Consider the following 57671-nt stretch of genomic DNA (forward strand, 5'->3'; position numbering starts at 1 on the left):
GGGACGCCGCCGGGCTGGCCCCACCTGACCAAAACCACCCTCACCCTCCCCCCCAACTCAGTAGCCATCCTCCAAACCCACCCCTGACCACCCCCGAGCGTGGCCCCCACATCCGGCCCGCACCGCCTCGTCCTCACGCCCACCTCGCTGCCATGGATTCCGGCGCCGCAACAGCGATACGTGGTACGGCGAACCCGGCGCCGCCTTATGGTGGGAAACCCGCGCCATCCGCCGCGACGTGGAAAAGGTCCTTGCGAAGGACGCGCTCCGCGCGAAAGCCGCAAGGGCTGTGTCTATGCGGGGGACACCCCCGCACCCCCGAGCCTGCCGGGCTCATGGCGAGGGTGGGTTCCACGGTGCGGATAGGACTTCAGTCTGATCGAGGCGGCGCAAGCCGACATGAGACGACGCATCACGTTGTACATCCTGGGTGTCGGCTTCACGACGGACCTCGCGAGTGCCGACCACTTCGTCCGCCAAGGGTTGGTCGGCAGGGATGATCGGCTTCGAGGCGTCGCCTGATGTTCCCTGCCACAGCGTCGACTTCCTGGACTACGAACCGGCTTCGGTCGCGTCGCGGGTTCCGGTCTGGAGTAGGGCGAATGCGTGGTCGGCGTCCGCGACGGCTTCGGGGTAGACGGCGTCGGCGGTTTGGCCGTTCATGAGTTTTTGCCAGGTGGTTCGGGCGAGTACTCGTTGGATCGCGATCACTTGGGCTGCCTGGAGTCGGGCGGTGATGTCGTCGCCGAGGGCGGTGGCCAGGGCTTCCTCGTTTTCGAGGGCGTACTGGGTGACGCGGCCGGCCAGGCTTGGGGTGGTGAAGACCAGGCGGTGGAAGGTCAGGACCACGGGGTGGTCGTTCAGGCCTGTGACGGGGTCGCGGTGGTCGAGGCCGGTGCGGAAGTGCCGGTGCAGGGCGGTCAGGGGGGAGATTCCGGGGGGGCGGTCGCGTACCACCCGGGCGGCCTCGCCGTGGTGGTCGGCGATTCGGTGCAGGACCAGGTCCTCTTTTGTGGCGAAGTATCTGAACAGGGTCGGCTTGGAGACCTCGGCGGCGGCGGCGATGTCGGCGACCGATACCTGGTCGAAGCCGTGGGCGAGGAACAGCGTGATGGCCGCGTCGGCGATGGCGTCGCGGGTGCGGGCCTTCTTGCGGGCCCGTAGCCCAGCCGGTTCAACCATGTGGACAGGGTAACATCTGTTACCAGGTTGCTTTTTTAACCCGGTAACGATTGGATGCCTGGTATGACTGATGTTCTTGTGGTGGGGGCCGGGCCGACCGGACTCACGCTCGCGTGTGACCTGGCCCGGCGTGGTGTCGCGGTACGCGTCGTCGATCGGGTTTCCGAGTTTCCCCAGGGGTCGCGCGGCAAGGGACTCAGTCCACGCAGCCTGGAGGTGCTCGACGACCTCGGGGTGGTCGGCAGGCTGATGGAGGTCGGGACCACGCACCTGCCGCATCGCAAGTACCGTGGGGCGGAGGTCGTCGCCGAGATCGATCCCGAAGCCGATCGGGTGGTGACGCCGGACATCCCCCACCCGACCGGTCTGTTGATCCCGCAGTGGCGGGTGGAGCGGACGCTGCGCGAGCGGCTCGCCGATTTCGGCGTCGCGGTCGAGCTCGGTGCCGAGCTGCGGGATCTCGGCCAGGACGCGGGCGGTGTGACCGCGACCGTGGGAGGAACGCGGATCCACGCGCGGTACCTGGTCGGCTGTGACGGTGGCCGCAGTACCGTCCGCAAGGCGCTCGGCCTGCGTCTGCACGGTGAGACGCCGGACATCCAGCTCATGGCGGTCGGCGATGTCGAGGTCGACGGGCTCGGCCGCGACGCCTGGCACCAATGGTTCGCCGGCGACGGCGCGATCATGCTCTGCCCGCTACCCGGCACGACCGCGTTTCAGGTCCAGGCATCGCACGAGCTCGGCCCGGACGGAACACCGCTGGAGCCGACGCTGGCGACGTTTCAGCGGACCTTCGACCGCGTCGCCGGAGTCGCCGGTGTGCGACTGCACAACCTGACCTGGAGCTCTAGCTATCGCGTCAACGTCCGGATGGTCGACCGGCTCCGCGTGGACCGGGTGTTCCTCGCCGGGGACGCCGCGCACGTGCACCCCATCGCCGGTGGCCTCGGCATGAACACCGGCATCCAGGACGCCTACAACCTCGGCTGGAAACTCGGCCTCGTGCTGGCCGGCGAAGCCACGCCGGGCCTGCTCGACACCTACGACGAGGAACGGCTGCCGATCGCGAGCCGGCTACTCGACATCACCTCGGAACGGCTCGACGCCGTCCTCACCGCGATCAAGCAGTCCGGCGGCGGCGTGGACGCCGTGGCCTCACCTGAACTCACCCAGCTCCAGCTCGGCTACCCATGGAGCCGCCTGTCCCGCGACACCGCGACCCGCCCCGGCGAAGCCCGACCAGGCGACCGGGCACCAGACGCGCCCTACCTCGACCCCTCCACCGGCACGCGCGGACGCCTGTTCGACCTCTTCCGCGGCCCCCACTTCACCCTCCTCCGCCTCGGTGAACGCCGGGGCACCGCGTTCGACGACCTCAAGACCGACATCGTCAAGCCCTACCCGATCGGCCCAGGCGGCCTCGTCGACGACGCCGGACACGTGGCACACGCGTACGGCCGAGACACCCAGATCCTCATCCGCCCGGACGGATACATCGCCCTGACCGCCGACGCGGACGACCCGTCGGCGGTCGCCGACTACCTTCTCTCCCTGTGACCATCCGGATCGGTGCGCTGGTGCGTCCGTCGCGCCGGCGGGCGAAGGGGCCGATGTCAGCTCAGTAGTTCGCGGGCCAGGACTCCGCTCCACCACCGCTCGACCTGGTCGGGTGACCAGCCGCGCTCGGTGGTGAGTGTGGCGTAGACGTCGATGTTGCAGATGGCCGCGTAGACGTCGACGGCGGTCCGTACGTCCAGGCCGTGGCGCAGGACGCCGTCCGGCCAGGACGAGAAGACCAGCACGCGGGTCTCGTCGCCCCGTCCGCGGCCGTCACCGTACGCCGTCGCCAGCTCGGGCTCGGTGCGGGCCGCCTCGCGGACCAGCGCGATGACGTCGCCCGCACGCTCGAACAGCCGCCGGTCGTAGCCGGCCATCGCCGCGAGCTGCCGATCGGGGGCCGTCGCCGACTCCAGTTCCTCCACCATCCGCGACACGTCCGCCGACAGGTCGGCCGCGTCCGCCAGGGCCCGGGTGAGCCCCGCCTTGTTCCCGTACGCCGCGTAGATCGTCGGCACCGAGACCCCCGCCTCGCGTGCGACGTCCCGCACGGTCGTCGCCGCCCAGCCTCGCGCCACGAACAGCCGCCGGGCGGCGTCGGCGATCTGCCCACGGGTCTCCCGGGCCTGCGCCGCGCGGCGCAAGGAGTCGTAACGCCGCCGGTCCCTCTCTTCGCTCATGGTCCCCATATCGGTTTTACACTACTTATAATGAATATATGCTCAGTCAAAACCGCTTCGGTTTCACCTCGATCACCGGTCTCGCCGCCATCGGCTTCGCCGTCACGATCGTTCTGGCCAACGCGATCATGCTGCCCGCGGGCCTGCCGCTCACCGGCGCCGGCGTCGGCGAGGTCGACGCGTTCTTCAGTACCCAGAGCGGTGTCGTCGGCGTCGCGTCGGCGCTCACCCCCACCGCCTGGCTGCTGGCCACGCTGTTCGGCGCCGGGGCGGTATCCGCGCTGCGGCGCTCCGAGCGCGACCGGGGCGAAGCATGGTCACTGGTCGGATTCGCCGGCCTGGCACTGCAGAACGCCACCTTCGCGGCCGTCACCGCGACCCGCCTCGCCCTGTCGTCCGCGGACGGCAGCTCCGCGACCGGCGGCCTCTGGGCCCTGCATGACGCGCTCTTCACCCTCAACGGCACCTTCTTGGCACTCGCCCTCATCGGCCTGTCCGTCGCCGGCCTGCGCGCCGGCCTCATCCGGCCATGGCACGGCGGCCTGGGACTGGTATCGGCCGCCCTCCTGTTCGCCTCCGCCACCCTCACCCCGCTGATCATCGACCACGAGGGCCCCCTGGGGCTGCTGGGCCTCGTCGGCTGGCTGCTGTGGGTCGTATGGATTCTGGCGTACGGCGCCACCTTGATCCGCCTCAACCGTCCGTCATCCGAGGTGTAGCGTCGCGCTTCCAGCCGTAAGCGATGAGAGATACACGGACGAGGTGGCGGTGCGGTGGTCCCGTTCATCGAGGCAGGGGAGATCGCCCGGCTTCTGCCGCCGGGGGACGCAGTGGACGTCGTCGAGGCGGTGCTGCGCGGTGGGCTGGATCCGGCCGCCGGGGTGGCGCGGGCGTCGGTGCCGCTGCCCGCGGGGGAGTTGCTGCTGATGCCGGCGTGGTCGGCGTCGCACGCGGGGGTGAAGCTCGCCGCGGTGGCGCCGGGGAACGCGGCGCTGGGGCTGCCGCGGATCAATGCCGTCTACGTGCTCTACGACGGTGTGACGCTGCGTCCGGTGGCGTTTCTCGACGGCACGGCGCTGACCGCGCTGCGGACCCCCGCGGTGTCGGTCGCGGCGGTGCGTGCGTCGCTGGGGGAGCGGCCCCTGCGGGTCGTGGTGTTCGGGGCGGGGCCGCAGGGGGCGGGCCATATCGCGGCGCTCGGCGCGGTGGCCGAGCTGTCCCGCGTGGACGTGGTGGTCCGGTCGCCGGAGGCGGTGCACCGTGGAGCGCTGCCCACGTCCGGCGGGGTGCCGCCCTCGGTGCTGCGGGCCGGCTCGGCCGGGGTGGCGGAGGCGTTGCGGGGGGCGGACGTGGTGGTGTGCGCGACGACGGCGCGGACGCCGCTCTTCGACTCGGCGTCGCTGTCCGGCCGGGTGGTCGTGATGGCGGTGGGGTCGCACGAGCCGGACGCCCGGGAGGTGGACGCGGCACTCTGCTGGCGCGCCACCGTCGTCGTCGAGGACGTCACCACGGCCCTGCGGGAATGCGGCGACGTGGTCCTGGCGATCGCCGAAGGGGCGCTCACCCCGGACCGGCTGGTGCCGATGCGGGCGGTGGTGACGGGATCCGCGACGGTGGGCGACGGGCCGGTGCTCTTCAAGGGCTCCGGCATGGCCTGGCAGGACCTGGCGATCGCGGAGGCCGTACTGGCCCGCTCGGCGACGAGCCGTTCCTGACCGCACGGGCCGGTCTGGTTGTCGCGCCGGGACCCAGACCACGACCGGATGGCCGGGAATTCGGGCGGGCGGGTGGCCGTTGTCGCCGGTACGGGTCCGATGGGGATCCGTCCGGACGAGACGCGCCGTACCCGGCCTGTAAAGACGACGCTTCCTTAGGTAGGGAGCCGTCATGGCCTGGTTCATGGTCGTCGCCGCTGGTTTGTTCGAGGTCGCCATGGCCTATTCGCTCAAGCTCAGCGACGGGTTCTCGCAACCGCTGCCGAGCATCGGCTTCGCCGTGGTCAGCTTCGGGCTTCTGGCGTTCGCCCTCAAGAGCCTCGACGTCGGCGCGGCCTACGCCGCCTGGACCGGTATCGGCGCTGTCGGCACGGCCACTCTGGGGGGGATCGTCCTCGGCGAAGGCGCGTCGCTCATCAAGATCATTTCAATCGTCCTCATCATCACCGGTGTCGTCGGCCTCAATCTGGCGGGAGGCGGGCACTAAATGGTTTGCCCGTGGATGGCGCGCGTTGGGATGCTCGGCCGAGCCGGAACGGAGAGGAAACCGCGAAGTGGCCGTCATCGCATCCAGCAAGCCGTCCGAGTCGGAGCCGGAAGTTCGCACGGTGGCCGGCGTTGTGCGCGGCGGCCGGGAGGCGGGCCTGGCGGTCTTCCGCGGCATCCCGTTCGCCGAGCCGCCGGTCGGTGCCCTTCGTTTCGCCGAGCCCCAGCCGGTGCGTGGCTGGGACGGTGTGCGCCCGGCGGTCGCGTACGGCCCGCAGCCTCCGCAGTCCGGCTTGCTGGGGGGATCCCAGGAGGTCTCCGGCGATGACTGGCTGACGCTCAACGTCTGGACACCGGGCCCGGATCCGGCGGCAGGGCTCCCGGTGATGGTGTGGATCTGCGGCGGCGGTTACGGCCTGGGCAACTCCAGCCTCCCGGAATACGACGGCGGGCGCCTGGCCGGGAGCGGGGTCGTGGTCGTGACCCTCAACTACCGTCTCGGTATCGAGGGTTTCGCGCAGATCGGCGGAGCCCCGGCCAACCGGGGACTGCTGGACCAGGTCGCGGCCCTGCGGTGGGTGCGGGACAACATCGGGGTGTTCGGCGGCGATCCGGACCGGGTCACGGTCTTCGGGGAGTCGGCGGGCGGCGGGTCGGTCGCCGCGCTGCTCGCGATGCCGCGTGCCGCCGGGCTGTTCTGCCGGGCGGTCGCGCAGAGCGTGCCGGGGCCGTTCTTCTCCGCCGAGCTGGCCGCCGACATCGCCGCCGCTTTCGCCGCCGAACTGGGGGTGGAGCCCACGGTGGCCGCCCTGTCGGCGGTGGATCCGGCCTTGCTGCCCGCCGTGGGCGATGCGATCTCCGCCAAGACGGTCCAGTGGCGGGAGCGCTGGGGGAAGATCATCTACCGGCCGATCCCGTTCGCACCGGTCGTCGACGGTGACGTCCTGCCGGCGACCCCGTGGCAGGCGCTGGCTGACGGCGCCGCCCGGGACGTCGCACTTCTCGTCGGGCACACGCGTGACGAGCACCGGTTGTTCAGCTTGATCGACGGTGTGCTCGGCCAGGTCACGCACGAGCAGGCCGAGAGCGCTCTGCACATGCTCGCCCCCGGCCCGGACGGCGCACGCCGGTACCGGGAGGCGTTCCCGGCCGCGGCCGACGAGGAGCTGTACGAACTGGTCAACGCGGACTGGTTGTTCCGCATGCCGAGCCTCCACCTCGCCGACGCGCAGATCACCGGCGGCGGCCGGGCCCACCTCTACGAACTGACCTGGCCCGCCCCGGGCTTCGGCGGTGCCCTCGGCGCCTGCCACGGCCTGGACGTGCCCCTCGTCTTCGGCAACCTGAGCAGCGGGCGGACCGCCATGCTGATCGGCGACCCGCCCTCCCCGGCGGCGGAAGAGCTGTCCGCCCAGATCCGCAGATCATGGACGGCGTTCGCCACCCACGGCGACCCAGGCTGGCCACCGTACGACACCGCCCACCGCCTCGCACAGCTCTTCGACACCCCGCCGACGGTCACCGCCTACCCGGAGGAGACCTCACGTCTGCTGTGGCAGGACCACACCTTCCCGGCGCTCCCGCTGCTCGCGCGGGAAAATTGAGGCCTGTAGCCAGGGGGTGAGGGCCACGTCTGTGGCCTGGCGGACGGCCGCTTGTACCGCGGACGGGTCCTTGAGTTGCTCGGGGTCGTCGAGCAGGACCTGGAGGGCGCCGGTTACGGCGCCGACGAAGGCGCCGGTCAGGGCTGCGGCGGTTACCTCGGTGAGGTGGTCGGGGAAGGCTCTGGCCAGGTGGGTGGCTATCTCGCGTTGGGCGTCGAGCTGGATCTGCAGGCCTCGGCCGCGTACTGCGGGGACGGTGCGGATCAGGCGGAGGCGTAGGGCGGCGAGCCGGCTCGCCATGTCGTCGCTGTCGTCGCCGACCTTGTGCAGGGCGCGCAGGAGGACCTCGGCGGGGCCGTCGTCGGGGGCGCGTGACTCGATGGCCTCCACGGCGGCCCGGACGCGGGCGTCGCTCTCCGGGAACAGCAGCTCCTCTTTGCTGGCGAAGTAGCTGAAGAACGTGCGGGTGCCTATGTCGGCGGCGGCGGCGATGTCGGCGACGGTCGTCTCGTCGTAGCCGTTGCGCTCGAACAACTCGGTCGCGGCGTCGACGAGGGCCTGGCGGTTGCGGGCACGTTTGCGGTCGCGGAGTGACACGTGGGTCAGCTTACGGCACTCGGCGCAGAGAAGCATCCGTTGCGAATCGGCACTCATTGCAAAATGGCACTGAGTGCGGTTATGGTCTGGGGCATGTCCTCTCGAAGCGTGCTGATCTCCGGCGGCGGCGTCGCCGGCCCCACCCTGGCCTACTGGCTGGCCCGTCACGGGTTCCAGGCCACCGTCGTGGAGCGGTCGCGAGGCCTGCGCTCCAGCGGCAACCCTGTCGACGTGCGCGGGCCCGCCCTGCCGGTGGCCGAGGAGATGGGAATCATGGACCGCCTGCGCGACGTCGCCACCCAGGTGTCCGTGATGAGGGTCGTCGACGACTCCGGGCGGCAGATCGTCCGGGTGCCCATGCCCGCCACCCGCAGTGCCGCAGGCAACCGGGAGGTCGAGCTTCCGCGCGGTGACCTGGCCTCGGTGCTCCACGAGGCCGCCAGGGACGACGCCGAGTTCCTGTTCGACGACACGATCGTCACGCTGCGGCAGGACGCGGACGGTGTCGACGTCACGTTCGAGCGTTCCGCGCCGCGCCGCTTCGACCTGGTCGTGGGCGCGGACGGGCTCCACTCGACGGTCCGGAGGCTGGCGTTCGGCCCGGAGCCGGGCTTCGTGCGCCACATGGGCGTCTACGTGGCGACCATGTACCTCGGCGGCGTGGTCGATCATCCGCACGACGTGCTCATGTACAACACCCCTGGCAGGCTGGTGTCCATCCACCCGTCACGGGGGGACGCCCTGGCCGCCTTCATCTTCCGCGGCCCGGCGATCGGCGGCTTCGATCACCGCGACACCGAGCAGCACAAGCGCATCGTGTCCGAGGCCTACGCGGGCGCCGGCTGGCGGGTGCCGGAACTGCTCGAACGGCTCCAGAAGACCGAGGATCTGTACTTCGACTCGGTCAGCCAGGTGCGCCTCCCCGGCTGGGCGAAGGGCCGCGTCGTGCTGCTCGGCGACGCGGCGTCGTGCGTGTCGCTGTTCGGCGACGGCTCCAGCCTCGCCATCGCCGGCGCCCACACCCTCGCCAAGGCGCTCGCCGCACGAACGGCCGGCCACGCGGAGGCGTTCCGCCACTACGAGACCGAGCACCGCACCCTGGTCGGCCCCAAGCAGCGCGGCATCGGCCGGGCCGCGGCGCTGCTCATCCCCAGAACGCGGCTCGGCATCACCGCCCGCGACTTCGCCGCACGGGTCTGGCTCGGCAGACGGTGACATCCCCGCATCGCACGCGCCGGGTATGAGGCCGTCTCTTGATCTCATACGGCGTCGTGCTTCTGGGGGTTTGTGGTGGGATGTGCGGATGGAACGGATGAGGCTGAGGCAGTTGGTGGGCGAGATGCTGATCTACTGCTTTGTCGTCGTCGTGCTCACGGGTGGGTATCTGGCGTTCTTCTATGCGCCGGATGGCCGGATGGTGGCGTATGACGGCCAATATGAGCCACTGCGTGGTTCTCAGATGAGTGCCGCTTATGTCTCGGTCTTGAAGATCACTTATGAGGTGCGCGCGGGGGAGTTCATGCGCCAGCTCCACTACAGTTCGTCGGTTCTGCTCCTGCTGGGAACCGTCGTCTGGGGCCTGCTGGGGCGGTTCAGGTACGCGCTCGTGGCCCTCGGCCTAGGAGGGCTCGCCGTACTCGCCGGGTTCGGCGCCGTCGACGACCTGCTGTACGGCACCACGCTGGGGAAGGTGCCTGTCCCCTTGTGGTACTGGGCGCACGTGGCCGTGGCGGTGGGGCTGGGGGCCGTACTGGTGGTCTCTTCGCGACGGGAGGCGGTCCAGCAGCCCAGGACGCTCGGGTTCGTGGCGTTGAGCCTGGGGGTGACCGCACTGCTGGTCCTCTGGTTCTGACCAGATCACGGGGCGGACCCATCGGTAGACTGACCGGCGATCCGCCGCATGTGCTGTGGTCGCGGTGCCGGCCGGGGCCCGTGCCATCCCGGCGGATGCCTTCTCGGGTAGGTGGGCAGAGCCATGGGCGGTACGGCGGACACGGTGCACGCGGACGACGCTCCTGATGACCATGAGTTCGTCCCGGCCGGCTTCCGGGTTCCCGAGGGCTTCGCGCACGGGGAGATTCGGCTGGTGCCGCTCGGCCCTGAGCACAACGAGCGCGACTACCGCGCCTGGATGTCCAGCGTGGCGCACATTCAGGGCACTCCGGGCTTCGAAACCCACGACTGGCCACAGCCGATGACCATTGACGAAAATATGCGGGACCTGGTCCGGCACGCCGATGACTTCCGGCGGCGGGCCGGTTTCACGTATTCCGTCCTGATCGACACCGACGTGATCGGCTGCGTGTACATCTACCCGTCGGGCCGGCCGGGCCACGCCACGGTGCGCTCATGGGTGCGACAGGACCTCGCGCACCTCGACGGGCCGCTGTACGAGCTGGTCGAGGGCTGGCTGCGCCGAGCCTGGCCGTTCACCGGCTTCGACTACGCGCCGCGGACCCGGCCGCGCGAATCCGCTGACTAGAGGCTCTCGGCCCCGGACCGGTCAGGCGGCCGGGCGGGTGAGGATCGTCGAGAGGCGGTGGAGGCCGCGGGAGGTGCGGGCCTTGATGGTGCCCAGGGGGACGTGGAGGCGGGCGGCTATCTCGCGTTGGGTGAGGTCGGCGTAGTAGGCGAGTTCTATCGCTTCGCGCTGGGGGGCGGGGAGGACGGCGAGGGCGCGGCGGATCTGGTCGCGGTGGCCCAGGGTTTCGGCGGTGTCGCGGCCGTCGGTGTCGGGGGGCTCGGTCACGGTGTCCAGGGGGACGGTCGTGAGGGTGCGGACGCGCAGGTGGTCGATGGCGCGTTTTCTGGCGATGCCGAGGAGCCAGGCTTCCAGGCTTCGGGTGGGGTCGTAGCGGTGGGCTGAGCGCCAGACCTCGGAGAAGACCACCTGGCGGACGTCTTCGATGTCCTGTGGCGGGATCAGTTTGCGCAGGTAGCGGGTCACCAGGCCGGCGTAGGTGCGGTAGCACTCCGCCAGCGCTTCCTCGTCTCCCTGTGCCAGACGCCATCCGATCATGCTGGGCATGGCTCTCCCCTCGCGTCACAAACTTACTCAAAACCTATTCATAGTCGACTGGTGCCACCCTCCGCAACCAAGTCGGCACAAAGACGAGGCCACGGGTTTCCCGTGGCCTCGCGGTGGTGCCGGTCAGACGAGGGTGGAGCGGATCTTGGTGATGGCGTCGGTGAGGGAGACGGCGTGGCCGATGGCGGGAGGGAGGGCCTGGAGGTGCCAGCCGGGGCCGCCGGTGATCACGCGGGTGGGAGGGCGGAGCAGCGGGAGGGTGCGCAGGGGGGTGGGGTCGCCGGTGGACCTCTGCTGGGACCAGATGAAGACGGTGGCGGGGGCCAGGCGGCGGATGGCGTCGGAGAGGGACCTGTAGGGGGTGCGGGGGCCGAGGAGGCGGGTCTCCAGGTGATGGGCGCTGGTGAGGGCGGCGGCCAGGGCGTAGCTGGGGAGGGTGTGCTGTTCCTCCTCGGCGCAGGCCAGGAGGATCATGCGGGGGTGGGCGAGGGTGGCGGGGCGGCCGGTGAGAGGGCTGAAGGCGGCGAGGATGCGTTCGGTGAAGAGGTGTTCGATCTCGATGCCGGCGCCGGTGAACTCCTGGCGGTGGCTGATCGCGTCGAAGGCCGGGAGGACCAGGTGGTCCCAGGTCCAGGCGACGCCGCGGGCGGCGAGGGCCGCGTCCACGGTGCGGCTGATCGTGTCGGCGTCGAGGTTCATGGCCGCACGGGTCAGGGACGCGACGGTGGGCATCCGGGTCTCGGGAAGGGCGACCGGCGGGGCGAGGGCGACGGCGGCAGGCGGGGGTTCGAGGACGGTGCCGGCGCGGAGGGCGGCGTGGGCGGCCTCGGCGGGGGGGAGACCGGCCTTGATCAGGCGGTTCATCTCCTCCAGGCGGCGCAGGTCGGCGGGGGCGTAGCGGCGGTGGCCGCCGGGGCTGCGATGGCTCGGGCCGATGCCGTAGCGGAGGTTCCAGGTGCGCAGCGTCGGGGCGGGCACGCCAAGGCGGCGGGCCACCGCGCCGATGCCGTAGTTCGGGCCTTCGTCCGGCTGGTCGCCGGAGGGCTCACCCATGTGCTCGCTCATCTGAACCTGTGCCCTGATCGTGCCTCGCGGAGGCGGTGGCCCGGGCGCGGTGGACGGCGCGTTCCGTCCCGTGTGCTCGTGCGTTCCGACCCGTCATGACCGCCGTCCGATCCGCCGTGGCCGAGTTCGGGCACGGCATGTGCCGCCGAAGTAAAACCTTGCCAGGTAAAGGCCACTGCTCGGGCCGAGTCAGGCCCCTTCTCGTCTCTTCGGGGCCGGGCGGGTGGACGGACGCAACCACCCCGGGGCCAGGGGGCGAAGACCCAGGTGTGGAGACGGTCATCGTGCTGTTCAACCGGGACCTGCGGGTGCACGATCACCCGGCGCTGGCGGAGGCGTGCGCGCGGGCGCGGTGGGTCGTGCCGTTGTTCGTGGTGGATCCGGGGGTGCGGGCCCGGGGGCGGGGCGGGTTCCTCGCGGAGGCGGTGAACGATCTGCGGGCGTCGTTGCGGGATCTCGGCGGGGATCTGGTCGTCCGCGAGGGAGATCCGGTGGCCGAGGCCATGCGGGTCGCCGACGAGGTGGGAGCCCAGGCGGTGTGGGTGAGCGGGGACGTCACGCCGTACGCGCGGAGAAGGGAGCGGCGGCTGGCCGCGGCCTGCGCGGAGCGGCGGTTGGAGTTCCGGGCGTTCCCGGGGGTGACGGTCGTGCCGGCGGGGGAGCTCAGGCCCCTCGGCGGTGACCACTATCGGGTGTTCACGCCGTACTGGCGGGCGTGGGCGGCGTGCGGACGGCGGGAGGTGCTCGCGGCACCCCGGCTGGTCCGGGTACCGGACGGGCTGGAGCCGGGGGCGGCGCCGGTGCCGCCGAGGGTGCCGCACGGGAACCTGCGGGGCGGGGAGACCGGGGCGCGGCGGCGGCTGGAGTTGTGGCTCAAGCTCTGCCTGGCGGACTACGACGAGGGACACGACGATCTCTCGGAGGACCGGACGTCGATGCTGAGCCCGTACCTGCACTTCGGGTGCGTGTCCCCGGCGGAGGTCGCCGCCCGGGCGTGCGGACGGCCGGGGGCCGAGCCGTTCGTGCGGCAGCTGTGCTGGCGGGACTTCTACCACCAGGTGGCGCTGGCGTTCCCCGGCCTGTCGCGCCGGGACTACCGGCCGAGGGACGCCGGCTGGACCGACGACCCGGAGGCCGTGGAGGCGTGGAAGGCGGGAATGACGGGCATTCCGGTGGTGGATGCCGGGATGCGGCAGCTGAGCACCGAGGGCTGGATGCACAACCGCGCCCGGCTCATCGTCGGTTCGTACCTGACCAAGCGGCTGAAGGTCCACTGGCGGGTGGGCGGTGAGCACTTCATGGACCTGCTGCTGGACGCCGACTTCGCCAACAACTGGGGGAACTGGCAGTGGGTCGCGGGCACCGGGAACGACACCCGCCCGAACCGCGTGCTCAACCCGGTGCGCCAGGCCAGGAAGCTGGACCCGGACGGGGAGTACGTCCGCAGGTACGTCCCCGAGCTGGCCGCCGTCCCCGCCCCGCTGATCCACGAGCCGTGGAAGGCGGTGCCGCCCATCCCGGGTTATCCCGCTCCGCTGGCCCCGGACAGAATGAACGCATGATCATAGCTTTCTCCGTGACCCCGCTCGGTGTCGGCGTGGACGTGGCCGAGCCGGTCGCCCGCGCCGTCCGGGTGGTCCGCGACAGCGGCCTGCCGAACCGCACCGACGCGATGTTCACCACCGTCGAGGGCGAGTGGGACGAGGTGATGGACGTCGTCAAGCGCGCCGTCGAGGCCGTCGCCGAGGTCGCCCCCCGGGTGAGCCTGGTGCTCAAGGCCGACGTGCGGCCCGGCGTGACGGACGCCCTCACCTCCAAGGTCGAGTCCCTGGAACGGCACCTGGACGACCGCTCCGCGTGACCCGTTTCCTCCTACCGGCTGTCGTATTTCCTGACATATCCGTGCACCGTTGGGGCATGGCATCGGAGGCCGCCCGCGCAGGGCGGCGAACCGCGCCGGGAGAACCGGCGCGGAACCGGAGAAACGACCAGCTGAGAGGACTCGTCATGCGAGTGTCCATCGGACGCAAGGCCGTGCTGACAGCGCTGGGAGCGACACTGGTGGGCGGGCTGTTACCCGCCGCCGCACCGGCCGCCGGCGCCTTCGCCTGGAACTGCCGGAGGGTCATCGCCCAGGACGTGCGGTGGTTCGCCTACTCCACCGGCACCACGACCAACCCCCCGCACTCGCTGCCCAACGGCAGGCTGTTCAAGAGCTTCGGCGTGGCCAACGGCCGGTACAGCGCGCAGATCGTCACCCCGTACGCGGCCGCCGGCTGGGTGACCGCCGACAGCCAGTACGTGACGCAGGTGCCTGACTCCACGTGCAACTGGTGATCGCGGGATGACCGCCGTCCCGGGCGCCGGAGCCCGGTGCCCGGGACGCCGGCGGGTCCGTCAGCCCGTCCCCAGCGTGGCGGACACCAGGGCGCGGGCCTCCTCCTGCACGCGGGCCAGGTGGTCCTGGCCTTGGAAGGACTCGGCGTAGATCTTGTAGACGTCCTCGGTGCCGGACGGCCGGGCGGCGAACCAGGCGCTCTCGGTGCCGACCTTGATGCCGCCGAGGGCCGCCTCGTTGCCGGGGGCGGCGACCTGGATGGTGGTGATCGGCTCCCCGGCCAGGCTGCCGGCCGTGACGTCGCCGGGGGACAGGCGGGCCAGGGCCGCCTTCTCGTCGCGGGTGGCGGGGGCGTCGACGCGGGCGTACGCGGGGTCGCCGAAGCGGGAGGTCAGGCCGCGGTAGAGCTCGGACGGCGTGGAGCCGGTCACGGCGGTGATCTCGGAGGCCAGGAGGGCGAGGATGATGCCGTCCTTGTCGGTGGTCCAGACGGAGCCGTCGCGGCGCAGGAACGAGGCGCCGGCGCTCTCCTCGCCGCCGAAGCCCAGCGAGCCGTCCAGCAGGCCGGCGACGAACCACTTGAAGCCCACCGGGACCTCGTACAACGGGCGGCCGAGGTCGGCGGCCACGCGGTCGATCATGGAGCTGCTGACCATGGTCTTGCCGATGCGGGCGGCCTCCGGCCAGCCGGGGCGGTGGCCCCACAGGTAGGAGATGGCGACGGCGAGGTAGTGGTTGGGGTTCATCAGGCCGCCGTCGGGGGTGACGATGCCGTGGCGGTCGGCGTCGGCGTCGTTGCCGGTGGCTATCTGGTACGCGGAGCGGTTGGCGATGAGGGACGCCATGGCGTACGGGGACGAGCAGTCCATGCGGATCTTGCCGTCCCAGTCGAGCGTCATGAAGCGCCAGGTGGGGTCGACCGAGGGGTTCACCACGGTGAGGTCCAGGCGGTGGCGCTCGGCGATGGCGCCCCAGTAGGCGACGCTGGCGCCGCCGAGGGGGTCGGCGCCGATGCGGACGCCGGCGTCGCGGACCGCGTCGAGGTCGAGCACCGCGGGGAGGTCGTCGACGTAGTGGCCGAGGAAGTCGTGCCGGCCGGTGGTGCCGGCGGCCATCGCGCGGGTGTACGGGACGCGGCGGACCTCCTTGAGGCCCTCGGCGATCAGGGTGTTGGCGCGGTCCTGGATCCAGGAGGTGGCACCGGTCTCGGCGGGGCCGCCGTTCGGCGGGTTGTACTTGTAGCCGCCGTCGCCGGGCGGGTTGTGCGACGGGGTGATGACGACGCCGTCGGCCAGGCCGGTGGTGCGGCCGCGGTTGTAGGTGAGGATGGCGTGCGACACCGCGGGGGTGGGGGTGTAGCCGTCGCGGGAGTCGATCAGCACCGTGACGCCGTTGGCGGCGAGCACCTCAAGGGCGGTGACCCGCGCGGGCTCGGACAGGGCGTGGGTGTCGACGCCGAGGAACAGCGGGCCGTCCACGCCCTGCCGCGCGCGGTACTCGCAGATGGCCTGGCTGGTGGCGAGGATGTGGTCCTCGTTGAAGGCGGTGTTGAGGGACGAGCCACGGTGGCCGGAGGTGCCGAACGCGACCCGCTCGCCGGGGGCCCCGGGGTCGGGGTGCAGCGCGTAGTACGCGGTCACGAGATGAGGGACGTCCACCAGGTCGGATGACTGCGCCGGCGTGCCGGCGCGCTCGTGCGGCATGAAGAACTCCTCGTTCACCCTGAGATCCGGTCGAACGGGCACTACCCCGGCGGTCTCCGTATCATTCGGATCATACGGTCGGCCGCCGGGACGCGTTCGTCAGGGTAGCTTCCACTCGACCGGGGCGACCCCCTGCTTCTCCAGCATCTCGTTGGCCTTGCTGAACGGGCGGCTGCCGAAGAACCCGCTGCGCGCCGACAGCGGCGACGGGTGGGCGGACTCCACGCACGGCACGGGCCCGAGCATGGGCCGCAGCGACCGGGCGTCCCGGCCCCACAGGATGGCGACCATCGGGGTGCCGCGGGCGACCAGCGCGTGGATGGCCTGCTCGGTGACCTGCTCCCAGCCCTTGCCCCGGTGCGAGGCGGGCTTGCCGGGGGCGACGGTCAGCACTCGGTTGAGCAGCAGCACGCCCTGTTCGGTCCACGGGGTGAGGTCGCCGTTGGACGGCTTGGGCAGGCCGAGGTCGGTGCCGAGCTCCTTGAAGATGTTGACCAGGCTGCCGGGCAGCGGCCGGACGTCCGGCGCCACGGAGAAGCTGAGGCCGACCGGGTGGCCGGGGGTCGGGTAGGGGTCCTGCCCGACGATGAGCACGCGTACCTGGTCGAACGGCTGCTGGAAGGCGCGCAGCACGTGCGCCCCCGCGGGGAGGTAGCGCCGCCCCTCGGCGACCTCCTGACGCAGGAAGTCGCCGAGCGCGGTGATGCGCTCGGCGACGGGTTCCAGGGCGGTGGCCCACCCGGATTCGACGACTTCGTTTAATGGACGTCCGGTCATGCCGGGATCTTAGCCGCGCGGACCGGCAGGCGAACCGGAACCGCGCAGGCCGTGGAGACCGGGTACCCGCCTGCCCCCGCGAGGCGGGCACCCGGAGCTGGGCGCTACTTCACCGAGCCCGCGAGCAGGCCCTGGACGAAGTACCGCTGGAAGGCGAAGAACAGCACCAACGGGATGATCAGCGACAGGAACGCGCCAGGCGCGAGGATGTCGACGTTGGTCCCGAACTGTCGCATCTGGGATTGAAGTGCCTTGGTCATCGGCTGCGCGCCGCTGTCCGCGAACACCAGGGCGACGAGCAGGTCGTTCCACACCCACAGGAACTGGAAGATGCCGAGCGAGGCGATGGCCGGCTTGGCCAGCGGGAACACCACCGTCGAGAAGATCTTCCACTCGCTCGCCCCGTCCATGCGCGCGGCCTCCAGCAGCTCCTTGGGGATGCCGACGAAGAAGTTGCGCAACAGGAAGATGGCGAACGGCAGCCCGAAGGCCACATGGAACAGCACCACGCCCGGGATGGACCCGAAGATCCCGACGGCGCCGTACAGCTTGGCGATCGGGATCAGCGCGATCTGGATCGGCACCACCAGCAGGGCGATGACGACGAGGAACAACGCGTCGCGGCCGGGGAACTCCATCCACGCGAAGGCGTACCCCGCCATGGCGGCGATGCCGATGACCAGGACGGTCGCCGGCACCGTGATCGCCACGGTGTTCCAGAACGACGCGGTGAACCCGCTCGCCAGGATGTTGGAGTAGTTGTCCAGGGTGAGCTGCGCGGGACGGGTCAGCGCCGTCCACCAGCCGGAGGAGTTGTTGTCGGTGTCGCCGCGCAGCGACACGATGAGCAGTCCGAGGGTGGGCACCAGCCAGAACAGCGCCAGCACGATCAGCACGACCTGCATGAGGCCGCCGCCGAGCTTGTCCACGATCCTGGACAGCGCCCCGCGCCGCACCGCGCCCGCGGCGTTGTCCGCGCCGGGGCGGGAGACGGTCAGCGTCGTCATGTCTGCTCCCTCCGGAACCGCCGGATATTGAGGGCCATGAACGGCAGCACCAGGATGAGCAGGAAGATCGCCAAGGCGCTGCCCAGGCCCTGGTTCCCGCCGCCGCCGAACGACACCCGCCACATCTCCAGCGCGATCACGTTGGCGTTCGGCTGCACGGAGCCCGGCGCGATGACGAAGACCAGGTCGAACACCTTCAAGGTGTTGATGATCATCGTCACCAGCACGACGAGCAGCACCGGGGACAGCAGCGGGATGGTGATCCGCCGGAACACCTGCCACTCGGTGGCGCCGTCGATGCGCGCGGCCTCCAGCGCGTCACGCGGGATGGCCGACAGCCCCGCCGCGATCAGCACCATGGCGAACCCCGCCCACACCCAGATGAACGCCCCGATGATGGCGGGCGTGATCAGTGCCGGGCCGAGCCAGGTCAGCCCGCCGAACGGCGTGGCGAAGTTGGACGACGGCAGCCGCAGCTCGTACGAGCCCGCGGGCAGGCCCGCGAACTTGAACGTGCCGTCCGGCGCGGTCTCGGTGGTGGCCCGCACCGCGCCCCCCGACACCGCCTCCACCGTGACGCCGGGCATGCCCTTTTCCTTGGGATCCATCTCGTTGACGGTGCCGCCGCCCGGCACGAAGTCCAGCCACACCGTGCCCGCCACCTCGCCGGGCGCGGCGGGCGCCTGCCTGGCGGGCGCCGCGTCGCCGGGCAGCGACTCCGGCCTGATGCCGACCAGCGGGATGTTCACCGCCTGCCCGGCCTGGGCGGGCTGCTTGGTGACCACCGCGCCGGCGTTCAACGCCGCGGGGGCGGCGTCGTTCTCGCGGGGCCGGGCACCGGGGTACCCGCTGCTCTGCAGGAACACGTCGTGGACGGAGGTCATGATGGCGTTGGCCACGCCCTTGTCGGGGTCCTGCTCGTAGACCAGCCGGAAGATGACTCCGGAGGCGAGCAGGGACACCGCCATGGGCATGAAGACGATCAGCTTGAACGCCGACGCCCAGCGGATGCGCTCGGTCAGCACGGCGAACAGCAGGCCGAGCGCGGTGACCAGGCTGGGGGCCACCACGACCCAGATCAGGTTGTTCCTGATCGTGGTGAGCATGCTGGAGTCGGTGAAGATCGAGCCGTAGTTGCGCAGCCCCACGAACGTTCCGCCGGTGGAGTCGTACAGGCTGCGGAAGATCGAGTAGATGATCGGGTACACCACCCAGGCGCCCAGCAGGACGACCGCGGGGAGCAGGAAGAACAGGGCGACCCTGGGCGAGGGCCCGAGGTTGCCCGAGCGTCCGTACCCGCGCCTGGCCGGCGCCGCTGGGGGGCCACCGGCGGGGGTACCGTCCCCTCTCGCGATGCTCTCGCCGGTGGTGTTCCCGTCGGACGCCGGGGCGTCCGGGGCGGGGGTGTCCCCCGCCGTGTCGTTGACTTCAGGTCCGGGGGAGGCCCCGCGGGCGACGTCGCCGTCGCCGCGCGGGACCTGCGGGCCGTCCAACCGATCGGTCACGGCCGTCGCCCCTTACTTTTCCCAGGCCTTGGCCGCGTCGGCCTCGAGCTTCTCCTGGGCGCCCTTGATGTCGGTCGGCTTGCGCAGGAAGTCCTGGAGCTGCTTCCACTCGCCCTTGCCGTCGGTGCCGCCGAAGGCGCTCGGCGCCAGGTCCGACATGTCATACCGGACCGCCTCGCCCGCGGAGATGATGGTCTGCGCGAGCTGCTTGGTCAGCGGGTCGGGGTAGTTGTCCGGCGAGACGTTGCGGTTCGGCGACAGGTAGCCGGGCTGCTTGGCCCAGACCGAGCCGCCCTCGGCGGAGGCCATGTACTCCAGCAGCGCCATGGCGCCCTTGGAGTCCTTCAGCGCGACCGCGACGTCGCCGCCCAGCACCACCGGCTCGGTGTCGCCGGCCTTCGGGAACGGCATGATCTTGGCGTCCTCGCCGACCTTGGCGCCGGACTGCCCGACCGAGGCGGCCACGAAGTCGGCCTCGATCACCATGGCGGCCTTCTTCTGGCCGTACACCTGGGTGACGCAGGTCGGGAAGTCGGTCTGCAGGGCGCCGGACGAGCCGCCGAGCATGAACTCCTTCTTGCCGAAGATCTGCCCCATCTTCTCCAGCGCCGTGGCCACCGACGGGTCGGTCCACGGGATCTCGTGCTTGGCGAGCTTGTCGTAGTTCTCCGGGCCCGCGGTGGAGAGGTAGATGTTCTCGAACAGGTCGGTCAGGGTCCAGCCGGAGGCGCCGCACAGCGCGAACGGCGCGGTACCGGAGTCGGCCAGCGTCTGCGCCGTCTTGCTGACCAGCTCGTCCCAGGTGGTGGCGGGCTGGGCGCCCGCGTCCTCGAAGGCGGGGGCGCGGTACCAGATCAGCGACTTGTGCGCGGCCTTCACCAGCACGCCGTAGACCTGGCCGCCGGCCGAGCCGAGCTCCTTCCAGTACGGGGTGTAGTTCTGGTCGATCTGCGCCTGCACCTCGGAGGACAGCGGCTTGAGGGCCTTCTGGTCGGCGTACTGCTGGACCAGGCCCGGCTGCGGCAGGACCGCGACGTCCGGCGGGTTGCCGCCCTGGATGCGCGGGCCGAGGTAGGCGCCGGTGTCCTCACCGGTCGAGGCGTAGGTGACCTTGGCGCCGGTCTTCTCCTGGAACGCGGCCAGGACCTTCTCGAAGTTGGCCTGCTCGTCGCCGGTCCACTTGGCGGCGATCTCGATGGTCGTGCCCTCCAGCGGCTTGGCCGCCGGAGCGCTGGCGCTGGCCGACGGGTCGGTGCCGGCCGGTTCGCCGCCGCCGCCGCACGCCGCGGCCGCGAGCATGAGCCCGGCCACCACGGCTGTCGTCCTTACACGCATGGTCATACCTCCTGGTGAAGGCCCCGAAATAGCGATATTTGGATTGAGAGGGAAAGACGTGGGATGAGTGACGGGGGGATCGCCCCCGCGCTTATGGGGTGCGAATGATCTCGCCGAGTTGCTGCCTCAGGTCGGCGACGGTCTCGTCGGCCTGTTTCCTGAAGTTGAGCGCGTCAGAGACGGCGCTCGATATCACCAGGCTCACCTGGTCATATTTGGCGCTGGCAGGTCGCTGCCTGGCGGACATGATGCTCTGCTTGAGTACCGGCAGATATGGATATTGCTTGATGAGCGCCGGGTCGTCGTACAACTCCGACCACACCGGCGGGAACGACCCCTCGGTGAGCACGCGCCGCTCGTTCTCCAGCCCGGTGAAGTAGCGGATGAACTCAAGGGCCGACTTCTGGTGCTTGGAGTACGCGCTGATGGCGAGGTTGTTGCCGCCCAGCGTGCTGGAGCCGGGGCCGTCGAGGCCGGGCAGGCGGGTCACCGCGAACTTGCCCCCGATGGGGGAGCGGGTGGCGGGACCGTAGGCGTGCGGCCAGTTGCGGGCGAACAGCAGCTCGCCGCGCTGGAAGGCCAGCCGCGACTCCTCCTCCTTGAAGGCGAGGGCCTCCTTGGGGATCCAGCCCTCGCGCACCCCGCCGGTCAGGAACTCCAGGCCGGTCCTGGCCTTGTCCAGGTCGAGGGTGACCTTGGTGCCGTCGGGGCTGAGGATCTGGCCGCCGGCCGACTGCACGGCCTCGGCGAAGTTGACGGTCAGGCCCTCGTAGGGCAGGAACTGGCCCGCGTACCCGCCCAGCTTGTACTTCCTGCCGAGGCGGGTGGCCTGGTCGCGCAGCTCGGCCCAGGTCGTGGGCGGCTTGAGGTGCTCGCGGTCCAGGATGTCCTTGCGGTAGTAGAGCAGACCCGCGTTGCTGGTGTACGGCACCGCGTACAGCTTGTCGCGGTACGTGGCGGTGTCGATCACCGGCGGCAGGAACTTGTCCAGCGGGAACATGCTGCGGTCCAGCGGGACGATCCACCCGGCGTCGGCGAACTCGGCGGTCCACACGACGTCGAGGCCGAGGATGTCGTACCGGTCGCTGCGGGCCTGGAGGTTGGCGACCATCTGGGCGCGCTGCTCGTCGGCGGCCTCCGGGAGCTCCAGCAGGGTGACCCGCTGGGTGGGGTGGCTCTGGTTCCACCGGTCGATCAGCGGCTGGATGTACCCGGTGGTGTCGCGGCCCGAGGCGAACGTCATGGGACCGGTGCCGTCGCCGGCGCCGGCCGCCGTGTCGCGCTCGCCGAGCCCCGCGCATCCGCCCAGCAGCACCGCTGCCAGCAGAAGGGGGGCCAGGAGCCGCACGTGTCCTCCAGGTATTTCTTGGGTTACATGCGTGTTATGTAGGTGCATGCATGTTATGCATAGCGATAATGTGGCCGTCAACGGATGTTCACGTAACACTCAGGTAACATGACGGCCCGAGGGAGGTGGGGCGTGCGGCTCCAGCTGCTGGCGCTCCTGGCCAAAGAACCTGCCCACGGCTATGAGCTGAAACAAGCGCTTGAGCAAATATTCGGTAACGCCTACCCCTCCCCGAACATCGGGCAGATCTACGTCACCCTCGGCCGCCTGGAGAAGGACGGCCTGGTCCGGAGCGTGGACGTCGAGCAGTCCAACCGCCCGAACAAGAAGGTCTACTTCTGCACCGCCCAAGGCCGGGAGGCCCTCGACGAGTGGGTCGACTCCCCGACCGAGGGCCCGCGGGTCCGCGACGAGTTCTTCATGAAGCTCGTCCTCGCCCCCATGACCGGCATCGCCGACCGCACGGCCCTCATCAACAGGCAGCGCCGGCACTACCTCGGGCTCATGCGGGATCTGGTAGAACTCGCCCAGAGCACCGACCAGGACAACCGTGCCGCGCAGCTCCTCATCGAGGGGGCCATGCTGCACCTGCAGGCCGATCTGGACTGGCTGGAGCGCTGCCAGGAGGAGCTTGCCTGACGAAGGACGCGCCGGGCCCCGGCGCGGGAGGGAGCAGCAGCGATGACCACCGTCCCGCCCGTGCTGCGCGCGGTCAACCTGGTGAAGATCTACCAGACGGGCGGGCTGCCCGTGCCCGCCGTCCGCGGGGTGGACCTCACGGTCGAGGCCGGGGAGTTCATCGCGGTCATGGGGCCGTCCGGGTCGGGGAAGTCCACGCTCGTGCACATGCTCGGCGGCCTGGACACCCGCACCAGCGGCGAGATCTGGATCGAGGGCACCCGGGCGGACACCCTGTCCGAGAGCGGCTGGGCGTTGCTGCGCCGCCGGAAGATCGGCTTCGTGTTCCAGTTCTTCAACCTCGTCGACAACATGACGGTGGCCGACAACGTCGAGTTGCCCGCCCTGCTCGGCGGCTCCACCGCCCGGCACGCCCGCGAGCGCCGCGAATACCTCCTCGGCGAGCTCGGTCTCACCGGCAAGGCCGACGCCGCGCCCGCCCAGCTGTCCGGCGGCGAGCAGCAGCGCGTCGCCCTGGCCCGCGCCCTCGCCAACCACCCCCACCTGCTGCTGGCCGACGAGCCGACCGGCAACCTCGACAGCCGCAACACCCGCGACGTGCTGCGCCTGCTCGGCGAGGTGCACCGCCAGGGCCAGACCATCGTCCTCGTCACCCACGACGCCCGGGTCGCCGGGCTGGCCGACCGCGTGGTCACCCTGCTGGACGGCCAGATCGTCGACGACGGCGCGATCGGCCTGCCCCGCCGCCGCGCCAAGGGCGGCCCCGGCGACGTGGTCGAGCTGCGGGGATGAACGCCGCCGAGGTCCGCTGGCTGCGGTCCGACCTGCGGGCCCGGCGCGCCCAGGCGCTGCTCACCGTGCTCGCGGTGGCCGGCATCGTCACCGCCCTCATCACCGCCGCGACCCTGCTGGAGGACGGCACCAACCCCTGGCGCGGCCTGTTCGCCCGCGGCAACGGCGCGCACGTCTGGATCCACACCAAGGACGCCCCCGACCCCGCCGTCCTGCGCGCGCTGGTCGGCGTCACCGACATCGCCGGGCCCTACCGCAGCGCCCCGGCCACCCTCGTGCTGGACGGCAAGAAGACCCCGGTCACGCTGCGCGCGACGCCCGCCGTGTTCCCGTCCGTGGGCCGCCCCCTGGTGCGGGAGGGCGCCTGGCTGGACCCGCGCGTGCCGTACGGCGTGGTGGTCGAGCGCTCCTACGCCCGCGCCGTCGGCCTGCGCGCGGGCATGGCGGTCACCGTGATCGGGCTGAACGGCGCCACCCACGCGCTGACGATCGCGGGACTCGCCGAGAGCGGCGACCAGGGCTTCTACCCCGAGTGGACACCCGGCCTGGCCTGGACGCTGGCCGGCACGCTCGACGAGATCGAGCCGAAGCTCGGCCGCAGCGAGTCGGTGACCGGGCTGCGGCTCGCCGACGCCGGCGACACCTCGCTCGCCGTCCAGCGGGCCATCACCACGCTCGGCGGGCAGGTGCAGCGGGTGTCCACCTGGCGCGAGGTCGAGGCGTCCATGGAGCTGGACAACCGGCTGCTCGGGGTGCTGCTCGCGCTGTTCGGCGCGGCCGGCCTGGTGGCCGCGGTGCTCGCCATCGCCAACGCCACCGGCGGGCGGGTGCTGACCCAGCGGCGCGACATCGCCACCCTCAAGTCGCTGGGGTTCACCCGGAGCCAGGTGGTGCGCATGCTGGTCATCGAGCACGGCTCGCTCGGCCTGGCCGGCATCGTGCTCGGCGTGCTGTGCGGCCGGCTGATCACCGTGTACGCCCTCGCGGAGACCGTGGTGGTGCCGCTGTCCTCGCTGCCGCTGCTCGCCATCGCGCTCGGCACCGCCGTGGTGGTGCTGGTCGCGGTGTGGCTGCCCGCCTGGCGCGGTGGCCGTACCCCGGCGCTGCCCGCCGTGCCCGCCCCGCCGCGCGGCCACCTGTCCCGGGTGGCCCGGCTCGCCTTCGTGGTGCGGCTGCCGCCCGCGCTGGTGCTCGGGGCCAGGGACGCCTTCACCCGGCGGGTCCCGGCCTTCCTGACGGCCTTCGGGCTCGCCATCCCGATGATGATGATCACCATCGGGCTCGGCTACTGGGCCACGCTGGACGACTTCCGCAGCCACCCCGAGCAGATCGGGCAGGCCGCGTCGCTCACCGTGCGCCCGGCCAGCGTGAGCTCCGAGGAGGCGCAGCGGGTCGCGCTCGCCGACCCGGACGTGGTGGCGGCCTTCCCCGGCACCGAGGTCGACGCGCTGGTCCCCGGGCAGACCCGCACCGTGCGGGCCCGCGCGCTCGGCACGGTGAGCGACCCCTACCCGTTCACGGTGGTCGAGGGGCGGCTGTTCCGCGACCGGGGCGAGGCGGTGGCCGGGCAGGGGCTGCTCGACCTGCTGCACGTGCGCATCGGGGACCGCACCCGGCTCACCATCGGCGGCACGCCGCTGATCGTGCGGATCGTCGGCCGGGTGCTGGAGCCCGAGCAGGACGGCGAGGTGCTGTCGGTCCCGCTGGACTCCCTGGCGCCCAAGGACGCGCTGCCGCCGCAGTACTACGGGCTGGTGCTGCGCGAGGGGGCCGACCCGGCGGCGGCGCGGTCCCGGCTGCAGGGGGAGGGGCTGGAGGTGTCGCAGGTGGTCAATCCCGCGGACCGGCTGGCCGTGATCCGGGTGATCATCGTGGCGCTGGTGGTGGTGCTCGCGCTGATCGGCCTGGCCAACCTGCTGACGGCCAGCGCGCTCGGCCTGCGCGACCACGCCCTGGACCTCGCCGTGCTCAAGGCCATGGGGCTCACCCCGCGCCAGGTCACCGCCACGCTGGTGACCGGCACCGGGCTGCTCGTCGTGCTCGGCGTGGCCGCCGGGGCGGGGGCCGGGGCGCTGGTGTCGGCGGGCCTGATCGACCTTCAGGGCGCGGCCAGCGGGATGGGCGCCGGCATCGGCCGCGCCCCGGCGTCCGCGACCCTGCTGCTGGCCATGCTCACGGCCGTGGGGGCGGCCCTGCTGGTCGCCCTGATCCCGGCGCGCCGCGCGGCGCGGGCCCGGGTGCCGGTGACCCCGCGCTGAGGTCACCGGCGGGCACGCTCAGCGCTTGGTGAGCGAGAACCAGTAGAAGCCGTGGCCGGGCAGGGTGAGCAGGTAGGGCAGCTCGCCGATGGCCGGGAACGGCACGTCGCCGCGGCACTCCACCGGGACCAGGCCCCTGAACCTGCGGAGGTCCAGTTCCACCGGCTGCGGGTGCCGGGAGAGGTTGTTGACGCAGAGCATCAGGTCGTCGCCCTCCTCCCGGACGAACGCCAGCACGCGCTGGTTGGGCGACCACAGCTCGGTGTAGGCGCCGGTGCCGAACACCGGGTGGCGGCGGCGCACGGCCAGCATGTTGCGGGTGAAGTGGAGCAGCGACGAGTTGTTCTTGGTCTGCGCCTCGACGTTGACGGCGTGGTAGCCGTAGATCGGGTCCATCACCGTGGGCAGGTAGAGGCGCCCGGGGTCGCTGTCGGAGAAGCCGGCGTTGCGGTCCGGCGTCCACTGCATGGGGGTGCGCACCGAGTCGCGGTCCTCCAGCCAGATGTTGTCGCCCATGCCGATCTCGTCGCCGTAGTACATGACCGGCGACCCCGGCATGGACAGCAGCAGCGCGGTGAACAGCTCGATCTGGTCGCGGTCGTTCTCCAGCAGCGGGGCGAGACGGCGCCGGATGCCGAGGTAGGCCCGCATGCGGGGGTCCTTGGCGTACTCGGCGTGCATGTAGTCCCGCTCCTCCTCGGTGACCGTCTCGAGGGTGAGCTCGTCGTGGTTGCGCAGGAAGATGCCCCACTGCGCCACCTCGGGGATCTTCGGCGTGCGCGACATGATCTCGGAGATGGGCTCGCGGGACTCGCGGCGCACGGCCATGAAGATGCGCGGCATCAGCGGGAAGTGGAACGCCATGTGGCACTCGTCGCCGCCGGTGGTGGGGTCGCCGAAGTATTCGACGACGTCCTCGGGCCAGCCGTTCGCCTCGGCGAGCAGCACCCGGTCGGGGTAGAGCCGGTCGACCTCGGCGCGCACCCGCTTGAGGTAGGCGTGGGTCTCGGGCAGGCCGGAGCAGGCCGTGCCCTCGCGCTCGAACAGGTAGGGGACGGCGTCCAGCCGGAAGCCGTCGATGCCGAGGTCCAGCCAGAAGCGCAGGACCTCCAGCATGGCGTCCCGCACGGCCGGGTTGTCGTAGTTGAGGTCCGGCTGGTGGTGGAAGAACCGGTGCCAGTAGTACTGGCCGCGCACCGGGTCGTAGGTCCAGTTGGAGGTCTCGGCGCCGATGAAGATGATCGGCGCGTCCGGGTAGCCGGTGGGCTCGTCCGCCCAGACGTAGAAGTCGCCGTACGGCCCGGCGGGGTCGTGCCGGGACGCCTGGAACCACGGGTGCTGGTCGCTGGTGTGGTTCATCACCAGGTCGGTGATGATGCGCAGGCCGCGCTTGTGGGCCTGCTCGATCAGCTCCACGAAGTCGCCGAGGTCGCCGAACTCGCGGAGGATCTTCATGTAGTCCGCGATGTCGTACCCGCCGTCGCGCAGCGGGGACTCGTACAGCGGCAGCAGCCACAGGCAGTCGACGCCGAGCCACTGGAGGTAGTCGAGCTTGTCGATCAGTCCGCGCAGGTCGCCGGTGCCGTCGCCGTTGGAGTCACGGAAGCCGCGGACCAGGACCTCGTAGAAGACGGCCCGCTTGTACCACTGCGGGTCGGTGGAGACGAAGTCCTCGGAAACGTGTTCCGGGCAGGGAGAAGCACTCATAGGTATCGCTCACAAGGGGGTAGGGCGGTACGACAAGGGCCCGCGCCGTTGGAGCCCTCATCCCTGAGGCTCCCGCCCGCCGCCGTTCCCGGGTGGTGTCCCGGTGCCCGCGTATTACGGCGCTGTTTCGCGGAACACTAGCAGGCCATTAGGGGCCCTTACACACGATCAATGAGCGTCACTCGGCGTGGTTTCCACGTAATCGTGCGCACTCCCTCGAATGCCTGCGTAATGCGTCCTGTACCGAGCGTGTCTTACCTGCTCAAAACACGGATTAGACGGTGAATCGTGGTGATTCATCCGGCCTCGGCCCATGGTGGGGTGAGATCGCCGAGGACGTCCGCATAATCGGTCAGCCAGGAACCGAAAAGTACCAGTCCGCGCAACCAGAACCTAGAGTTCCACGACCCGAACGCCACCAGCGCGTCGGGCCCGCCCGCCACCACGTCCCGCATCGGCTCCGACAGCAGGCCGGGGACGGCCGCCGCCCGCACCAGCATGCGGTGGTTCCACTCGCGGGCCACCGGGCCGCCGGAGCGCAGCGGCACCCTGCGGTGCGGCAGCGCCGCGTTGGTGGACGGCAGCGCCGCCACCTTCGGGCCGGCGGCCCGCAGGATCTCCCGGTAGAACCGGCCGCCCTCCTTGCGCTCCACCGGCACCGACAGCGCCGCGTCGAAGAACTCCGGGTGCAGGAACGGGAACACCGGGGTCGCCTCCGGGCCCACCAGGTTCACCGGGGACCGGGCGATGCCACGGGCCGTGCGGGTGTGCAGCACGCTCAGCGGCAGCTCGGCGCGGTGGCCGCGCAGCATCGAGGTCGCCTGGGTGAACGCCTCGGTGACGCGGTCGTCCGCGAACGCCGCCGCGCGATCCGACAGCGGCGGCAGGTGCGGCTCGCCGAGCGTCAGGGCGGCCAGCAGGGCGTCCCGGCGGTCCGTCGTGCCGCCCGCCTGGACGGCGTCCGCGGTGATCAGGAAGTTCTTCATCAGCGGCCCGCCCGCCAGGCCGTCCACCACCGCGCGGCCCGCGTCGTGCACCTCCCGGGCGAACGGGGAGTACCAGGCGTGGTGGCTGGTGAGGTACTCCAGCCTGCGCGCCGCCCACCTGGCCTCGTCGGGGTAGGCGGCGGGGTCCTGCGGCACGATGCGGTGCGGGATCCCGAGCTCGCGGGTGACGTAGCGGGCGAAGTCCAGGTCGTTGTCCAGGCCGTCGTCCGGGCTGGTCGTCCAGGACTCCACGTCCATGCGGCGCGCCACGGCCACCGAGGCGAGCAGGCGCGAGTCGTACCCGCCGCTCACCGGCACCAGCAGCGGCCGGTCGTCGTACGGCTTCAGGGCCTCGTGCAGCAGGGCCACCATGTCGGCGCCGGTGACGCCACGGTCGAACGGCTCGTCGCGCACCCACCTCGGGGCGCGCTTGTCCGCGGTGATCCGCCGGGACGCCCGGGACCAGACCAGCGCGGACGAGCCCGGCAGGCGCCGGACCGCGCGGTAGGGGGTGGCGTCCAGCAGGGGGTAGGTGAGCTTGAGGATCGCGGCCCAGGCGTCCCAGTCGACCTCGTACGGCCGCGGGGCGAGCGCCAGCAGCGGCTCGATGGCGCCCGCGAAGTAGATCGCGTCGTCCTCGGCCAGGTAGTAGACGTCGATCAGGCCGAAGGCGCCGGTGTGCAGCACGACGGCGTCGCCCCGGTCGATCAGGCCCGGCGTCTCCCAGGTCTCGCCCACGTCCTGCCAGTCGGCCGCCGCGGCCGGGCGCCGCTCGGCCCAGGCGAACGCCACCGGGCCGGACGGGGTGCCGGTCCTGGGGGAGCCGTTCACCGAGCCGCCCTCGGAGAGGCCGGCGGCGTCCTCGTGCTCGGGCGGGCGCACGGTCCCCGCGTACGGCGTCAGGGCGGCCGAGGCGAACAGCGCCACGTCCGTTCCCCGGTAGGCCTCGCGCACCGCCGGACCGGCGCCGCGCAGGCGGTCGAGCCGGACGGGGTCGTAGGCGCCGATCGCGCCGCAGACGTACGGACGCGCCGCGTACCGCGGCCACTTCCCCTGGCGCACTGGTCGTCTCCCCTCGGCGAACACCTGCCGAGTGTACGGACTTGTGGTGGTTCGAGGTGGTCAGCAGGGATCTGGGATTATTCTTGCTCGACGTCAGGGAGGTGGCATGAGCGAAGAGCTGGAGAGCACCCGGCAGGCCCTGCGGGCGGCGGTGTCCGCGGCCTCGGGAGCGGCGGAACTCACCCGCCTGCTGGCCGACTACCAGGAACGGCTCGCCAGGGCCGCCGAGGCCGAGGCCGGGGCCGTCACCCGGGCGCGCGAGGCCGAGGCCCGGCTCGCGGCGTCGGAGAAGCAGGCGGCGAAGCTCGCCAAGCAGCTCGCCGAGCAGCGCTACCAGGCGGCGGTGGCACAGTGGCGGCTGGAGTCGGTGCAGGGCAGCAAGTGGTCCAAGCTCGGCGACGCCATCCACACCAAGAGCCCCGGCGAGGTGGCGCGCTCCCTGCGGGCCCCGGCGCGCAGGCTGTCCGCGCCGAAGCGGGCGGACTTCGACCCCGCGCCGCCCGCCCTCGAACCCGAGCCGGTCGCCCCCGTGGTGCCCGAGACCGCCGGGCCCGCGCTGTCCACGCCGCTGGCCGAGGGCTTCGTGGTGCCGAAGGGACCGCTGGCCCGGCCGTACCTCACCGTGGCCGCCATCGTGGACCGGCGCTCGGAGGCGCTGTTCCGGTACGAGTGGCGCCAGGTCACCAACTTCGGGCCGGACAACTGGCAGCAGATGCTGGACGAGCACCGTCCCCACCTGCTGTTCGTGGAGTCCGTGCAGGCCGGGCCCCTGCAGGGCAACGGCGGCCGGTGGCTTCCTGAGCTCGCCGGGCGGGAGCGGGGCCTGCGGGATCTCATCGAGGAGTGCGGCCGGCGGGGCATCCGCACGGTGTTCTGGCACTCCGGCGGCCCGATCTCCGCGGCCGTGCCGATGGCCGCGTACTTCGACCACGTCCTGGTGACCTCCGAGGCCCGCGCCCGGGAATGGCGCGCCGCGCTGCGGCACGACCGCGTCGGCATCCTGCCGCACGCCGTGCAGCCGCGCGTGCACAACCCCGTCGCCGCCGCGGGCGACCGCTCCGGCGTCGGCCTCCTCGGCACGCCGCTGCTCGGCGACCCCGCGCCCGGCCAGAGCCCGCTGGTCACCGGCAAGGCGACCTACGACGACCTGCTCACCGCGTACCGCTCGGTCTCCCTGGCCGTCGCCGGTCCCGACGCCGACGCGAGGACCCTGCTGGAGGTGGCCGCCTGCGCCACCCCCCTCACGGTCCTGCCCGCCGCCGTGGAGCCCGGCGACCCCGCGCTGGCGGTGCCGCCGGGCGCCGCCGTGGCCGGCCACCGGGCCTGGCGGGAGTCCGTGCCCGTCACGCCTCTGCTCGACCCGATCCTCGACTGGATCGGGCTCCCCTCGGTCCGCGCCACCACGACGATCACCGCCGTCGCGGCGCTCTCGGGGCAGGCCGAGCTCGACGCGCTCCTGAGCACCCTCAGGTCGCAGCGCCTGACGCCCGGCCAGCTCGTCGTCGTCGCCGAGGGCCTGGACACGTCCGTCGTCGAGAAGGCGGCCCGCACCGTCCACCAGGGCGACCTGGTCGTCCGGGAGACCGGCACCGCCGGGGCCGCGTACCGGACCGCCGTCACCCGAGGCGCCGCCCTGGACCGCGCCCTGCGGCTCGCCGAGGGCGACCTGGTCGCGATCCTCGACCCCCGGGACACCTACGGCGAGCACTACCTCTCCGACCTGATCCGCCACGTGACCGCCGTGGACGCCGACATCATCGGCAAGGCCTCCTACTTCACCCACATGCCGGAATCCGGCGCCACCCTGCTCCGCCAGCCCGCCGCCGCGCACCGCTACCTCCCCGAGGTGGCGGGCCCCACCGTGCTGGCCCGGCGCCCGGCGCTCCAGGCCCTCGGCATCGCCGACATGTCCGACGAGTGGGACGAGACCCTGATGCGCCAGTGCCGCGCCGACGGCATCCGCGTCTACTCCGCCGACCCCTACTCCTACGTCCAGCGGCGCCCGGTGACCCAGGCCCTCCTCACCTCCTCCGAACTGCGGGGCTACTTCCCCGCGGAACCCCTGGCCCTCATCTGACCCGGCCGGAAGTCAGAGGGTGGGCACGGGCAGGCGGTAGAACCGGCTGGGGTCGTCGGCCAGGGTCGCCTTGACCGTGGCGCTCCAGTCGTCCACGAGGACTTCGAGGCCGCCCGCCTCGACGCCGTCGAGCGCGGCCCGCGCGACCTCGGCCGGGTCGACCTTGTCGCCGTCGTGGGCGCGGGACATGTCGGTGTCGGCGCTGCCCAGGTGCACGCCGGTCACCAGGGTGCCCTGCCCGGCGAGTTCGATACGGACGCCGTTGGTCAGGCTCCACTGCGCCGCCTTCGCCGCGGCGTAGGCGTTGGCGCCGTCGTAGGAGAACCACGACAACGCCGACAGGACGTTCACGATCGCCCCGCCGCCGTTGCCCGCCAGGACGGGGGCGAAGGCGCGGACCACGCTCAGCGTGCCGTAGAAGTGCGTGTCCATCTCCCGCCTGATCTCGGCCATGTCGCCGGTGACCAGGTTGGCGCCGGTCAGGATTCCGGCGTTGTTCACGAGCAGCGTCACGTCGGCCGCCGCCACCGCGGCGGCGGCGACCGAGGCCGGGTCGGTGATGTCCAGCCGCAGCGGCTCCACCCCGGGGACGTCGACGCCCTCGGGGTCGCGCGCCGCCGCGTACACCTTGGCCGCGCCCCGCTCCACCAGCTGTTCGGCGAAGCGCCGCCCGATGCCACGGTTGGCGCCGGTGACGAGGGCGACCGAGTTGGCGATCTTCACGCGTGGGTCCTCCGTTCACGGTGTGCTTCCGGGTACTCGGCGAGCACCCGTGTCGGCTACGCTAAAACCTGACGTTGACGTCAGTTGCAAGTCCTGCGCGCGAAACAGCGGAACAGGAGGTGCCGGTGCGGATCGGCGAGGTCGCCACGAAGGCCGGAGTGAGCGTCAGGGCGCTGCGCTACTACGAGGAGCAGAGCCTTCTCGTCTCGGCCCGCGGCCCCGGCGGGCAACGGCGGTACCCGGACACCGCGGTCGAGCGGGTCCGGCTGATCCAGTCGCTCTACGCCGCGGGGCTGGCGAGCAGGACCATCCTGGAGATGCTGCCCTGCCTGGACTCGGGGAAGGTGACCCCGGCACTGCGTGAGCTGCTGGCCTCGGAGCGTGACCGCATCGACCGGCAGGTCACGAAACTCCTGAGCGCGCGCGATCGGCTCGACGACGTGATCGCGACGGCGGACCTGCCCGGCCCGGGATGCACGCACACGGACGGCTGAGCCTCCGCGGCGCCGGTCGCTTCGCCGGTCAGAACCCGGCGACGACCACCTTGCCGATCATGCGGCCGTTCTCCACCATCGCGTGGGCGCGGCGCAGCGTGGCGGCGTCGATCGGCTCCAGGGAGGTGGTGAGGGTGGTGCGGAGCACGCCGTCGTCGACCAGTTCGCGGACCCGTTCCAGCAGGTCGTGCTGGGCGATCATGTCCGGGGGCTCGAAGAGGGGGCGGGTGAACATGAACTCCCAGTGGAAGGTGATGCTCTTCGCCTTGAGGGGGAGCAGGTCCAGGCCTTCGGGCTCGTCGATGGCGGTGATCTCGCCGCCGGGGCGTAGGATCTCGGCGAACGCCTCGATCGCACCCCCGGTCTTCGGCGAGAACACGTAGTCCACGCCGTCCGGTGCCACGGCGCGGACGGCGCGCACCAGGTCGTGGTGGTCGATCACCTCGTGCGCGCCCATGTCCAGGGCCCACTGCCGGGACTCCGGCCGGGACGCCGTGGCGACGATCCTGACCCCGGTGAGTGCGCGGGCGAGCTGGATCACCATGGAGCCCACACCGCCCGCCCCGGCCAGCACCAGCAGGGTGCCCGTGCTGTCCGCGGTGAGGCGGAAGCGGTCGAACAGCGACTCCCAGGCCGTGATGGTCGTCAACGGCAGCGCCGCCGCCTCCGCGAAGCTCAGCGAGGACGGCTTGTGGCCGACGATCCGCTCGTCCACGAGGTGGAACCGCTGGTTGGTCCCCGGCCGGCCGATCGACCCGGCGTAGTAGACCTCGTCCCCGGGCGCGAACAGCGTCACCTCCCGCCCGGCCGACACGACGCTCCCGGCCGCGTCGAACCCGAGCACCCTGGGCTCGTCGCCGGGGGCGGCGTGCGCCCGCAGCTTGGTGTCGACGGGGTTCACCGACACGGCCTCCACCCGCACCAGCAGATCCCGCGGCCCCGGCCGCGGCACGTCCAGCCGCAGATTCTCCAGGCTCTCCGGATCGGAGACGGGCAGCGACCTGCGGTATCCGACCCCCGGCATCAGCTCACTCATGTCTCCCACGGTATTCAGACGGCGTGCGGGGCTTCACGCGGGTGGCCTCACATGTCGGAAACATCAGCACTTAGCGTGTCTAAGGCATTACGCTTGGCCGTCGCGGAGTGCAAGGTCATCGACAAATTGCACCGCATATGTCGTTCGAACGACGGGACGGGGGCCAAGGTGGAGGAGTCACGTGAAGCAGACCGGTAGTCCGACCGTCCGGCGGCGGCGTCTGGCCTTCGAGTTGCGCAGGATGCGCGAGCAGGCGGCGCTCACGCTGGATCAGGTCGCCGAACGGCTCGGCTGGTCGATTTCAAAAATTTCGCGCATCGAGACGTGCAAAGTCGGGGTCGCGCCCAATGACGTCGGCCGCCTCATCGGACTCTACGGCCTGAGCCCGGTGAAGTTCGACGAGATCATGGACTTGGCCCGGGACGCGCAAAAGAAAGGATGGTGGCAGGCTTACGGAGATCTGCCTTCCGAGTACGCCACCTACATCGGCCTGGAAGCCGATGCGGCGTCAATTCGCGGTTTCGCGGCGGACATTGTCCCGGGGCTGCTTCAGATAGAAGATTACGCGCGCTCGGTCATTAGGAACACCCTTGTCATCAGTCCGCCCGGGGAGATCGAACGCCGCGTCGAGGTCAGGATGACCAGACGCCACCTGCTGTCGCGGGACGTCCCGCTGCGCCTCTGGACGGTGCTCGACGAGGCCGTTCTGCGCCGTGTGGTCGGCGGTCCGGCCGTCATGGGCGACCAGCTCCGGCACCTCCTCGCCATGGCCGCCACGCCGAACGTCACCGTTCAGGTGCTGCCCTTCGCCGCCGGGGCGCACGCCGCCACGTCCGGCGCTTTCTCGATCTTGGAGTTTCCCGACCAGGCGGATGCGGACGTCGTATTTCTCGACAATCTCACCGGCAGTCTCTATGTGGAGAAGGAGGTCGAGGTATATCGGTATACCTTGGCATTCGACCATCTTCGCGCTAAGGCGCTGGACGAAGATGAATCACGTCGCCTCATCACGGAGGTGGCACGTGGTTACGACGATCTTTGAGGAGACGCTATATGTCCAGCCCGAATTCGCCCCGGCCGGCATGGCGGAAAAGCTCCAGCAGCGCAAATCAGGACTGTGTGGAAGTAGCCTGTCTGGCCGGTGGCGCCCGGGCGTTGCGTGACAGCAAGAACCCCGAGGGCCCGGTCCTCGGGGTCGGCTCTCTGGAGTGGTCGATGTTCATCGCCACGATCAAGGACGGCGGGCTGGGCTGACCCTCGCCCGCTTCGCTGTGGGCGATTCCGCTGTGGGCGTGCGGCGGTTCCCCGGACGGGGCGGATGGGGCCAGGGTGATGGGCATGAAACTTCTGGTGCTGGGTGGGACGGAGTTCGTGGGACGTGCCGTGGTCGAGGCGGCGACCGCGCGGGGCTGGGACGTGACCGTCCTCAACCGGGGAAGCAAGGCGGTACCGGAGGGCGTGACGGCGCTGCGCGGGGATCGCAAGGCGCCGGGCGGGCTGGACGCGCTGGGCGGCGGCGAGTGGGACGCGGTGGTCGACACCTGGTCGTGGGCACCGCGGGTCGTACGGGACTCGGCACGGGCGCTCGCGGGCCGCGCCGGGAGCTACATCTACATCTCCAGCCGATCGGTGTACACCTACCCGATGGCCCGCGGCGCCAACGAGGACTGGCCGGTCGTGGAGGCCTCTCCCGACGACGGCGACGACGTGGAATACCCCCGTGCCAAGGCCGGCGGTGAACTCGCCGCCGTCGAGTCGTTCGGCGACCGCGCGGTGCTGGTCCGCGCCGGCCTGATCCTCGGCCCCTACGAGAACATCGGCCGCCTCCCCTGGTGGCTCACCCGCATCGCCAAGGGCGGCCCCGTCCTGGCCCCCGGCCCCGCCGACCTCCCCATCCAGTTCGTGGACGCACGAGACCTCGCCGAATGGAGCCTGACCGCCGCCGAACGCGGCCTGAGTGGCCCCTACGACATGATCAGCCCCCCCGAACACGCCACGATGCGCCAAATCCTCGAGGAATGCGTCCGCGTGACCGGCTCCGACGCCGACCTCCGCTGGCTCCCCCCCGAGCCGATCCTCGCCGCCGGCGTCGAACCCTGGACCGACCTCCCCATCTGGCTCGCCCCCGGCGAGGTACACGACGCCTTCCACATGTCCGACGTCTCCAAGGTCATCGCCGCCGGCCTCCACTGCCGCCCCGTCGCCGAGACCATCGAAGACACCTGGACCTGGCTCCAGAGCATCGGCGGCAAGGCCCCCCTCCGCCCCGACCGCCCGTCCGTCGGCCTGGACCCCGCCGTCGAGGCCGAACTCCTCAACGGCTGACGTCCGCGCGGCCTGGCCGGGATCGTGGTCCCGGCTAGGCTGCGTGCGTGTTCATGGGGGAGTTGGCGGCCCTGCTCGGGGCCGTGCCGGTGCCGCAGGGGGGATGGGAGCGCCGGGCGGTGCTCGTGGCGGCGGGTGGCCGGGGGCCGGCGGTGGACGTCGAGCGGGTGCGGGCGGTTCGCGGGGTCGCGGGGGCCGAGGTGCGGGCGAACGGATTCGTGGTGATCGAGGTCGCCGTCCCGGGGGAGCTGGTACGGGAGGTGCTCCGGGCGCCGCAGGTGATCCGGGGCGCCCCCCGTGGCGGCGCGTGGGCGGACTACCCGCGGACGTGGGAGAACCCCGGGTTCGTGGTGCGGTACGCGTATGTGCGGGCCGGGGCTGTGGGGCGGTGGGCTCGGGACCTTGGGTTTCGGGACCTTGGGTTTCGGGGGGAGGCGCTGGACGGGGGGTGGGATCGGCGGGTTTTGCGGGTGCTGGGGGAGGTGTTCAGCCGGAGGGAGAAGGGGGAGGTGTCGGCGGCCTACCTGGAGCGGCTGGCGGGGGTTTATCACGACGCGTTCGAGCGGGCGTCGGCGCTGCCGCGGGGGGACGAGGACTGGGCGGGGGTCCATGGGGCACGGGTGGAGATGGCGGGGGCGGTGCGGAGGGTTCTGGGGGAGGGGATGGCGGGTCTGGGGGTGACGCCGCCGGAGAGGATCTGAAACGGTCATCTCATGGCAAAGGGGGCGTTGGATTGGTATGGGGGGCGAAGATCTTTGGGGGTGGCGTCTCGTAGGGTGGTCATCGGGCGCGGGGGGATCAGGGGGTCGGATAGCCTCGTTCGGGTGAGTCGATTCGCCCATCCTGCCGGGGACCGGCACGCTGAGGTGCTGCCTGACGAGAGGCCGCCCCAGGCGCCCAGCGATCTCAATACGCTCATCCCTGCCATCTGGCCGCGAACGTCCGCACGGGTGGACGGCGCCGTGACGGTCGCCGGAGTGGACATCCGGGATCTGGCGCGGGAGTACGGGACGCCGCTGTACGTCCTCGACGAGGACGATTTCCGGTCGCGCTGCCGCGACTACCGCGCGGCGTTCCCCGACGACGACGTCTATTACGCGGGCAAGGCGTTCCTGTGCAAAGAGGTGGCCCGCTGGGTCGACCAGGAAGGCCTCGGGCTGGACGTGTGCAGCGGCGGCGAGCTGGCCGTGGCGCTGAGCGTCGGATTCCCGCCCGAGCGCATGGCGCTGCACGGCAACAACAAGTCGTACGCCGAGCTTGAACGGGCGATGCGCGTGGGCCTGGGGCGCATCGTGGTGGACTCCTTCGAGGAGATCGCCCGGGTCGGGTACCTCGCCGAGAAGCTGGGCGTGCGGCCCAAGGTGCAGATCCGGGTCACCACCGGCGTCGAGGCGCACACCCACGAGTTCATCGCGACCGCGCACGACGACCAGAAGTTCGGCCTGTCGCTGAACAGCGGCGCGGCGGCCGAGGCCGTCCGCCGGGTGCTGGCGCTGCCGCAGCTCGAGCTGGCCGGCCTGCACTCCCACATCGGCTCGCAGATCTTCGACACGGCGGGCTTCGAGGTGGCGGCCCGCCGTCTCGCCGTCCTGCTCACCCAGATCAAGGAAGAGCACGGGGTCGTCCTGCCCGAGCTCGACCTCGGCGGCGGATACGGCATCGCGTACGTCGAGGGCGACGACGCCCCGGACATCAAGGTCATCGCGGACGGCCTGCGCCAGATCGTCGCCCGTATCTGCACCGACGCCGGCCTCCCCGTGCCCCGCCTCACCGTCGAGCCGGGCCGCACCATCTCGGGCCCGGGCGGCATCACGGTGTACGAGGTCGGCACGGTCAAGGACGTCGAGGGCATCCGGTCGTACGTCAGCGTGGACGGCGGCATGAGCGACAACCTGCGCACCGCCCTGTACGGCGCCGACTACACCTGCGTGCTCGCCTCCCGCGCCAGCGAGGCCGCGCCCGCCCTGTCGCGGGTGGTCGGCAAGCACTGCGAGAGCGGCGACATCGTGGTCCGCGACGTGTGGCTCCCCGCGGACCTCGCGGCGGGCGACCTGCTCGCCGTCCCGGCCACCGGCGCGTACTGCCGGTCGCTGGCCCACAACTACAACTACCTGCCCAGGCCCGCGGTCGTCGCGGTGAAGGACGGCACGGCACGGGTGATCATGCACAGGGAGACCGAGGACGACCTGCTGAGGGGGCAAGTGTGAAACCCGCCGAGCCGCAAGAGCCCCAGACCTCCCGCGAACCAGGCCACGGGCGCCACGAGAGGGCGCGCGACCCCGAGGCGCCGCTGCGCGTGGCGCTGCTCGGCTGCGGCGTCGTCGGCTCCCAGGTGGTGCGCCTGCTGCACGAGCAGGCCGACGACCTGGCCGCCCGCATCGGCGCCCCCCTGGAGCTCGCGGGGGTGGCGGTACGGCGGCTCGGCCGCAAGCGGGACGGCGACGTCGATCCCGCGCTGCTCACCACCGACGCCGAAGGGCTGGTGGCCAGGGACGACATCGACATCGTGGTCGAGGTGATCGGCGGCATCGAGCCCGCCCGCACGCTGATCCTCTCGGCGCTGCGCGGCGGCAAGTCGGTGGTCACCGCGAACAAGGCCCTGCTCGCCGAGGACGGCGCCACCGTCCACGGCGCCGCCAAGCTGCACGGCACCGATCTCTACTACGAGGCCAGCGTTGCGGGCGCGATCCCGCTGCTGCGCCCGCTGCGCGAGTCCCTGGCGGGCGACCGGGTGCACCGCGTCCTCGGCATCGTCAACGGCACCACCAACTACATCCTCGACAAGATGGACTCCACCGGCGCGTCGTTCGTGGACGCCCTGGAGGAGGCCCAGGCGCTCGGGTACGCCGAGGCCGACCCCACGGCCGACGTCGAGGGCTTCGACGCGGCCGCCAAGGCCGCCATCCTGGCCGGGCTGGCGTTCCACAGCCGGGTGACGGCCGCCGACGTGCACCGCGAGGGCATCACCGAGATCACCGCCACCGACGTGGCCAGCGCCAAGGCCATGGGGTACGTCATCAAGCTGCTGGCCATCTGCGCCCGCTCCGACGACGGCCGCTCGGTCGGGGTGCGCGTGCACCCGGCCATGATCCCGCGCGGCCACCCGCTGGCCGGGGTGCGCGAGGCGTACAACGCGGTGTTCGTGGAGGCCGAGTCCGGCGGGCAGCTGATGTTCTACGGCAAGGGCGCCGGTGGCGCGCCCACCGCGTCCGCCGTGCTCGGCGACCTGGTGGCCGTGGCCCGCAACCGCCTCGCCGGCACGCACGGCCCGCAGGAGTCCACCTACGCCGACCTCCGGGTCCACCCCATGGGCGAGACGGTGACCCGCTGCCACGTCTCCCTGGACGTCGACGACAAGCCGGGCGTGCTCGCCCGTGTCGCCGACATGTTCGCCAAGCAGGACGTCTCCATACAGACCGTGCGCCAGGAGGGCCGCGGCCTGGACGCCCAGCTCGTGCTGGTCACCCACCGCGCCACCGACGCCGCCCTGTCCGCCACCATCGAGGGCCTCCGCGAGCTGGACATCGTCCGCGGCGTCCCCAGCGTCATGCGCGTCGAGGGGGAGGACAACACCCCCTGACGGGGGGCGTGTACGGTCTGTCCCGGCGCGGCGGCGCGCCGGTGGGATGGAGGGTGGACGTTGGCAGAGGGTGACCCCACGCCGCTCGGCTACGCGCGGACACCGTCCGTGGGGACGGCGGACCTCGCGTTCGAGGACGGGCGCCCCGTCGCGGCCGGGGAGGCGGTGGAGCCGCCGCTGACCTCGGCGGACGTGGTGCGGCTGCGGCCGTACGACGGGCTGCGGGTCCGGTGGCCGGCCGGTCGTGACGGCGTGCTGGAGACGGTGCTCGCGCTCGCGGCGGCCGGGGTTCCGGTGTACGCCGACGAGGTGCCCGCCTGGGTCGAGGAGGCCGACGCCGAGCTGGCGGGCCTGCTCACCTCGTGGGCGCCCGGCCCGGCCGACCCGTCGGTGCGGTCGGTGCGCGACCTGCGCCGGGAGGAGCACAGCGTCCGGCTGCGGCGCCACGCCATGCGGCCGCCGGATCCCGCGCCCGCGGTGAGCGTCGTGATGTGCAGCAAGCGGCCGCATCTGCTGGGGTCGGCGCTGGCCCAGATCGCCGGGCAGCGTCATGTGCGGGCCGAGGTGGTGCTGGGGCTGCACGGCGTGCCGGCCTCGCGTCCCGAGGTGGCGGCGGCCGTCGAGGGGTTCCCGCTGCCGCTCACCGTGGTGGAGGCGGACGCGGAGACGCCGTTCGGGGAGGTGCTGCGGGACGTGGCCGGGCGGGCGTCCGGGGACGATCTCGCCAAGTGGGACGACGACGACTGGTACTCGCCGGAGCATCTGGCGGACCTGGCGCTGGCCCGGCGGCACTCGGAGGCCGACATCGTGGGGACGGCGGCGGAGTTCTTCTACCTGGAGCCGCTGGAGCTGACGGTGCGGCGGACCGACTACACCAGCGAGGTGTTCTCCGATCACGTGGCCGGCGGCACGATCCTTGTCTCCCGCGAGAAATACCACGAAATAGGGGGATTTGAGGGGGTGACCCGGGGGGTCGACTCCACCTTCCTCAAGAGCGCCCACGCCGCCGGGGCCCGCATCTACCGTGCCCACGGCCTCGGCTACGTCCTGCGCCGCTCCCTCGCCGAGGACCACACCTGGCGCCTGCCCCTCGCGCACTTCCTGCGGGTCGCGACCAACCAATGGCGCGGCTTCCGCCCGAGCCGCATTCTGGAAGCCTCATGACCTCCCGCGTCCCCGGCACTCTTCCCCCCACCGATCCCCGCGGCGGCGACGTTCCCGTCACCCCCCCTCCCGCCGTCCCCCGCGTGCGCGGCAACGACTACACCGTGCTGGACCCGCCCGCGCTCGGCGCCTGGGCACCCACGCTGCGGGTCAGCGTGGTCATCCCCGCCTATAACGGGCAGCAGGCGCTGGACCTCGTGCTCGCCGGGCTGGCCGCGCAGACCTACCCCGCGGAGCTGACCGAGGTCATCGTGGTGGACAACGGCAGCAGCCCGGCGCTCCGCCTGCCGCCGATCCGCCCGCCGGGCACGCGGCTGATCACCTGTGCGACTCCCGGGCGGGCGAACGCGCGCAACGCCGGGCTGGCGGCGGCCACCGGCGACGTCGTGCACTGGCTGGACTCCGACGTGATCCCCGACCGGCACGAGGTCGAGGCGCACATGCGGTGGCACCATCAGGCGCCGTATCTCGTCGTCACCGGCTACCTGCGGTTCACCACCGCCGCCCTGCCGTCGCCGGACGTGGTGGCCTCCGGCGATCTGGCCGCGCTGTTCGAGCCGGCCGAGCCGCACGAGTGGCTGGTGGACCTCGTGGCCCGCACCAACGGGCTCACCGAGGCCTCCGGGCGGGCGTTCAGCCTGCACGTCGGCGGGGCCACGTCGGTCGGGCGGCTCCTCATCGAGCGGGCCGGGCCGATGGACGAGGAGCTGGCTCTCGGCCAGGACACCGAGATGGGATACCGCCTCGCCCAGGCCGGGGCCGTGTTCGTCCCCGAGCCGCTGGCCTGCGGCTACCACCTCGGGCCGTCCATGCGGATGCGCGACAAGCGCCTCATCGACCGTGTCAGCCACGCGACGATCGCCGACCGGGTGCCGCCGTACCGCTGGCTGCGCACGCACCCCACCCGGCAGTGGAAGGTGCCGTACCTTGAGGTCGTCGTCGAGGCGGCCGGGTACGAGGACACCAGGGCCACCGTGGACGCCGTGCTGGCGGGAACGGTCCCGGACGTGTCGGTCCTGCTCGTCGGCCCCTTCGACACCCTGGTACCCGAACGCCGGGCGCCGCTCACCGATCCGTCGCTGGACCTCGCCCTGATCCGCGGCCACTTCGCCTACGAGGCCCGGGTGCGTCTCGTCGCGGCCCCGCCCGAGCGGGTCGCCCCCTTCCGGCTGTGCCTGCCCGCCGGGTGGCTGCCCGGGGAGGACACACTGGCGCGCCTGCTGGATCTCGCGGTCGACGACGGCCACGGTCTGGTCGGTGTACTGCTGTCCGAGTCCCCCGAGGGCCTGGCCGTAGCACGGCTGGAGCGCCGGTCCGCCTTCTCCCGCGCCGCCTTCTTCGCCTCCACCCCCCTCGACGACGCGGTGGACGACGTCTCCGGCACCCTGTGGACGGACGCCGAGACCTGGGGTTTCGTCCCCGCCGACGACGCCACCCCCCCCAAAGGCCGCCGGATGGCCTACCGGGCCCGCCTGGAGACCGAAGCCGAGCTGGCGAGACTGAACAAAGAAGCCGAACGCCTCCGCGCCCAGGTGGCCAAGTGGCGCGAGGAGTCGGCCCGCTGGCGCAAGTCCGCCGTAGACCTCCGCCGCGAGGTAGGCACCCTCCGCCGAGAAGTCAGCTCCTTGAAATCCAGCCGCCTCCGCACAGTGATCAAACGCATCTCCGTCCGCCTCCCCCGCCGCCCAGACGACGCCCAGCCTCTCCCATAACCCCCCGCTCCACCGCCCCCCGACGACCCCACCGAAGCCCCACCGGCGTCGTCTCACCGGCACCACGGCAGCCAGGGATCCTGAGGGGACTGGTCCATGTGCGCTGGGTCGTGGTCGTCTTTCCCAGGAACCTGAGGGTGATCGGTTTGTGTGGGCTGGTCGGGGTTGTCTTCCCGGGAACCTGAGGGTGATCGGTTTGTGTGGGCTGGTCGTGGTCGTCTTATCCGGGAACCTGAGCGCGACCGGTCTGCGCCCGCAGGTCGGGGTCGCCTTACCGGCGCCGAGACGGCGGGACGTGGTACGGCGAATACGGCGCCGCCGTACGGCGGGACACCGGTCCCTACGGAACGTGTTGCGGTGGAGCACGGTGAGCCCGGCAGGACCGGGGGTGCGGGGGTGTCCCCCGCAGAAGAACAGCCCTTGCGGCTTCCGCGCGGAGCGCGCCCTTCGCGAGGACCGTTTCACCAGGCGCTCGCGCACATCGGGTTGCCCGCCGTACGACGGCGCCGGTTTCGCCGTACCACGTCCCGCCGTCTCGGCGCCGGGAGTGCTGCGACCTGCGGAGGGCGAAAGGGGGCAGCCTGTGTCCGGGGGGATGGGTCAGCGGCCGCGTAGGGGGAGGCGGAAGCGGCGGGAGGGGTTCTTGGGTGGGGTGGGGTCGGTGGGGGGTGTGGGGGTGGGGGTGGGCCAGAAGCGGGTTGCGGGGGGGTGGAGGACGCCGTGGGTTTGGGTTATTACCTCGTCTATGGGGTCGGTGGGGGTGGCTAGGAGGCGGGCTCGGTTGATGGCGTCGGTGCGTTCGAGGCGGGAGGGGCGGCCGTCGGGGTGGGTGGTGATCAGGAGGCCGGCGCGTTCCTCGGTCATGAGTTTGATCATGGATTGCAGGGTGCGGGGGGACAGGGGGATGTCGATCGGGCCGGTGTAGCGGAAAGGAATGGGGGAGGGGTCGGGGGTGGGGGCGAGGGCCAGGTGGACGGCGGGGTCGTGGCGGAAGTTCGACTGGATCAGGCGGAGTTCGTTGGCGGGGTCGCCCAGCACGGGGTGGCGGGAGTCGTCGGGCCAGGGGGCGACGAGGGTGACGCGTACGTCGGGGACGGTGCCGGTGAGGGCGGCGGTGACGGCGGCGCGGGCCTCGGGCTCGGTGGCGCCGGCGGCGTCGAGGACGATCTCGACGTAGGGGACGAGCCAGTTGCGGCCGGGTTCCTTGCGCAGGTCGCGGCGCAGGGGAACGCGGTGGGCGAGGTAGGGCGTGACGACGCGCACGATGGCGTCGCCGTCGACCCGCTGGGCGGGCAGGCCGAGGTGGACCGCGCGGGCGTCGAGGTCGGGCACGAAGACGGCGCCGCTCATGGCGAGACGGTAGGCGAACTCGGTGTCCTGCCCCCGCCGCACCTCGGGGTCGAACCCGCCCACCCGGTGGAACAGCTCGCGCCGGAACGACACGGTGGGCCCGGTGCACACGTGGTACGGATTCTTGCTGGCCCGAAGCCCGTCCAGCCGCCGGATCGTCGCCTCGGTGGAACTCGGCACCGCCCGCGACATGTCGAACAACGCGTCCAGTTCCCCGGCGGCCACCGCGTCCCGCACCCGCTCGGGCGTCAGCGGCGGCTCCTCGGCGAACACCTTCCCGCCGATGGTGACCACCTGGTCGGTGAGGTGGTGCCACCGCATCAGCGCCTCGATGTGCTCCCGGCAGATCACCATGTCCGCGTCCAGCCGCTGCACGACGTCACCGGACGCCGCCCCGGCCCCGGTGTTCAGCGCGTGCGAGGCTCCCCAGCCGTCGTCCGGCGCGGTCATCAGCCGGGTGCCCGGGGGCCGGATCGCGGGGAGCCGCAGCGCCGGACGGCTGCCGTCGTCGACGACGATGACCTCCATCAGCTCCGCCGGGTACGTCTGGGCGGCCAGGGAGGCGAGCGTCAGGTCGAGCCGGTCCTGGTGGCCGTACGCGGGGATGACGACGCTGACGGTCAGCGCGGGGGTCCACTCGCCGAGCGGGGGCGGGATCAGCGGGGAGTAGTCGTTGTGGCGGATCCTCGGCCGGTCGCCCGGCGCGATGGCTCTGGTATCTGCCATAGGAATAAAGCCCTTGTCTCCTTCGTGAACAGGCACCCGGGGCCCCGCCCGGTTGATGCCTAAAAATTATGGAAGATCCGAATTTGCAGATCCCAGACCGGAAAATCGACTCTATCCAAACACTCTGAGAGCTTCATGTGAGCTTCCCCCGCCCGCGTCGGCGACGCCGCCGCGAAGGCCCGATGACATCGGGGTATAGGTACGGTTTCAGCCTGTGGACAGACGCGCGCCCCGCCGCGCCACCGCCGTAGACTCGTTTCCCTGATACCGCTGCCATATGCGGTGTCCGCGGAAGTTCACCGGTCGCCCGCCGCCAAGGCGGCGCTCCCTGCGGAGCACGGGAAGCCGGCGCCGGGGAACACCGTGGCCACCGTGCCCGGCGGACCCATTGATAAGCCCCCCACAGCCCGCTGCGCGAGCAGGGCCGGGGGCAGGAGGAGCGGCGATGTTGACGGCGTGGCGTGGCCTCATCGAGGAGTACCGTGACCGGCTTCCCGTGACCTCGACGACGCCCGTGGTCACCCTGCTGGAGGGCGGCACGCCGCTGCTCCCGGCCCCGCGGCTCTCCGACCTCACCGGGTGCGACGTCCATCTCAAGGTCGAGGGACTCAACCCCACCGGCAGCTTCAAGGACCGCGGCATGACCGTGGCAATCAGCAAGGCCCTGGAAGAGGGCGCCAAGGCGGTCATCTGCGCCTCCACCGGCAACACCAGCGCCTCCGCCGCGGCCTACGCCGTGCGCGCGGGCCTGACCTGCGCGGTCCTGGTGCCGCGCGGCAAGATCGCGATGGGCAAGCTGGCGCAGGCCCTGGTGCACGGCGCCAAGCTCCTCCAGGTCGACGGCTCCTTCGACGACTGCCTCGACATGACGCGCAAGCTCGCGGAGAACTACCCCATCGCCCTGGTCAACTCGGTCAACCCCCACCGCATCCAGGGCCAGAAGACCGCGGCCTTCGAGATCGTCGACGCGCTCGGCGACGCGCCCGAGATCCACTGCATCCCCGTCGGCAACGCCGGCAACATCACGGCCTACTGGATGGGCTACCAGGAGTACGCCGCGGACGGCATCGCCACCCGCACGCCCCGCATGCTGGGCTTCCAGGCCAGCGGCTCCGCGCCCATCGTGAACGGCGCCCCGGTGACCCACCCCCACACCATCGCCACCGCGATCCGCATCGGCAACCCCGCCTCCTGGCGGCTCGCCGAGGCGGCGCGCGACGAGTCCGGGGGCGACATCCAGGCCGTCACCGACCGGCGGATCGCCGCGGCGTACAAGCTCCTGGCCCAGGAGGAGGGCGTCTTCGTCGAGCTGGCCTCCGCGGCGAGCGTGGCGGGCCTGCTCCAGGCGCACGAGCGCGGCATGGTGCGCCCCGGACAGCGGATCGTGTGCACGGTGACCGGCAACGGGCTGAAGGACCCCGACTGGGCGATCTCCGGCGCGCCGACGCCGCTGACCATCCCCGTCGACGCCTACGCCGCGGCCGGCGCGCTCGAACTCGCCTGACGACCCGCCCGACGCAGAGGAAACGTATGGCAACGATCCCGTCCGTCGTCGTTCGCGTGCCCGCGACCAGCGCCAACCTCGGCCCGGGCTTCGACTCCCTGGGCCTGGCGCTGACCTTGTACGACGAGGTGGAGGCCGCGCTGGCCGACGGGCCCGTCGAGGTACATGTCGACGGCGAGGGCGCGGGGGAGCTGGACACCGGCGAGGGGCATCTGATCGTCCGCGTGATGCGGGCGGCGTTCGACCGCGCCGGGGCGCCGCAGCCCAAGGGGGTGCGGCTGCGCTGCCACAACCGCATCCCGCACGCGCGCGGCCTCGGCTCCTCGTCGGCGGCGATCTGCGCGGGCATCCTGGCCGCGCGTGCGCTGGGCGGCCTCGATCTGCCCGACGACGAGGTGTACGCGCTGGCCGCCGAGATCGAAGGTCATCCGGACAATGTCGCGCCCTGTCTATTCGGTGGTCTTACCATCGCGTGGACTGACATGTCCGGATTGCCCGGTAAACTGGTGTTGAGCCCGCACGAAAGCGTTCATCCGCTGGTCTTCGTGCCGAGAACCCGGCTGTCCACCGAGGAGGCGCGCGGGCTCTTGCCGAAGGACGTGCCGCACGCCGACGCGGCGGCCAACGCCGGACGCGCCGCCCTGCTCGTCGCAGCGCTCACCCAGCGACCGGACAGCAGGGTGCTGCTCACCGCCACCGAAGACCGTCTGCATCAGGCCTACCGCGCGCCTGCGATGCCGCAGACCGCTGACCTGGTAGAACGACTCCGCGTGGCGGGGATGCCCGCCGTCGTTTCGGGGGCCGGACCCACGGTTCTCGTGTTCGGGACCGCGGACACCCGTGATTCGATCGCGTCGGAAGTGGGTAGTGACTGGCACATCCAGCCATTGAACGTCGACCGGTCCGGTGCGCTCGTTCAGTTTCCCGAGACACGCTGATGCATCTTCGACCTTCAAGGAATAGCAGTGTGCGCTGGTGATGTTAGGCTGATAGCCGCACCAGATGCCCCCGTTGCGGGTGCGTGCTTGTCAGCCATACATCGCCGCGTGGCGCCCCGTGCCGTAAGGCCCGGGCCGCGTAGCGGGCTTCCCGAATTCCTCGCCTCCGTTTGGCCCACAACCGGTTGGCGCGTCGAGAAGCGGCGTACTCGGGGACATGCGCGTTCGACTGACATCGACATCTGGGCGGCGATAACAAGCCGGGGGGCGACCCCCGGGCCCCCAACGGCTCGCGAATCTCAACGGTGACGGCCACGTGCCGGTTCGACGCACCGGCTTCCCGACACCTACGAAGTTCGCTTGGCCCGACCCGGTCTGTCCCGCCGGGTCGCATCACCGGGACGCCTGGCTGATCACGGCCGACGCCCGACCCCTGGGAAGGACCTTTTAGTTGAGCGACACCACCGAACTCCTCTCCGACGCCACCAGCGCAGCCGCGCCGGCCGCCGGCGACACCCCCACCCGCGCCGCGGCCCGGCCGCGCCGTCGCTCCGGCACCGGCCTGTCGGCCATGGTGCTCCCCGAGCTCCAGGCTCTGGCGTCGAGCCTCGGCATCAGCGGGACCGGGCGCATGCGCAAGGGCCAGCTCATCGCGGCGATCCAGGAGAAGCAGGGCGTGAGCGCCGAGAGCGCCCCGGCCCCCGCTGCGGAGGCGCCGGCCGCGCCGGTCGCCGCCGACCCGCCCGCCGAGCGCCCCACCCGTACCCGCAGGGAACGTTCCCGTCCGGCACCGGTCGAGGCCGTCGCCGAGACGCGTGACGAGCGGCCCGCCGTGGCCGAGACGCCCGCCGTCGAGCAGGCTCCCGCCGCCGTGTCCCCCGCCCCCGACGCCGTGCAGGCCGCTCAGGCCGAGACCCGGCCCGAGCGTGGCGAGTCCCGCCGTGAGCGCGGGGAGCGCCGCGGACGTGGCGACCGCCGCGATCGGGGCGACAACCGGCCCGACAACCGTAATGACAACAGCCGTCCCGAGCAGCGCGCCGCGGACGCCGGCGACGGCCGCCGCGACCAGGGCCGGGAGCAGTCGCGTGACCAGGGCCGCGAGCAGGGCCGTGACCAAGGTCGCGACCAGGGCCGCGACCAGGGCCGTGACCGCGGTGGCGACCGCGGCGTGGACCGTGGCGTGGACCGCGGCGGGGACCCGCAGGGCGACGACGACCGCCGTGGCCGTCGTGGCCGGTTCAGGGAGCGCAACCGCCGGGGCCGCGACCGCTTCGACAGCAACGAGCCCGTGATCGGCGACGACGACGTCCTCATCCCGATCGCCGGCATCCTCGACATCCTCGACAACTACGCGTTCGTGCGCACCAGCGGCTACCTGCCGGGCGCCAACGACGTGTACGTCTCGCTGGCCCAGATCCGCCGGCACAACCTGCGCAAGGGCGACGTCATCACCGGCGCCGTGCGCCAGCCCCGCGACGGCGAGCGCCGCGAGAAGTTCAACGCCCTCGTGCGGCTGGACACCGTCAACGGCATGGACCCCGAGCAGTCGCGAGGCCGTCCGGACTTCTCCAAGCTCACCCCCCTGTACCCGCAGGAGCGGCTGCGCCTGGAGACCGACCCGAACATCCTGACGACCCGGATCATCGACCTGGTCGCCCCGATCGGCAAGGGTCAGCGCGGTCTGATCGTCTCCCCGCCCAAGGCGGGTAAGACGATGGTTCTCCAGTCGATCGCCAACGCGATCACCCGGAACAACCCCGAGTGCCACCTGATGGTCGTCCTCGTGGACGAGCGTCCCGAAGAGGTCACCGACATGCAGCGGTCGGTGAAGGGCGAGGTCATCCACTCGACCTTCGACCGTCCCGCCGAGGACCACACCACCGTCGCCGAGCTCGCCATCGAGCGCGCCAAGCGGCTCGTGGAGCTCGGTCACGACGTGGTCGTGCTGCTCGACTCCATCACCCGTCTCGGCCGTGCCTACAACCTGGCGGCCCCGGCGTCCGGGCGCATCCTGTCCGGTGGTGTCGACTCCACGGCGCTGTACCCGCCCAAGCGGTTCTTCGGCGCGGCCCGCAACATCGAGAACGGCGGCTCGCTGACCATTCTCGCGACGGCGCTGGTCGAGACCGGCTCCAAGATGGACGAGGTCATCTTCGAAGAGTTCAAGGGCACCGGCAACGCCGAGCTGAAGCTCAACCGCTCCCTGGCCGACAAGCGAATCTTCCCCGCGGTGGACGTCGACGCGTCCGGCACCCGCAAGGAGGAGATCCTGCTGTCCAAGGACGAGCTGCAGATCGTGTGGAAGCTCCGCCGCGTCCTGCACGCCCTCGACATGCAGCAGGCCCTGGAACTCCTGCTGGAGAAGATGCGCGAGACCCAGTCCAACGCGGAGTTCCTGCTCCAGGTGCAGAAGACCACGGTCAGCTCCGAGCGCGACTGACCTTCGTCGCAAGACAGACGAGTTCCCGCAGACCCGACGGCACCCCCGGCCCCCGCACCGGCCGGCCCGCCGGGACGGGAACCTCGTGAACGGGGAAAACGTCACCCGGGGACCGACGACGGCCGCCCTCCCGCGCCGCCGTCCGTCCCCGCGTCCCGATACGCCACCTCCTGCGTCTCCAACGCCTGTTCACCAGCTCTTCCCGTGATCCCCGGAACCGGCTCCGGCCGGCCGGGGTGGGGTTGTCCCCACCTCGGCGACTCGTGGCCGCCACATGGTGTTCGGGGGCGGGGGTTGACAGGCTTGGGGCCTGACGTCGGGGCTTGGAAAGGGGCGGGTGATGGTGGCGTGGGCTGGGGCGGGTGAGCGCCCGCCTTTGCGGGAAAGGGTTCCGTTAGGGCCTCGGGGGCCGTTGGGGCTGTTCGTCGATCCGATGACATGGCGGGCGGCGGCGTATCTGCTGCTCAGCATCGTGCCGGGGATCTTCTGGTTCGTGGTGCTGGCGTTCGCCGTGCCGGTGTCCCTGAGCTTGGTCATCGTGTGGGTCGGGCTGCCGCTGTTCCTGCTGACCATGTTGTGCTGGCGAGGGGGCGCCGTCCTGGAACGCCGTCTCATGCGGCCGGCCTTCGGCATCACCATCGCCGAGCCCTACCGGCCGTGGCCGGACGGGGGCTGGCTGCGCCGCCTGTTCTGGCTGCCGTCCGACCCGGCGACGTGGAAGGACTTCGGGTACCTCCTGCTGCTGTTCCCCCTGAGCCTCGTCGAGTTCACCGTGTCGGCCGTGTTGTGGACGGCGTCGCTGGGCCTGGTCGCCCAGCCCTTGCTCGTCCTGCTGCAGCTTCCGACCTCGATCACCGACACCGTGATGGTCGACAACCTGCCGGAGTCCGTGCCCTGGGCGCTGCTGGGCCTGCTGATCACCGCCGGCACGCTCTACGTGGTCCGCGGAATGGCGTGGCTGCACGGCATGCTCGCCGTGGCGCTGCTCGGCGCCGGCGACGAGGAGCGGGTCATCCACCTGCGGGCCAGCCGGGCGCGCGGCGTGGACGCCGCCGAGGCCGAGCGCCGCAGGATCGAACGGGACCTGCACGACGGCGCACAGCAGCGGCTGCTCGCGGTCGCCATGGATCTCGGCCGCGCCCAGTCCAAGATGGAGTCCGACCCCGCCGAGGCCAAGGAACTGCTCGCCCAGGCGCACGCCGGGGCCAAGGCCGCCATCGCCGAGCTGCGCGACCTCGCCCGGGGGATCTACCCCGCCATCCTCACCGACCGCGGCCTGGACGCCGCCCTGTCCGCGCTGGCCGCCCGCGCGCCGATCCACGTGGACGTGTGGGTGGACACGGACGAACGCCCCCCGCCCGCGGTGGAGAGCATCGCCTACTTCGTGGTCGCCGAGTCGCTGACCAACATGGCCAAGCACTCGCTGGCCACCGAGGCGTCCGTCCGCGTCGGCAAGGAACGCGACCACGTGCTGGTCGAGATCTACGACAACGGCATGGGCGGCGCCGAGGCCCGCCCCGGCGGCGGCCTGGCCGGTCTCGCCGACCGCGCCGCCACCATCGACGGCACGCTGACCGTGCACAGCCCGCCCGGCGGCCCCACGACGATCTCGGCCCGGCTACCGTACGAATGGTGAGGACGACGGAACGCCCATGCGGGTCGTGATCGCCGAGGACTCGGTGCTGCTGCGCGAGGGCCTGGTCAGGCTGCTGGCCGACGGCGGCATCGAGACCGTCGCCGCGGTAGGCGACGGCGACGCCCTGATCGACGCCGTGCGCGAGCACCGGCCCGACCTGGCCCTGGTCGACGTGCGCATGCCCCCGAGCCACACCGACGAGGGCCTGCGCGCCGCCCTGAAAGCCCGCGCGCTGCGCCCCGGCCTGGCCGTGCTGGTCTTGTCGCAGTACGTCGAGGAGCACTACGCCACCGAGCTGATCGGCCGGAACGCCGCGGCGGTGGGCTACCTGCTCAAGGAGCGCGTCGCCGACGTCGCCGAGTTCCTGGAGGCCGTACGCCGCGTCGCGGGCGGCGGCACCGTCCTCGACCCCGACGTGGTGACGCAGCTGCTCAGCCGCCGCCGGGGCCACGTGCTGGACTCGCTCACCGCCCGGGAGTCCGAGGTGCTCGGCCTGATGGCGCAGGGCAGGTCGAACACCGCCATCGCCGGGCGGCTCGGCGTCACCGAGGGCGCCGTGGAGAAGCACATCTCGGGGATCTTCACCAAGCTCGGCCTGGACCCCGCGCCCGACGACCACCGCAGGGTCCTCGCCGTCCTCGCCTACATGAGCCGCCCCGGGCGGCCCTGAGCGGCCGGGAATGCCGGGTGGCCTGGCGGGGTTACAGGATCTGGCACACTGGTAGCCGGACAACGGCGGTTCCGGTTCACGCCCCAGGTCCCCGTCAGGCACGACGGCGACCGGCGAGGGCGACCCGGCGGCCGCACCAGGAAAGGAAATCATGAAGCCCGACATTCACCCCCAGTACGGCACCACTGAGGTGACCTGTAGCTGCGGCGCCAGCTTCACCACCCGAAGCACCGCCAAGAACGGCGTCATCCACGCCGACGTGTGCTCCGCCTGCCACCCGTTCTACACGGGCAAGCAGAAGATCCTGGACACCGGTGGCCGGGTGGCCCGCTTCGAGAAGCGTTTCGGCAAGAAGCCCGCGAGCAAGTAGCGCGACGAGAACGCCGGCCCGGACCACGCCCCGTCAGGGGTGTCGTCCGCAGGCCGGCGTTCTTGGTGACGACCCTCGGCGTTCGCCCGCCGTGACCATGTCCGCACCGATCGTGAGGGAGAGGACGCGCGGTGAAACTCGACGAGTTGCTCGGTGAGTACGCGAAGCTGGAACAGAGCCTCGCGGATCCCGCCGTGCACGCGGACCAGAACCGCGCGCGCACGCTCGGCAAGCGCTACGCCCAGCTCACCCCGGTCGTCACCACCTACCGCGAGCTCGAGGCTGTCCGGGCGGATCTCCAGGCCGCCAGGGAGCTGTCCGAGGAGGACGCCGCCTTCGCCGCCGAGGCCGAGGAGCTGGAGGCCCGCATCGCCCCCCTTGAGGAGCGGCTGCGCCACCTGCTGATCCCGCGCGACCCCAACGACGACAAAGACATCATCATGGAGATCAAGGCGGGCGAGGGCGGCGAGGAGTCGGCCCTGTTCGCCGGGGACCTCCTGCGCATGTACCTCCGCTACGCCGAGCGCGAGGGCTGGAAGACCGAGGTCATCGACGCTCAGCACTCCGATCTCGGCGGCTACAAGGACGTCACCGTCGCGATGAAGGCCAAGGGCGGGGACGGGGTGTGGGCGCGCCTGAAGTACGAGGGCGGCGTGCACCGGGTGCAGCGGGTGCCGGTCACCGAGTCGCAGGGCCGCATCCACACCTCCGCGGCGGGCGTGCTGGTGTACCCCGAGGCGGAGGAGGTCGAGGTCCAGATCGACCCCAATGACCTGCGGGTGGACGTGTTCCGCAGCTCGGGTCCCGGCGGCCAGAGCGTCAACACCACCGACTCCGCGGTGCGCATCACCCACGTGCCGACCGGCGTCGTGGTGTCCTGCCAGAACGAGAAGAGCCAGCTCCAGAACAAGGAGTCGGCGCTGCGCATCCTGCGGGCCCGGCTGCTGGCGATCGCGCAGGAGGAGGCCGAGGCCGTCGCGTCCGCCGAGCGGAAGTCGCAGGTCCGCACGGTCGACCGCTCCGAGCGCGTCCGCACGTACAACTTCCCGGAGAACCGCATCTCCGACCACCGCGTTGGATTCAAGGCCTACAACCTCGACCAGGTGCTGGACGGCGAGCTGAGCGCGGTCATCCAGGCTCTCACCGACGCCGACATGGCGGAGAAACTCGCCGCGCACGCCTGACGACACCGTTCACGGAGCGTTCACAAACACTGCCATGACCTTGCTGATGGACGAGATAGCGCTGGCCACCGCCCGGCTCGCCGAGGCGGGGGTTCCCTCACCGCGGACCGACGCCGAGGAGATCGCCGCGTTCGTCCACGGCGTGCGGCGCGGCCAGTTGCACACCGTGAAGGACGGCGAGTTCGACGCGCTGTTCTGGGAGGGCGTCGCGCGGCGGGAGGCCCGCGAGCCGCTCCAGCACATCACCGGGCGCGCCTACTTCCGCTACCTGTCCCTCGACGTGGGCCCCGGGGTCTTCGTGCCGCGCCCGGAGACCGAGGTGGTCGCCGGGTGGGCCATCGACCGGCTGCGCGAGATGGACGTCGCGTCGCCGCTGGTGGTGGACCTCGGCACCGGCTCGGGCGCCATCGCGCTGTCCATCGCCCAGGAGGTCGCGCTCGCCCAGGTGCACGCCGTCGAGGTGGACCCCGTGGCGTACGGCTGGGCCAAGCGCAACATCGTCGAGCACGGGCAGGGGCGCGTCTCGCTGCATCCGGAGGACCTCGCCGACTGCCTGCCCGAGCTGAACGGCCGGGTGGACCTCGTCGTGTCCAACCCGCCCTACATCCCGCCCGGCGCGGTGCCCCGCGACCCTGAGGTGCGCGACTACGACCCGTCCCGGGCGCTGTACGGCTCGGGGAAGGACGGGCTGGACGAGGTGCGGGCCGTCGAGCGCACGGCGCGCCGACTGCTGCGGCCCGGGGGGCTGGTCGCCGTCGAGCATTCCGACCAGCAGGGATCCGATGTGTACCTGGTCTTCTCCGAGGAACGCGGCTGGCGGGACACCCGCGACCACGAAGATCTTACCGGCCGGGACCGGTTCGTCACCGCGCGGTTCGGCCAGGAGTGACGCCGCGGCGCGAGGCGCCGGCGCCACGTGGGAGGATGACGAGTCGTGACACGACGTTATGACTGTGCCGACCCCGAGCAGCGGGCCGACGGCCTGGCCGCCGCGCTGGCGGCCATCCGGGCCGGCGAGCTCGTCGTCATCCCGACCGACACCGTGTACGGCGTCGGCGCCGACGCCTTCACGCCCGGGGCGGTCAACGCGCTCCTGGACGCCAAGGGCCGGGGCCGGGACGTGCCGGTGCCGGTGCTGGTGGGATCGGTGCGCGCGGCGAGCGCCCTGGTCGAGGAGCTCGGCAGCTACGGCCAGGATCTCATCGACATGTTCTGGCCCGGCCCGCTGACGCTGATCTGCCGGGCGGGCCGTTCGCTCACCTGGGATCTCGGCGACACCAAGGGCACCGTGGCGATCCGGATGCCGCTCCACTCGCTCGCGCTCGAACTGCTCAGGGAGACCGGCCCGATGGCCGTGAGCAGCGCCAACCGCACCGGCGCGCCACCCGCCACCACCGCCGCCGACGCCGAGGACCAGCTCGGCGACACCGTCGCCGTCTACCTGGACGGCGGCCCGTGCGCCGACAACGTCCCCTCCACCATCGTCGACCTCACCACGGCCGTCCCCCGCGTCCTGCGCCAGGGCGCGATCTCGGTGGAGAGACTCCGCAGCGTCATCGGCTACGTCGCCACCGACGGCGGCGCCGCCCCCACCCCGCCCTCCGAGCCCACCCCCGCCGACGCCGTCGAGCCGGTGTCCGAGTCGTCTCCCGGCGCGATCCCGGCCACCGAGCCCGCGTCCGAGCGGTCTCCCGGCGCCGCCGAGGCCACCGAGCCCGCGTCCGAGCAGGCCGCCGGTGCCACCGAGGCCACGTCCGGGCCGGCATCCGCCACCGTTCCTGCCGCCGACCCGGTTCCTGCTCCCGAGGTCGCTCCGGAAGCGCCGAAGGTCGCGGAGGAGCCGAAGGACGCGGAGGAGCCCAAGGACGCCGAGCCTGTGCGGACTGGCAAGCCTGATGAGGCGGGCGATTCCGCGCCGCGAGGGAGTGCGGGCAAGAGCGTGGAGCCGGGTGCCGGTTCCGGGGCCTGACTCATGCTCTATGGCTATCGCGGCACCGTGCGGCGGGTGATCTCAGTACCGTGATGTGCGGCTGTGCTCTTGAGCGCCGGGCCGGGGCGAGGGAGCATGGGCGCGGGCGGGCGCGAGCCCGTCTCGGGGGAGGCGGACCACGAGCGCGACCACGAGCACGGGAGACGCCCATGGGCAAGCTGGACGGAATGGACCCCAAGCTGGTCCGTGAGCTGTTGGCCGAGGTGCGGACCGCCGGGACGCGGATGCGCGGCGTCGAGTCCCGCATCACCCAGCTCACCGGCGCCGCCGGTCTCGCCGTACCCGTCACCCACCGCCCCGCCCAGGTGGCGGACGCCGGCGACACGCTGATCCGCGACGTCAGCGCGCGGCTCGTCCTGCTGGAGAAGCAGGAGAAGCAGAAGGACCCGTCCACCGGCCCCACCGGCATGAAGCTCCCCGCCGGCAAGGACGGCGCCAAGCCGGACGACAAGCCCGACAAGTCCGAAAAGGACGACAAGTCAGGCGACAAGCCCGAGGCCAAGGACAAGACCCCCGACCCCACCCCGCCCGCCGACAAGCCCGACAAGGACGCCCCCAAGTCGGACAAGGACGACGGCCCCAAGGGCGACAAGAACGACAAGCCCGAAAAAGACCCTCCCAAGTCGGACAAGAACGACGAGCCCAAGGGCGAGAAGCCGGACAAGAACGACAAGAACGACGGCCCGAAGGCCGACAAGAACGACGAGCCCAAGGGCGAGAAGCCCGACAAGGACGCGCCCAAGGGCGACAAGAACGACGGCCCGAAGAACGACGCGCCCAAGACGGAGCCGGAGCGCAAGGACCACAAGGTCGAGCCGCCCCCCGCCGACAAGCCGGACAAGCCGGACAAGCCGGACAAGCCGGAAGCGCCGCCGAAGGACCAGAACGACCAGCCCAAGAACGACCAGCCCAAGAACGACGAGCCCAAGAACGACCAGCCCAAGGCGGACAAGCCCGACCCCACCCCGAAGGCCGACAAGCCCGACCCGTCCCCGAACGGCAAGCCGGACGCGCCCCCGGCCGACAAGACGGACACCCCCAAGGGGGACAAGCCCGGCTACATCGAGCCGATGGGCCCCAAGTCCGCCGACGCCGCCCCGGGCCCCTGGTCGGAGTCCTCTCCCGCCCCGGAGCCCTCTCCCGGCCCCGAGTCCATCGCGCCCCCTGCCACCCCGGACGACGCGCAGCCCACGGGCGCCCCGTCCGGCACCACCCCGCAGTCCGAGATGCTGCTCCCCGTCTACCCCGGCGACGCCCCCGACCCGGCACCACAGGCCAACGGCGCGGCCCCGGGCGACCCCGGCGGCACGACCCCCCAGGCGGACGGCTCCGTCCTCGCCCCCACCCCGGAGTCCGGCGGAACGCCACCGCAGGCGGACGGCGCAGCGGCTCCCACCGGAGAGTCCGGCGGCGCGGCTCCGCAGGGTGACGGCTACTACGCGGCTCCCACGGGAGAGTCCGGTGGGGCGGTTCCGCAGGGCGACGGCTCCTCCCTGGTTCCCACGGGGGAAACCGGTGGGGCGGTTCCGCAGGGTGACGGCTACTACGCCACTCCCACCGGAGAGGCCGGTGGGGCGGTTCCGCAGGGGGACGGATCATCGCCGGCTCCCGCCGGTGGGGCGGTGCCGCAGGCGGATGGTGTGGTGGGGGCCGCGGTCGCGGAAGGTGCGGGTGGGGATCAACTGGATACGCCGCAGAAGGACAATCCCAACGACATCGACACCAGTGAGGAGCGGACCCGGGTGATCGAGGTGGACGGGGTGCGGGTGGTCGAGGTCACGATGAAGCCGCCGAGTCCCGAGCATCTGCGGTGGCTGATGCAGAACATGGACAAGATCCCGCCGCTGGAGACGCCGGTGATCGTGCCGCCGGAGGGGGCCGACCCGGGGCATCCGAAGGCGGACGGGCCGGTGGGGCAGGTCGGGCCGGGTGATCCGTCGGGACAGGGGAAGCCGTCCGCGCCGCTGCCGCCCGATCCGGGGGAACCCGCCGCCGCACACGGTCTGGCGGGCCCTGTGAGCGAGGCACGCGGCGCCGGACACGTACAGTCAGGGATTTACTCCCCTCACGAAGACGAGCCCCGGAACGGCCGTTACAGCGACGACGACGCGACATCCGGTTCGTGAAGGAGGGCTAGATGAACGTCGACCCCCCGGCCCCGCAGCCTCTGCAGCCCGGCGAGATGCCGCCCTCGTCCTCGTCCGACCCTTTCAGCCCGGACGGCCAGGCCACCAACTGGCGCTTCAACCCGGAGTACCAGAAGCTCGTCGACCTGTGGCAGCAGGCCCAGCCGCTGCTGGAGGGCCTCACGGGATCCCTGGACCGCGCCTACCAGATGGCCCGCAGCCGCGACGTCTGGGACGCGCCGGTCGGTGAGCGTT

Annotated in this window: 51 protein-coding genes and 1 riboswitch (1 of these 52 running past the window's edge); of the genes, 35 read left to right on the forward strand and 16 right to left on the reverse strand. The window is 71.7% G+C overall.

Features of this window, described 5'->3' with window-relative positions:
- Positions 1-552: 552 nt before the first annotated feature.
- Positions 553-1182: a TetR/AcrR family transcriptional regulator gene (locus ACFP1K_RS13430; RefSeq protein ID WP_380751580.1), complete on the reverse strand. Its 630-nt coding sequence runs from the start codon at positions 1180-1182 to the stop codon at positions 553-555.
- Positions 1183-1245: 63 nt separating this feature from the next.
- Between ACFP1K_RS13430 and ACFP1K_RS13435 the strand changes: the two genes are divergently transcribed.
- The gene (locus ACFP1K_RS13435) at positions 1246-2739 is read left to right on the forward strand and encodes an FAD-dependent monooxygenase (protein WP_380751583.1); all 1494 of its coding nucleotides are present in this window, start codon (positions 1246-1248) and stop codon (positions 2737-2739) included.
- Between the two features lie 56 nt (positions 2740-2795).
- Here ACFP1K_RS13435 and ACFP1K_RS13440 read toward each other — a convergent pair whose 3' ends face one another.
- A complete protein-coding gene (locus ACFP1K_RS13440; RefSeq protein ID WP_380751586.1) occupies positions 2796-3419 on the reverse strand; it encodes a TetR/AcrR family transcriptional regulator in 624 nt (207 codons plus the stop codon).
- Between the two features lie 38 nt (positions 3420-3457).
- Between ACFP1K_RS13440 and ACFP1K_RS13445 the strand changes: the two genes are divergently transcribed.
- The 4 genes from ACFP1K_RS13445 (at position 3458) to ACFP1K_RS13460 (ending at position 7224) form a co-directional block, all read left to right on the forward strand.
- Entirely contained in the window at positions 3458-4138 is a 681-nt protein-coding gene (locus ACFP1K_RS13445; protein WP_380751589.1) for a hypothetical protein, read from the forward strand.
- Positions 4139-4192: 54 nt separating this feature from the next.
- Positions 4193-5134, forward strand: a complete 942-nt coding sequence (locus ACFP1K_RS13450) for an ornithine cyclodeaminase family protein (protein WP_380751592.1) — start codon at positions 4193-4195, stop codon at positions 5132-5134.
- Between the two features lie 88 nt (positions 5135-5222).
- Positions 5223-5288, forward strand: a riboswitch (guanidine-III (ykkC-III) riboswitch).
- A gap of 18 nt (positions 5289-5306) precedes the next feature.
- Entirely contained in the window at positions 5307-5621 is a 315-nt protein-coding gene (locus ACFP1K_RS13455) for a DMT family transporter (protein ID WP_380751595.1), read from the forward strand.
- Positions 5622-5688: 67 nt separating this feature from the next.
- Positions 5689-7224 (forward strand): carboxylesterase/lipase family protein, encoded by a 1536-nt coding sequence (locus ACFP1K_RS13460; protein ID WP_380751598.1) that lies wholly within the window; start codon positions 5689-5691, stop codon positions 7222-7224.
- Here the strand turns inward: ACFP1K_RS13460 and ACFP1K_RS13465 are convergent.
- Positions 7162-7821 (reverse strand): TetR/AcrR family transcriptional regulator, encoded by a 660-nt coding sequence (locus ACFP1K_RS13465; RefSeq protein WP_380751601.1) that lies wholly within the window; start codon positions 7819-7821, stop codon positions 7162-7164. The two genes, ACFP1K_RS13460 and ACFP1K_RS13465, sit on opposite strands and share 63 nt — an antisense overlap.
- 93 nt (positions 7822-7914) lie before the next feature.
- On the opposite strand from ACFP1K_RS13465, the gene ACFP1K_RS13470 reads away from it, so the two are divergent.
- The 3 genes from ACFP1K_RS13470 to ACFP1K_RS13480 all read left to right on the forward strand — a co-directional run bounded on the left by ACFP1K_RS13470 (position 7915) and on the right by ACFP1K_RS13480 (position 10303).
- On the forward strand, positions 7915-9036 hold the full coding sequence (locus ACFP1K_RS13470) for an FAD-dependent monooxygenase (RefSeq protein ID WP_380751604.1): 1122 nt from the start codon (positions 7915-7917) through the stop codon (positions 9034-9036).
- Positions 9037-9304: 268 nt separating this feature from the next.
- Positions 9305-9673 carry a hypothetical protein gene (locus ACFP1K_RS13475; protein ID WP_380751607.1) on the forward strand — a complete coding sequence of 123 codons (369 nt, stop codon included), beginning with the start codon at positions 9305-9307 and terminating at the stop codon, positions 9671-9673.
- 144 nt (positions 9674-9817) lie between these two features.
- A complete protein-coding gene (locus ACFP1K_RS13480; protein WP_380751610.1) occupies positions 9818-10303 on the forward strand; it encodes an N-acetyltransferase in 486 nt (161 codons plus the stop codon).
- A gap of 21 nt (positions 10304-10324) precedes the next feature.
- On the opposite strand, the gene ACFP1K_RS13485 is transcribed toward ACFP1K_RS13480, so the two are convergent.
- Positions 10325-10849 carry an RNA polymerase sigma factor gene (locus ACFP1K_RS13485; protein ID WP_380751613.1) on the reverse strand — a complete coding sequence of 175 codons (525 nt, stop codon included), beginning with the start codon at positions 10847-10849 and terminating at the stop codon, positions 10325-10327.
- Positions 10850-10972: 123 nt separating this feature from the next.
- Complete coding sequence (locus ACFP1K_RS13490; protein ID WP_380751617.1) at positions 10973-11902, reverse strand: MerR family transcriptional regulator; 930 nt, start codon at positions 11900-11902, stop codon at positions 10973-10975.
- A 281-nt stretch (positions 11903-12183) separates the two neighbouring features.
- On the opposite strand from ACFP1K_RS13490, the gene ACFP1K_RS13495 reads away from it, so the two are divergent.
- The 3 genes from ACFP1K_RS13495 to ACFP1K_RS13505 all read left to right on the forward strand — a co-directional run bounded on the left by ACFP1K_RS13495 (position 12184) and on the right by ACFP1K_RS13505 (position 14251).
- Positions 12184-13476, forward strand: coding sequence for a cryptochrome/photolyase family protein (locus tag ACFP1K_RS13495; protein WP_380751622.1), 1293 nt, complete (start codon positions 12184-12186; stop codon positions 13474-13476).
- Complete coding sequence (locus ACFP1K_RS13500; RefSeq protein WP_380751627.1) at positions 13473-13775, forward strand: MTH1187 family thiamine-binding protein; 303 nt, start codon at positions 13473-13475, stop codon at positions 13773-13775. Before ACFP1K_RS13495 ends, ACFP1K_RS13500 begins: the two co-directional genes overlap by 4 nt.
- A 146-nt stretch (positions 13776-13921) precedes the next feature.
- On the forward strand, positions 13922-14251 hold the full coding sequence (locus ACFP1K_RS13505; RefSeq protein WP_380751634.1) for a hypothetical protein: 330 nt from the start codon (positions 13922-13924) through the stop codon (positions 14249-14251).
- A gap of 60 nt (positions 14252-14311) precedes the next feature.
- Here the strand turns inward: ACFP1K_RS13505 and pgm are convergent, their stop codons facing one another.
- The 6 genes from pgm to ACFP1K_RS13535 form a co-directional block, all read right to left on the reverse strand.
- Positions 14312-15955: a phosphoglucomutase (alpha-D-glucose-1,6-bisphosphate-dependent) gene (pgm, locus tag ACFP1K_RS13510; protein ID WP_380751637.1), complete on the reverse strand. Its 1644-nt coding sequence runs from the start codon at positions 15953-15955 to the stop codon at positions 14312-14314.
- Between the two features lie 99 nt (positions 15956-16054).
- A complete protein-coding gene (locus ACFP1K_RS13515; RefSeq protein WP_380751641.1) occupies positions 16055-16732 on the reverse strand; it encodes a uracil-DNA glycosylase in 678 nt (225 codons plus the stop codon).
- Positions 16733-16836: 104 nt separating this feature from the next.
- The gene (locus tag ACFP1K_RS13520) at positions 16837-17739 is read right to left on the reverse strand and encodes a carbohydrate ABC transporter permease (RefSeq protein WP_380751645.1); all 903 of its coding nucleotides are present in this window, start codon (positions 17737-17739) and stop codon (positions 16837-16839) included.
- A complete protein-coding gene (locus tag ACFP1K_RS13525; RefSeq protein ID WP_380752001.1) occupies positions 17736-19094 on the reverse strand; it encodes an ABC transporter permease subunit in 1359 nt (452 codons plus the stop codon). The genes ACFP1K_RS13520 and ACFP1K_RS13525 overlap by 4 nt, the downstream gene beginning before the upstream one ends.
- Before the next feature lie 162 nt (positions 19095-19256).
- Positions 19257-20585, reverse strand: a complete 1329-nt coding sequence (locus tag ACFP1K_RS13530; RefSeq protein WP_380751648.1) for an ABC transporter substrate-binding protein — start codon at positions 20583-20585, stop codon at positions 19257-19259.
- An 85-nt stretch (positions 20586-20670) separates the two neighbouring features.
- Positions 20671-21927, reverse strand: a complete 1257-nt coding sequence (locus ACFP1K_RS13535; protein WP_380751650.1) for an ABC transporter substrate-binding protein — start codon at positions 21925-21927, stop codon at positions 20671-20673.
- A gap of 132 nt (positions 21928-22059) precedes the next feature.
- Between ACFP1K_RS13535 and ACFP1K_RS13540 the strand changes: the two genes are divergently transcribed.
- The 3 genes from ACFP1K_RS13540 to ACFP1K_RS13550 are packed head-to-tail and all read left to right on the forward strand — an operon-like array spanning position 22060 to position 25616.
- A complete protein-coding gene (locus ACFP1K_RS13540) occupies positions 22060-22566 on the forward strand; it encodes a PadR family transcriptional regulator (RefSeq protein WP_380751653.1) in 507 nt (168 codons plus the stop codon).
- Positions 22567-22608: 42 nt separating this feature from the next.
- A complete protein-coding gene (locus ACFP1K_RS13545) occupies positions 22609-23358 on the forward strand; it encodes an ABC transporter ATP-binding protein (RefSeq protein ID WP_380751656.1) in 750 nt (249 codons plus the stop codon).
- A complete protein-coding gene (locus tag ACFP1K_RS13550; protein WP_380751658.1) occupies positions 23355-25616 on the forward strand; it encodes an FtsX-like permease family protein in 2262 nt (753 codons plus the stop codon). Before ACFP1K_RS13545 ends, ACFP1K_RS13550 begins: the two co-directional genes overlap by 4 nt.
- 18 nt (positions 25617-25634) lie before the next feature.
- Here ACFP1K_RS13550 and treS read toward each other — a convergent pair whose 3' ends face one another.
- Together treS and ACFP1K_RS13560 are read right to left on the reverse strand one after the other, a co-directional pair.
- A complete protein-coding gene (treS, locus tag ACFP1K_RS13555) occupies positions 25635-27323 on the reverse strand; it encodes a maltose alpha-D-glucosyltransferase (RefSeq protein ID WP_380751661.1) in 1689 nt (562 codons plus the stop codon).
- A 296-nt stretch (positions 27324-27619) separates the two neighbouring features.
- Entirely contained in the window at positions 27620-29371 is a 1752-nt protein-coding gene (locus tag ACFP1K_RS13560; protein WP_380751664.1) for an asparagine synthetase B family protein, read from the reverse strand.
- Between the two features lie 106 nt (positions 29372-29477).
- On the opposite strand from ACFP1K_RS13560, the gene ACFP1K_RS13565 reads away from it, so the two are divergent.
- Positions 29478-31448 (forward strand): hypothetical protein, encoded by a 1971-nt coding sequence (locus ACFP1K_RS13565; protein ID WP_380751666.1) that lies wholly within the window; start codon positions 29478-29480, stop codon positions 31446-31448.
- A gap of 12 nt (positions 31449-31460) precedes the next feature.
- Here the strand turns inward: ACFP1K_RS13565 and ACFP1K_RS13570 are convergent, their stop codons facing one another.
- Complete coding sequence (locus tag ACFP1K_RS13570) at positions 31461-32171, reverse strand: SDR family oxidoreductase (protein ID WP_380751669.1); 711 nt, start codon at positions 32169-32171, stop codon at positions 31461-31463.
- 125 nt (positions 32172-32296) lie between these two features.
- On the opposite strand from ACFP1K_RS13570, the gene ACFP1K_RS13575 reads away from it, so the two are divergent.
- Positions 32297-32665 (forward strand): MerR family transcriptional regulator, encoded by a 369-nt coding sequence (locus ACFP1K_RS13575; protein ID WP_380751672.1) that lies wholly within the window; start codon positions 32297-32299, stop codon positions 32663-32665.
- A gap of 28 nt (positions 32666-32693) precedes the next feature.
- Here ACFP1K_RS13575 and ACFP1K_RS13580 read toward each other — a convergent pair whose 3' ends face one another.
- Entirely contained in the window at positions 32694-33701 is a 1008-nt protein-coding gene (locus ACFP1K_RS13580) for a zinc-binding alcohol dehydrogenase family protein (RefSeq protein WP_380751675.1), read from the reverse strand.
- A 181-nt stretch (positions 33702-33882) separates the two neighbouring features.
- Between ACFP1K_RS13580 and ACFP1K_RS13585 the strand changes: the two genes are divergently transcribed.
- The 8 genes from ACFP1K_RS13585 (at position 33883) to ACFP1K_RS13620 (ending at position 42482) form a co-directional block, all read left to right on the forward strand.
- Complete coding sequence (locus ACFP1K_RS13585) at positions 33883-34743, forward strand: helix-turn-helix domain-containing protein (RefSeq protein WP_380751678.1); 861 nt, start codon at positions 33883-33885, stop codon at positions 34741-34743.
- Positions 34744-34754: 11 nt separating this feature from the next.
- On the forward strand, positions 34755-34955 hold the full coding sequence (locus tag ACFP1K_RS13590) for a DUF397 domain-containing protein (RefSeq protein ID WP_380751681.1): 201 nt from the start codon (positions 34755-34757) through the stop codon (positions 34953-34955).
- Positions 34956-35039: 84 nt separating this feature from the next.
- A complete protein-coding gene (locus tag ACFP1K_RS13595; protein WP_380751684.1) occupies positions 35040-36026 on the forward strand; it encodes an NAD-dependent epimerase/dehydratase family protein in 987 nt (328 codons plus the stop codon).
- A gap of 53 nt (positions 36027-36079) precedes the next feature.
- Complete coding sequence (locus ACFP1K_RS13600) at positions 36080-36727, forward strand: DALR anticodon-binding domain-containing protein (protein ID WP_380752004.1); 648 nt, start codon at positions 36080-36082, stop codon at positions 36725-36727.
- 123 nt (positions 36728-36850) lie between these two features.
- Complete coding sequence (lysA, locus tag ACFP1K_RS13605) at positions 36851-38233, forward strand: diaminopimelate decarboxylase (RefSeq protein WP_380751687.1); 1383 nt, start codon at positions 36851-36853, stop codon at positions 38231-38233.
- 89 nt (positions 38234-38322) lie between these two features.
- The gene (locus tag ACFP1K_RS13610) at positions 38323-39606 is read left to right on the forward strand and encodes a homoserine dehydrogenase (protein ID WP_380752007.1); all 1284 of its coding nucleotides are present in this window, start codon (positions 38323-38325) and stop codon (positions 39604-39606) included.
- Positions 39607-39666: 60 nt separating this feature from the next.
- Positions 39667-40770 carry a family 2 glycosyl transferase gene (locus ACFP1K_RS13615; protein WP_380751690.1) on the forward strand — a complete coding sequence of 368 codons (1104 nt, stop codon included), beginning with the start codon at positions 39667-39669 and terminating at the stop codon, positions 40768-40770.
- Positions 40767-42482 carry a glycosyltransferase gene (locus ACFP1K_RS13620; RefSeq protein WP_380751693.1) on the forward strand — a complete coding sequence of 572 codons (1716 nt, stop codon included), beginning with the start codon at positions 40767-40769 and terminating at the stop codon, positions 42480-42482. Before ACFP1K_RS13615 ends, ACFP1K_RS13620 begins: the two co-directional genes overlap by 4 nt.
- Before the next feature lie 600 nt (positions 42483-43082).
- Here the strand turns inward: ACFP1K_RS13620 and ACFP1K_RS13625 are convergent.
- Entirely contained in the window at positions 43083-44558 is a 1476-nt protein-coding gene (locus ACFP1K_RS13625) for a glycosyltransferase (RefSeq protein ID WP_380751696.1), read from the reverse strand.
- Between the two features lie 445 nt (positions 44559-45003).
- On the opposite strand from ACFP1K_RS13625, the gene thrC reads away from it, so the two are divergent.
- From thrC to ACFP1K_RS13680, 11 genes are all read left to right on the forward strand, one after another.
- Complete coding sequence (gene thrC / locus ACFP1K_RS13630) at positions 45004-46062, forward strand: threonine synthase (RefSeq protein ID WP_380751700.1); 1059 nt, start codon at positions 45004-45006, stop codon at positions 46060-46062.
- A 26-nt stretch (positions 46063-46088) separates the two neighbouring features.
- A complete protein-coding gene (thrB, locus tag ACFP1K_RS13635; protein WP_380751704.1) occupies positions 46089-47000 on the forward strand; it encodes a homoserine kinase in 912 nt (303 codons plus the stop codon).
- A gap of 451 nt (positions 47001-47451) precedes the next feature.
- On the forward strand, positions 47452-49440 hold the full coding sequence (gene rho / locus ACFP1K_RS13640) for a transcription termination factor Rho (RefSeq protein ID WP_380751707.1): 1989 nt from the start codon (positions 47452-47454) through the stop codon (positions 49438-49440).
- 433 nt (positions 49441-49873) lie between these two features.
- Positions 49874-51076, forward strand: a complete 1203-nt coding sequence (locus ACFP1K_RS13645) for a sensor histidine kinase (RefSeq protein WP_380751712.1) — start codon at positions 49874-49876, stop codon at positions 51074-51076.
- A gap of 16 nt (positions 51077-51092) precedes the next feature.
- Positions 51093-51746, forward strand: coding sequence for a response regulator transcription factor (locus ACFP1K_RS13650; RefSeq protein WP_380751715.1), 654 nt, complete (start codon positions 51093-51095; stop codon positions 51744-51746).
- A gap of 151 nt (positions 51747-51897) precedes the next feature.
- Positions 51898-52116, forward strand: a complete 219-nt coding sequence (gene rpmE, locus ACFP1K_RS13655; RefSeq protein ID WP_380751718.1) for a 50S ribosomal protein L31 — start codon at positions 51898-51900, stop codon at positions 52114-52116.
- A gap of 131 nt (positions 52117-52247) precedes the next feature.
- A complete protein-coding gene (prfA, locus tag ACFP1K_RS13660) occupies positions 52248-53300 on the forward strand; it encodes a peptide chain release factor 1 (RefSeq protein WP_380751724.1) in 1053 nt (350 codons plus the stop codon).
- A 34-nt stretch (positions 53301-53334) separates the two neighbouring features.
- On the forward strand, positions 53335-54189 hold the full coding sequence (gene prmC / locus ACFP1K_RS13665) for a peptide chain release factor N(5)-glutamine methyltransferase (protein ID WP_380751727.1): 855 nt from the start codon (positions 53335-53337) through the stop codon (positions 54187-54189).
- Positions 54190-54234: 45 nt separating this feature from the next.
- The gene (locus ACFP1K_RS13670) at positions 54235-55269 is read left to right on the forward strand and encodes an L-threonylcarbamoyladenylate synthase (RefSeq protein WP_380751733.1); all 1035 of its coding nucleotides are present in this window, start codon (positions 54235-54237) and stop codon (positions 55267-55269) included.
- 170 nt (positions 55270-55439) lie between these two features.
- Complete coding sequence (locus ACFP1K_RS13675; protein WP_380751737.1) at positions 55440-57416, forward strand: hypothetical protein; 1977 nt, start codon at positions 55440-55442, stop codon at positions 57414-57416.
- Between the two features lie 11 nt (positions 57417-57427).
- Positions 57428-57671, forward strand: the 5' portion of a protein-coding gene (locus tag ACFP1K_RS13680; RefSeq protein ID WP_380751740.1) for a hypothetical protein. It continues 137 nt past the right edge of the window; the window shows 244 of its 381 coding nt (coding positions 1-244); the start codon lies at positions 57428-57430; the stop codon falls past the right edge of the window.

This window comes from Sphaerisporangium aureirubrum, from assembly GCF_042658925.1.
In the GTDB taxonomy this organism is placed as follows: Bacteria; Actinomycetota; Actinomycetes; order Streptosporangiales; family Streptosporangiaceae; genus Sphaerisporangium; species Sphaerisporangium aureirubrum.

Coding starts and splice junctions, on each gene's coding strand:
- ACFP1K_RS13440 (WP_380751586.1), bottom strand. CDS start 3,419: ATGAGCGAAGAGAGGGACCGGCGGCGTTACGACTCCTTGCGCCGCGCG.
- ACFP1K_RS13530 (WP_380751648.1), bottom strand. CDS start 20,585: ATGACCATGCGTGTAAGGACGACAGCCGTGGTGGCCGGGCTCATGCTC.
- ACFP1K_RS13545 (WP_380751656.1), top strand. CDS start 22,609: ATGACCACCGTCCCGCCCGTGCTGCGCGCGGTCAACCTGGTGAAGATC.
- thrC (WP_380751700.1), top strand. CDS start 45,004: ATGTTGACGGCGTGGCGTGGCCTCATCGAGGAGTACCGTGACCGGCTT.
- pgm (WP_380751637.1), bottom strand. CDS start 15,955: ATGCCGCACGAGCGCGCCGGCACGCCGGCGCAGTCATCCGACCTGGTG.
- ACFP1K_RS13600 (WP_380752004.1), top strand. CDS start 36,080: ATGGGGGAGTTGGCGGCCCTGCTCGGGGCCGTGCCGGTGCCGCAGGGG.
- ACFP1K_RS13590 (WP_380751681.1), top strand. CDS start 34,755: ATGTCCAGCCCGAATTCGCCCCGGCCGGCATGGCGGAAAAGCTCCAGC.
- ACFP1K_RS13650 (WP_380751715.1), top strand. CDS start 51,093: ATGCGGGTCGTGATCGCCGAGGACTCGGTGCTGCTGCGCGAGGGCCTG.
- ACFP1K_RS13445 (WP_380751589.1), top strand. CDS start 3,458: ATGCTCAGTCAAAACCGCTTCGGTTTCACCTCGATCACCGGTCTCGCC.
- prmC (WP_380751727.1), top strand. CDS start 53,335: ATGACCTTGCTGATGGACGAGATAGCGCTGGCCACCGCCCGGCTCGCC.
- ACFP1K_RS13470 (WP_380751604.1), top strand. CDS start 7,915: ATGTCCTCTCGAAGCGTGCTGATCTCCGGCGGCGGCGTCGCCGGCCCC.
- ACFP1K_RS13645 (WP_380751712.1), top strand. CDS start 49,874: ATGACATGGCGGGCGGCGGCGTATCTGCTGCTCAGCATCGTGCCGGGG.
- ACFP1K_RS13505 (WP_380751634.1), top strand. CDS start 13,922: ATGCGAGTGTCCATCGGACGCAAGGCCGTGCTGACAGCGCTGGGAGCG.
- ACFP1K_RS13550 (WP_380751658.1), top strand. CDS start 23,355: ATGAACGCCGCCGAGGTCCGCTGGCTGCGGTCCGACCTGCGGGCCCGG.
- ACFP1K_RS13500 (WP_380751627.1), top strand. CDS start 13,473: ATGATCATAGCTTTCTCCGTGACCCCGCTCGGTGTCGGCGTGGACGTG.
- ACFP1K_RS13620 (WP_380751693.1), top strand. CDS start 40,767: ATGACCTCCCGCGTCCCCGGCACTCTTCCCCCCACCGATCCCCGCGGC.
- ACFP1K_RS13490 (WP_380751617.1), bottom strand. CDS start 11,902: ATGGGTGAGCCCTCCGGCGACCAGCCGGACGAAGGCCCGAACTACGGC.
- ACFP1K_RS13595 (WP_380751684.1), top strand. CDS start 35,040: ATGAAACTTCTGGTGCTGGGTGGGACGGAGTTCGTGGGACGTGCCGTG.
- ACFP1K_RS13515 (WP_380751641.1), bottom strand. CDS start 16,732: ATGACCGGACGTCCATTAAACGAAGTCGTCGAATCCGGGTGGGCCACC.
- treS (WP_380751661.1), bottom strand. CDS start 27,323: ATGAGTGCTTCTCCCTGCCCGGAACACGTTTCCGAGGACTTCGTCTCC.
- ACFP1K_RS13580 (WP_380751675.1), bottom strand. CDS start 33,701: ATGAGTGAGCTGATGCCGGGGGTCGGATACCGCAGGTCGCTGCCCGTC.
- ACFP1K_RS13565 (WP_380751666.1), top strand. CDS start 29,478: ATGAGCGAAGAGCTGGAGAGCACCCGGCAGGCCCTGCGGGCGGCGGTG.
- ACFP1K_RS13430 (WP_380751580.1), bottom strand. CDS start 1,182: ATGGTTGAACCGGCTGGGCTACGGGCCCGCAAGAAGGCCCGCACCCGC.
- thrB (WP_380751704.1), top strand. CDS start 46,089: ATGGCAACGATCCCGTCCGTCGTCGTTCGCGTGCCCGCGACCAGCGCC.
- ACFP1K_RS13625 (WP_380751696.1), bottom strand. CDS start 44,558: ATGGCAGATACCAGAGCCATCGCGCCGGGCGACCGGCCGAGGATCCGC.
- ACFP1K_RS13520 (WP_380751645.1), bottom strand. CDS start 17,739: ATGACGACGCTGACCGTCTCCCGCCCCGGCGCGGACAACGCCGCGGGC.
- ACFP1K_RS13435 (WP_380751583.1), top strand. CDS start 1,246: ATGACTGATGTTCTTGTGGTGGGGGCCGGGCCGACCGGACTCACGCTC.
- ACFP1K_RS13455 (WP_380751595.1), top strand. CDS start 5,307: ATGGCCTGGTTCATGGTCGTCGCCGCTGGTTTGTTCGAGGTCGCCATG.
- ACFP1K_RS13485 (WP_380751613.1), bottom strand. CDS start 10,849: ATGCCCAGCATGATCGGATGGCGTCTGGCACAGGGAGACGAGGAAGCG.
- rpmE (WP_380751718.1), top strand. CDS start 51,898: ATGAAGCCCGACATTCACCCCCAGTACGGCACCACTGAGGTGACCTGT.
- ACFP1K_RS13675 (WP_380751737.1), top strand. CDS start 55,440: ATGGGCAAGCTGGACGGAATGGACCCCAAGCTGGTCCGTGAGCTGTTG.